Consider the following 57,671-nt stretch of genomic DNA (forward strand, 5'->3'; position numbering starts at 1 on the left):
TGCTCGTGTTCGGCCAGTACCCGCGACCGTCCTGGCTGCTGGCGATCCCGGCGCTCGCCCTGCAGGCCCTGTTCAACACCGGGGTCTCCATGGTCATGGCCCGCCTTGCCTCGAAGACACCCGACATCGCCCAGCTGACGCCCTTCGTCCTGCGGACGTGGATGTACGCCTCGGGTGTGATGTGGAGCCTCGACACCCTGCTCACCGGCGACCGGGTCCCTCACTGGGTCCTGCTGGCGCTTGAGTGCAATCCCGCCGCCGTCTACATCGACCTGATGCGGTACGCACTGATCGACAGCTTCACCGGGGCGCAGCTGCCCCCGCACGTGTGGGCCGTCGCGACGGGCTGGGCGCTCGTCTGCGGGATCGGCGGTTTCGTGTACTTCTGGAAGGCCGAGGAGCGGTACGGACGTGGCTGACATCCCCGACACACGGGTGCCCACCGTCGTCGTCGACGACGTGCACATCACCTACACCGTCAACGGCGCCCGCACCGGAAAGGGCAGCGCCACCTCCGCGCTGAACCGGATCGTGTCGCGCGGGCAGCCGCGCGGCGCACGCCAGGTGCACGCCGTGAAAGGCGTCAGCTTCGCCGCGTACAGGGGCGAGGCCATCGGCCTGATCGGCTCCAACGGATCCGGGAAGTCGACGCTGCTGAAGGCGATCGCGGGCCTGCTGCCCCCTTCGAAGGGCCGGGTGCACACCCAGGGCCAGCCGTCGCTCCTCGGCGTGAACGCCGCCCTGATGAGCGACCTGACCGGGGAGCGCAACGTCGTGCTCGGCGGTCTGGCCATGGGCATGACCCGCGAGCAGATCCGCGAGCGCTACCAGGGCATCGTCGACTTCTCCGGCATCAACGAGAAGGGCGACTTCATCACCCTGCCGATGCGCACGTACTCGTCCGGCATGGGGGCCAGGCTGCGCTTCTCCATCGCGGCGGCCAAGAGCCATGACGTCCTGCTGATCGACGAGGCGTTGTCCACGGGCGACGCCAAGTTCCAGCGGCGCAGCAAGGACCGGATCAAGGAGCTCCGCAAGGAGGCCGGCACCGTGTTCCTGGTCAGCCACAGCAACCGTTCGATCACCGAGACCTGCGACCGGGCGCTCTGGCTGGAGGCGGGCACGCTGCGGATGGACGGCCCCGCCAAGGACGTCGTGGCCGCCTACGAGCAATTCACCAAGCCCCCCCAATAACCCACCCCCGCCCCGGTCCCTCCCCTCCCACCATGGGCCGGTGGGAGGGGAGGGACCGGAACGGGGGCGTTATGCCCGATTCCCGCGTCCCGTGCCTCCCAGCGACGGGAGGCACGGGACGGGGGAGGCGTCAGGCGTGTGTGCGGAGGAGGGTCCGCATCGTCCGCATGGCCACGGACAGGTTCGCCAGGTCGAAGGCCTCCGAACTCCGGATCTCCTCCAGGGTGGAGCGCGACCGCGTCAGGATCGCCGCGTTCTTCTCCTCCCAGGCGTCGAACCGCTGCCCCGGGGTGGACGACCCGTTACCGACGGCCAGTACGTCCGCCGTCAGCGCGGCGTGCGCCGCGTACAGGTCCTCGCGGATGGAGGCACGGGCCATGGACTGCCAGCGGTCGGCCCGCGGCAGTTCGATGATCCGGTCCATCAGCTGGCTGATGCCCAGCCGGTTGCCGAGGTCGTAGTAGACCTCCGCGACGGACAGGGCGTCCTTGCCCGTGCGGTCCGCGATCGCCACGATGTCCAACGCCGGGAAGGCCGAGGAGAATCCGGCCACCCGCACCGCCAGCTCCTCGGGTACGCCCACGGAGGTGAGCTCGTCGTGGATCGACTGGTACCACTCGAGGTCGGCGCCCACGAGCAGCTTGGGCAGCTCGTTCCACACCTTCCCGACACCGTCGCGGAAGAACTCGATCGTCTCCGCGATCTCGACCGGCTGCGGCCGGTTGCCGAGCAGCCAGCGCGCACCGCGCTCGACGAGCCGGCGCGAATGCAGTCGGATCCGGGTCTGCACATCGGCGGCCACCTGGTTGTCGAGCGCCTCGACGGCGTCCCACACCTCGGAGAGGCCGAAGATCTCACGGGCGGCGAACTGCGCCCGCACGATCTCCTCCAGTGAGGCCCCGGTCTCCTCCCGCAGGCGGTGCAGGAAGGTCGAGCCACCGGTGTTCACGGTGTCGTTGACGAGCACCGTCGTGATGATCTCGCGGCGCAGGGCGTGGCCGTCGACCGCCTCCGGGAAGCGCTCGCGGAGCTGCTTCGGGAAGTAGGAGTGCACCAGCTTCTGCAGGTGGGCGTCGTCCGGCAGGCTGGTGGAGATCAGCTCGTCGGCCGCCGTGATCTTGGTGTACGCGATCAGGACGGCCAGCTCGGGCTGGCTCAGCCCCTTGCCGTGGCCCAGCAGTTCGCGGATCTGCCGGTCGTTCGGCAGGAACTCCAGCGCCCGGTCCAGGTGCCCGTCGCGGCCGAGCCTGCGCATGAAGCGCTGGTGGGCGTGGAGCAGTGACGGAGCCTGGGAGCAGGCGTTGGACAGCGCGACGTTCTGCGCGTAGTTGTTGCGCAGCACCAGCTGTCCGACCTCCTCCGTCATCTCGGCGAGCACCTTGTTGCGCTGCTTGACGGTCATGTCGCCGTCCCGCACCAGGCCGTTGAGCAGGATCTTGATGTTCACCTCGTGGTCGGAGGTGTCCACACCGGCACTGTTGTCGATCGCGTCGGTGTTGATCCGGCCGCCGGTGCGGGCGAACTCGATGCGGCCGAGCTGGGTGGCCCCGAGGTTGCCGCCCTCGCCGACGACCCGGGCCCGCAGGTCCTCGCCGTTGACCCGGATCGCGTCGTTGGCCTTGTCGCCGACATCGGCGTTCGACTCGGCGGACGACTTGATGTAGGTGCCGATGCCGCCGTTCCACACGAGGTCGACCGACGCCTTGAGGATGTTCTGCATCAGCTCGGCGGGCGTCATCTTGGTGACCTTGGAGTCGATGCCGAGCGCCTCGCGCATGTGCGCGTTGACCGGGATCGACTTGGCGGTACGCGGATGGATGCCGCCGCCCGCGGAGAGCAGGTCCTTGTTGTAGTCGGCCCAGGAACTGCGCGGCAGGTCGAACAGCCTGCGCCGCTCCGCGTAGGAGGTGGCGGCGTCCGGGTCCGGGTCGATGATGATGTGGCGGTGGTCGAAGGCCGCGACGAGCCGGATGTGCTCGGAGAGCAGCATGCCGTTCCCGAACACGTCACCGGACATGTCGCCGACGCCGACGACGGTGAAGTCCTCGGTCTGCGTGTCGTGGCCCAGCTCGCGGAAGTGCCGCTTGACGGACTCCCAGGCACCGCGGGCGGTGATGCCCATGCCCTTGTGGTCGTATCCGGCGGAGCCGCCCGAGGCGAAGGCGTCGCCGAGCCAGAAGCCGTACGCGACGGCGACGTCGTTGGCGATGTCGGAGAACTTCGCGGTGCCCTTGTCCGCCGCGACGACGAGGTAGGTGTCGTCCTCGTCGTGACGCACGACGTCGGCGGGCGCCACGACCTCGCCCATCACCATGTTGTCGGTGATGTCGAGCAGCGCGGAGATGAACGTCCGGTAGGAGGCGATGCCCTCCGCCATCCAGGCGTCACGGTCGACGGCCGGGTCGGGGAGCTGCTTGGCGACGAAGCCGCCCTTGGCGCCGACCGGCACGATCACGGTGTTCTTGACCATCTGCGCCTTGACCAGGCCGAGGATCTCCGTACGGAAGTCCTCGCGCCGGTCCGACCAGCGCAGACCACCGCGGGCGACCTTGCCGAAACGCAGGTGGACACCCTCGACACGGGGCGAGTACACCCAGATCTCGAACGCCGGGCGGGGCGCGGGGAGGTCCGGGATGGCCTGCGGGTCGAACTTCATCGACACGTAGCCGTGCGGCTCGCCGTCGTCGGCCAGCTGGAAGAAGTTGGTCCGCAGCGTGGCCTTGATGACAGTGAGGAAGGACCGCAGGATCCTGTCCTCGTCGAGCGAGGCGACCTGGTCCAGGGCCCCGTCCAACTCCTCCAGCAGCCCGTCGGTCAGCTCCGTTCCGGCCTTCTGCCGGGTCGGCGACATCCGGGCCTCGAAGAGGGAGATCAGCAGCCGCGTGGTGTGGACGTTGTTGCGGAGGGTGTCCTCCATGTAGTCCTGGCTGAACGTCGAACCCGCCTGGCGCAGGTACTTCGCGTAGGCACGCAGCACCACGGCCTGGCGCCAGTCGAGACCGGCGCCCAGCACGAGGGAGTTGAAGCCGTCGTTCTCCGCCTCACCGGTCCAGACGGCGGCGAAGGCCTCCTGGAAACGCTCCCGGGCACCGTCGGCGAGGTGGTCGCCGTTGCCCGTGGCCGTCGGCATGCGCAGCCCGAAGTCGTAGATCCAGGCATGCGTGCGGTCGGCGCAGCGCAGCTCGTACGGGCGCTCGTCGACGACCTCGACGCCGAGCCGCTGGAGGGCGGGCAGGACGGCGGAGAGGGAGACCTGCTCACCGGTCCGGTAGATCTTGAAGCGGCGTTCGCCGGGGACCGCCCCGACGGGCTCGTACAGGCTGAGGGCGAAGTCCTTCTTCTCGCTCTTGAGCGCCTCCAGGTGGACCAGGTCGGCCACGGCCGCACGCGGCGAATGGTCGGCCTTGTAGCCCTCGGGGAAGGAGTGCCCGTAACGGCGCATCAGCTCGGCGGCGCGCTCCTCGCCCAGCTCGGCGTTGAGCGCCTCCTGGAAGCCGTCGGACCAGGACCGGGCGGCCTCGACGAGGCGGGCCTCGATGCGGTCCGCGTCCGCGTCGGTGAGGTGCGGCAGCTCGGTGCCCGGCGGGACCCGGACGACGAAGTGCAGCCGGGAGAGGATCGACTCCGTGTTCCAGGCGGTGAAGTCGACGTTGGTGCCGCCCAGCTCCTCCTTGAGGATGTCGATCAGCCGGAGCCGCACACCGGTGGTGTAGCGGTCGCGCGGCAGGTAGACGAGGGCGGAGTAGTAGCGCCCGTACTCGTCCTGGCGCAGGTACAGCCGCAGCCGGCGGCGCTCCTGGAGGTACAGCACGGAGGTGACGATGGAGCGCAGCTGGTCGACGGGCGTCTGGAAGAGCTCGTCGCGCGGGTACGTCTCCAGGATCTGCAGCAGGTCGCGGCCGTCGTGGCTGTGCGGCGTGAAGCCCGCGCCCTCCAGCACCTCGGCGACCTTGCGGCGCACGACGGGCACCCGGCGTACGGACTCGGTGTACGCCGCGGAGGAGAACAGGCCGAGGAAGCGCCGCTCACCGATGACGTTGCCGTCGGCGTCGAACTTCTTCACCCCGACGTAGTCGAGGTAGCTGGGACGGTGCACCGTCGCCCGGCTGTTCGCCTTCGTCAGGACGAGCAGCTTGTGCTCGCGCGCCTTGGCGCGGGCATCGGCGGGCAGCCGGTCGAAGGAGGGGCTGACCGGGTGGGCCTCGTCCTCGCTGTGCTGCGGGTCGGAGCGCAGGATACCGAGGCCGGTGCCGGGGACGGCGGCCAGCGCGTCGGTCTCCCGGAGCTCGTACTCGCGGTAGCCGAGGAAGGTGAAGTGATCGGCGGCGAGCCAGCGGAGCAGCTCCCGGGCTTCCTCGACCTCCTCGTCACCGAGGTCGTCGAGGGGCTCGGCGGGCAGGTCGTCGGCGATCCGCAGGGCGGCGTCGCGCATCTTGTCCCAGTCCTCGACGGTCTCCCGTACGTCGGACAGGACGCGGAGCAGATCCGCGGTGATCTGCTTCAGGTCCGCGCGGTCGGTCTCCCGGTCGATCTCGACGTGGATCCACGACTCGACCAGGGCGTCGTGCGGCAGCTCGGCCCGGCCTTCGTCGCGGCCCTTGGCCCGCTTCACCCCGTTGCCCCGGGCCCGGTCGTCGGCGAGGACCTCGATCAGCTTGCCGGTGAGATCGCGGCGGACGATGACCTGCGGGTGGATCACCAGGTGGATGCCGCGGCCCTGGCGGGACAGCTCGTTGGTCACCGAGTCGACGAGGAACGGCATGTCGTCGGTGACGACCTCGACGACGGAGTGGCTGCTCGTCCAGCCGTTCTCCTCGACGGTCGGGGTGTGCACCCGGACGTTCGCGGTGCCCTGCGGGCGGTTCTCGGCCAGCCGGTAGTGGGAGGAGGCCGCGCCGAAGAGGTCGACCGGGTCCCGTCCCGTCACATCCTCCGGAGCGGTGTGCAGGTAGTAACGCTGGAGGTAGGCGAGCAGCGTGTCCCGGCCGGCCCCGGCCCCGGTCTCGTCACCGGCTTCGGCGAGGTGCACCCGGGGGTTACCTCCCGGGCCACCGACACCACCGCCCGGACTGTTGTCAGCTACCCGGGCCGCCCGTGCGAGCAGCTCGGCCTTGGCTTCGTCCAGCTTGGTCTGCATGTCCTCTGGCTCCTGTCGCGCGCCGTTGCGTGACGTAGGTGTAAAAGACGACGTACCGCCACGACGCCGGGTTTCCGGTCTCGGTCGACGCTATGCCGCCTTGGGAGGTACCCGGGACCGTATCGGCCATTTTCGGCAGACGGTCCGGGGTGCGGAGATCACGGATCGCCCGGGTGCTGTGGCACTCCGGGCGCAGGCCGGGGGCTTCGCTGCCCCCGAGGCGTATCGCGCTGATCACGGCACCAGGCTATCCCTCTTGCACCCACAACCGTCATGGGCCGCATATGTACAAAAGAAGACCGCGAACTTTGACACTTTGGACATCGCACCGGACCGCTTCAGCACGTACGGGCGACTCCTCGTGCGCGGGTCGGACGGGAACCCGCGCAGGTGCCCGCGACTCCTCGCGCACGGACCGGCATCCGCCAGCCCGGTCCACCCGGTCACATGACCGCCCGGTCCGCCCGGCCGCTCAGCCGGTCATCAGCTCCGCCAGCGCGACGGCCTCCGCCAGGGTGTCCACCACGGGCACTCCTGCCGCCTCCAGGCTGCTCCGGCTGTGCGAACCGCCGGTGTAGAGCACCGCACGCGCCCCGACGTGCGCGGCGGCGACCGCGTCGTCCACGGCATCACCGATGACCACCGCTCGTTCCGGGGCTATCCCCTCCAGCGCCATGAAGTGCCGCTCCATGTGCTGGGCCTTGCTGCCACCGCTCGGGCCGGTGCGCCCGTCCACCCGGACGAAATGACGCTCGATGCCGTACCCGCGCACCACGGGGACCAGATGCTCATGGCCGTACATGCTGAGCAGCGACTGGCTGTGGCCCGCCAGCCCCCACTGCGCCAGCAGTTCCTCGACGCCCTGCGTCAGGACGCAGGCCGCCCGCTGCTCGGTGTAGTGGCGGTGGAAGATGCCGTCCATCCGCTCCCACTCGGCGTCGGTGGGCAGCCGGCCGAGGAGCCGCTCGTAGAACCTGGGTATCGGTACGCAGTACGTCTCCCGGTACTGCTCCATGGTGATCGGCGCCAGATCGATCTCCGCGAACGCGGCGTTCGTCGCACCGACGACCGCGTCGATGTCGTCGAGCAGGGTGCCGTTCCAGTCCCAGACCAGATGCGTGCGGTGCTTCCCCGGTGTCGCCATGGGTAGAAAAATACTCGCCGGGTACGACACTCAGCCGAGCAGAGCGGGGATCTCCTGGATCCCGAACCACAGCAGCTCGTGGTCCTCCGCACCGTCGACCGCGAACTGCGCGTCGCCGTCACCCTGATCGGCCGCCCCCAGAGCCGCGGCGGCCGCCGCCACGTCCTTCTCGGCCTCGTCGGCGTCCACGTGCACGGCGGCGGCCTTCGACAGCCTCACGGCGTCCGCGATCCGCACCTCACCGAGCGACGAGGCGTCCGGGACCCGGTCAGGATCGGCGACCGCGGCCCCGTCCGGTACGTCGAGGGCGACGACGACCCGGCGCCGGGGCTCGTCCGGCTTCCCGCCGATCATCCGCAGCGAGGCGGAGGCCGCCCGGTTGAGGGCCGCGTACTCCAGCTCCTCGACGTCGTCGGAGGCGTACCACTCACGCAGTCCGGGTGTTACCGCGTAGGCGGTCAGCGGGCCGGGACCCAGCTCGCCCGCCCGGTGCGCCGCGGCGAGACCGGAGAGGGTCAGGGGGACGTACACACGCATGGCTGACCGCTTTCCTCGTCGATGACGTCCACAGGATACGTGGGGCGTCCCCCTTCGGGGCTCATCAGCCACCCCTCGCCGTCCACCGCGCCACGCCCGTCACCCCCGCCGGTCCCCTTGCGGCGCACGGCCCGCCACCCGGATAGGTGATCTCTGGGAGCGCCCACCCGTGCCCGGCCTCCGCTTGCGGGGCGGCCCGCCGTCCCCGTAGAAGATGCCCAGCAAGAAGTTACCGCCCGGTACCCATCCGGGCTCCGCACCGCAGCCACGGGGGCTATGAATGAGCACGGACAGGACGAGGCCGGCCGGACGACGCGACCGGAGCAGGCCCGGCACCGTACCGCCGCAGCGGACGCCGCACCGTACCCGGCGGCCGCTGCGCCCGCACCAGTGGTTCGCGGAGCGCCTGCTCGCGGTCCTCAGCGGCCAGCGCCCGGTGCACTGGATGCTCGGCCACACCATCGGTGAGGCCTACGACCAGCTGGCCGAGCTCGCCCCGAACGCCCCGCTCGGGGCGGGGGGCAGGCGCCCCGTCGTGCGCGCCTGCTACGGGACGCAGCCGGCCACCGGGGTGGTCGAGGCCTTCGCCAGCATCGCGACGGGCGAGCAGGTCCGGGCGATGGCCTTCCGACTGGAGCAGGGCCCCGACCTCCGCTGGCGCTGCGCCGCCGTGGACCTGGGCGGCGAACGCCTGCCGGCCGTGAGATGACCGCCCCCGGAACCCGGCCCGTCCGGCGACCGGACACGGCGGGACCCGCGGGCCCGGCCGACTGAACAGCGGCCCGTGGGACGGGCCGAGCCCCGGCCAGGGCACAAGCACGGCCCCGGACCGCCCCGGCCGCACTCCCTGACGCCTCCGCGGCCACGTGGAGGCTTCCCGCACCCGCGGGCACCCGAAGGGCTCCCACCCGCTTCCACGGCCTCTGCGGGGCCTCCGCCGGGCCTCTGCGGGCACACGAGAAGGGCCTGGGCCGGGACACCGTGAGGTGTTCCGGCCCAGGCCCTTCGGTATCCCGTCCTACTTCTTGCGGCGACGCCCGCCGCCACCGCTCTTCTGCGCCTTGCGGCGCTCCGCACGCGTCATCCCGTCACCCTCGGACCGACCGGCGTCACCGTTGGCGAAGTCGCCCTCGACGACGCCGCCCTCCCCGTCGACCGTGGGAGCGGAGAAGTGCAGCCGGTCCGGACGCTGGGGCGCGTCCAGGCCCTTGGCCCGGATCGCCGGACGCCCGGAGCCGGCAGCCGCCGGGGCGTCCTGCTTCGCGAGCGAGGTCCGCTCCGCCGAGTCCTGCACCGGGACCTCCTCGACCTGCTGCTCGACCTGGACCTCCAGGTTGAACAGGTAGCCGACGGACTCCTCCTTGATGCCCTCCATCATGGCGTTGAACATGTCGAAGCCCTCGCGCTGGTACTCGACCAGCGGGTCCTTCTGCGCCATGGCCCGGAGGCCGATGCCCTCCTGGAGGTAGTCCATCTCGTAGAGGTGCTCACGCCACTTGCGGTCCAGGACGGACAGCACCACACGCCGCTCCAGCTCGCGCATGATGTCCGAGCCGAGCGACTTCTCACGCTCCGCGTACTGCTCGTGGATGTCGTCCTTGACCGACTCGGCGATGAAGTCGGCGGTGACCCCGGCCAGGTCCCCCGCGGCCTCCTCGAGCTCCTCGACCGTGACCTTCACCGGGTAGAGCTGCTTGAACGCGCCCCACAGCCGGTCCAGATCCCACTCCTCGGCGAAGCCGTCCGCCGTCTCCTGGCGGATGTAGTCGTCGATCGTGTCGTCCGTGAAGTGACGGATCTGGTCCTGCAGGTCCTCGCCCTGCAGGACACGCCGGCGCTCGCCGTAGATGACCTCACGCTGCCGGTTGAGCACCTCGTCGTACTTCAGGACGTTCTTACGCGTCTCGAAGTTCTGCTGCTCCACCTGCGACTGCGCCGAGGCGATCGCACGGGTCACCATCTTGTTCTCGATCGGCACGTCGTCGGGAACGTTCGCCATCGACATGACGCGCTCGACCATCTGCGCCTTGAACAGCCGCATCAGGTCGTCACCCAGCGACAGGTAGAACCGGGACTCGCCCGGGTCGCCCTGACGGCCGGAACGACCGCGCAGCTGGTTGTCGATACGCCGCGACTCGTGCCGCTCGGTGCCCAGCACGTACAGACCGCCGAGCTCCTTGACCTCTTCGAACTCCGCGCGGACGGCCTCCTCGGCCTTCTCCAGCGCCGCGGGCAGCGCGGCCGCCCACTCCTCGACGTGCTCCACCGGGTCCAGACCGCGCTGGCGCAGCTCCGCCTCGGCGAGGTCGTCCGGGTTGCCGCCGAGCTTGATGTCGGTGCCTCGGCCGGCCATGTTCGTCGCGACCGTGACCGCGCCCTTGCGGCCGGCCTGGGCGACGATCGTCGCCTCACGGTCGTGCTGCTTGGCGTTGAGCACCTCGTGCTGGACGCCGCGCTTGGAGAGCTGCTGCGAGAGGTACTCGGACTTCTCGACCGAGGTGGTGCCGACCAGGATCGGCTGCCCCTTCTCGTGCTTCTCCGCGATGTCGTCGACGACCGCGGCGAACTTGGCCACCTCGGTGCGGTAGATCAGGTCCGACTGGTCGGCACGGACCATCGGCCGGTTCGTCGGGATCGGCACGACGCCGAGCTTGTAGATCTGGTGGAACTCGGCGGCCTCGGTCATCGCCGTACCGGTCATGCCGGAGAGCTTGCCGTACAGGCGGAAGAAGTTCTGCAGGGTGATCGTGGCGAGCGTCTGGTTCTCGTCCTTGATGTCCACCCCTTCCTTCGCCTCGATGGCCTGGTGCATGCCCTCGTTGTAACGGCGGCCGGCGAGGATACGGCCGGTGTGCTCGTCGACGATCATGACTTCGCCGTCGATGACGACGTAGTCCTTGTCCTTCTTGAAGAGTTCCTTGGCCTTGATCGCGTTGTTGAGGTAACCGACGAGCGGCGTGTTCACCGACTCGTAGAGGTTGTCGATCCCGAGCCAGTCCTCGACCTTCGCGACGCCGGGCTCGTGGATGGCCACGGTCCGCTTCTTCTCGTCGACCTCGTAGTCGCCGGTCTCCTCGATGCCCTTCAGCGGGTTGCCCGCCTCACCCCGGGTGAGGCGCGTGACCAGCTTGGCGAAGTCGCCGTACCACTTGGTGGCCTGGTCCGCCGGGCCGGAGATGATCAGCGGCGTACGGGCCTCGTCGACGAGGATCGAGTCGACCTCGTCGACGATGGCGAAGTTGTGGCCGCGCTGGACGAGCTCGTCCTGCGACCACGCCATGTTGTCGCGGAGGTAGTCGAACCCGAACTCGTTGTTCGTGCCGTACGTGATGTCGCAGGCGTACTGCTCGCGGCGCTGCGCCGGCGTCATGTTGGCGATGATGCAGCCGACCTCGAGACCGAGGAACTTGTGCACCCGGCCCATCATCTCGGAGTCGCGTTCGGCCAGGTAGTCGTTGACCGTGATCAGGTGCACGCCCTTGCCGGAGAGCGCGTTGAGGTACGCCGGCAGGGTGCCGACGAGGGTCTTGCCCTCACCGGTCTTCATCTCGGCCACGTAGCCGAGGTGGAGGGCGGCGCCGCCCATCATCTGAACGTCGTAGTGGCGCTGTCCGAGGACGCGCTTGGCGGCCTCACGGACGGTCGCAAATGCTTCGGGGAGCAGGTCGTCCAGGCTCTCGCCGTCCGCGTACCGTTCCTTGTACTCGTCGGTGAGCGCCCGCAGCTCGGCGTCGGAGAGGTTGACGAAGTCCTCTTCGATGGAGCTGACCTGGTCCGCGATGCGGTGCAGTTTGCGCAGGATCTTGCCTTCGCCTGCACGCATGAGCTTGTTGAAGACGGACACTGAGGCTGGTCTCCTTGCCGGTCGGGCCTGGCACTGGGTCGTGTTATGGACTCTGGCGCGGGCACGGCAGGTGGGCCCCACCGCAACGGCCATCGTAAGCGAGGACCCCGCCGCGCCGGGAGGGCTGCTGCCGCGTTGCCGTCGCCGCGCCCGTCCAGGACAACGGCCGGAAGGTACGGAAGGTGCCGGGAAGCCCCAAAAGTGCTCGCATCCCGCGCACCGGATCACCAGAATCCCTGCATGGAGCCGATCACTCTCACCACCGAACGCCTGATCCTGCGCCCCGTCGGGCCGCAGGACGCCGACGCCGTGTTTCTCGCCTGCCAGGATCCGGACATCCAACGCTGGACGGTCATTCCCTCCCCGTACACCCGTGCCGATGCCGAGCTCTGGACGGAGAAACTGGCGCCCGCGGGCTGGCGGGAGGACACGATGTACAGCTTCGCCGTGGTGCAGCGGACGGACGGGGCGCTCACCGGCGCGCTCGGCATCGACCGGCGCGGCCCGTCCGGGACGTACGAAGTGGGCTTCTGGACGACGAAGGAGCACCGAGGCCGCGGATTCACGACCGAAGCCGTGCGCGGAGCCGCCCACTGGGTGTTCACCGCCCTCGCCGCGGACCGCCTGGAATGGCGGGCCGAGATCGGCAACGCCCCGTCCCGCACGGTCGCTCTGCGCGCGGGCTTCCGCATGGAGGGCGAGCAGCGGTCCGCCCTGCTCAACAAGGGGATACGGCGGGACACCTGGACCGGCGCGCTGATTCCGGCCGATCTGGGCCTGCCCGGAACGCACCCCTATCTGCCCTCCCCTGATGTCGGTGGCGCCCTCTAGGGTTCGCTGCATGACGTCTGTGCCGCCTCCCGTGCTGGAAATCTCCGCCGACCAAGCCCGCCGGATCGCCCTGCGCGCGCAGGGTTTCCTCGGTGCTCCGGACCGGCGGGGCGGGGTGCCGGGGGTGCTGCGGCACCTCGGGGCCGTGCAGCTCGACACGATCTCCGTCCTGGCCAGGTCGCACGAGCTCGTTCCGTACGCGCGCCTCGGTGCCGTGGGCCGCCGCACGGTGGACGAGGCCTACTGGTCGGGGGGCCGCTCGTTCGAGTACTGGTCGCATGCCGCGTGCATCCTGCCGGTCGAGGAGTGGCCGCACTTCGCCTTCCGGCGCCGCGCCTACCGTGCCCGTCCGCAGTGGAACCACGATCTGCCCGACGGTGCGTACGACACGGTGATCAAACAGCTGCGCACCGAGGGGCCGCTGACGGCGACGGAGCTCGGCGGCGCGAAGAACGGCGGCGAGTGGTGGGACTGGTCGGCCTCCAAGGTCGCCGTCGAGCGGGCCCTGATGTACGGCGAGGTGGTGTGCACCGAGCGGCGCAGCTGGAGGCGCGTCTACGACCTGGCCGAGCGCGCGATCCCGGACGCCGTGCTCCACGACGACCTGGACGACGCGGAGTGCCGGCGGCGGCTGGTGGCCCTGGCGGGCAGGTCGCTGGGCATCGGGACCCGGGCGGACATCGCGGACTACCACCGGCTCAGGGGTGAGGAGTTCAACGCCGTGGTGGCGGACTCCGGGCTGGTTCCGGTGTCGGTGCGGGGCTGGGCCAAGCAGGCCTGGGCAGACCCGGAGGCACTCGCCTCGGAGCCGCGCGGACGGCACCGGACCACACTGCTGTCGCCTTTCGACTCCCTGATCTGGGAACGGGCACGCACGGAGCGGATCTTCGGGTTCGTCCACCGCCTGGAGGCGTACGTGCCCCGGCCCAAACGGATCCACGGCTATTTCGCGATGCCCCTGCTGGCGGGCGGCAGGCTGCAGGGGCGGGTGGACCCGGCGAGGGAGGGCACCACGCTGGTGGCCCGCCAGGTCTCCCTGGAGAGCGGGAAGTCCGTCAGGCCGATGGCCGAGGCACTGGTGGAAGCGGCGTCCTGGGTGGGCTGCACGCAGGTCCGCCTGGAGCGCGTCGACGCCCCGGAGCTGCGCGAACCGCTCCTGGCGGAGATCGCCGGTCTCCTCACGTAGGCGCGGCGCACGCCGGCCGTCCCGGGCTCCGGGCGGCCGGTCCGGCCGTGGCGGTCCGGTCCCACCGGACCCGGCGTCATCTGATCTCGAGGATCTTCTCCCGCATGGCATAGACCACCGCTTCCATCCGGGAGTGCAGCTGCAGCTTCTCCAGAATATTGCGGACGTGGTTCTTCACCGTGTTCTCGGAAATGAACAGTTGCTTGGCGATGTCACGGTTGTTCATGCCCGTGGCGACGAGCTTGAGGACTTCCAGCTCCCGTTCGGTGAGCCTCGGCGCGGGGACGAGGCGCCGCTCGTCGGTGCGCTGGATCATGGATTTGAACTCGGTGAGCAGTTTGGACGCCATCGACGGGCTGATCTGGGACTGGCCGTCGGCCACCGCGCGAATGGCCGTGGCCACCTCGTCGGTGGAGATCTCCTTGAGGAGATATCCGGTGGCACCCGCCTTGATCGCCTCGTAGAGATCGGCTTCCTCGTCGCTGATCGTCAACATGATGATCTTCGCACTGGGTGCCACCTCCTTGATGGAGGTGCACGCCTCGATACCACCGCGCTTGGGCATGCGCACGTCCATCAGCACGATGTCGGGCAGCAGGTCCGCCGCCTTGTCGACCGCCTCCGCCCCGTCCCCCGCCTCCCCGACGACCTGGATGTCCTCCTCCTGCGCGAGGACGATCTCCAGGCCTCTGCGGAAGAGGGCGTGGTCGTCGACCACGAGGACCCGGATGGGTTCCTTGCGGGAACTGCCGTCGTCCGCGTCGGAGTCCGCACCGGTCGTGCGGTCGGCAGCGTGCGTCCCGCGCACGGGCCCGAAGGTGTCCGCCATCGTTCCTCCCCCTGAAGGCCACGGCCTGAGATCACAGACCGTCCGCCAACGGCAGTCCACAGAGCACCGGTTGGCTCGGGCCGCCATGATTTCATGCCCGGTCGCCGAAGCGGTGATCCTACAGCCGCACGCGGGTGCCCCTGGGGGCGCACGGGGGCGCTCCCAGGGGCACTACGTCATGGACCAGGGGTGGATGTCAGCCGCCGAGCGCACCGCCCGCGCCGCCCGCCTCATCGGAGGCCAGCGGGTCGGTCCTCAGGTGGATGACACCGTAGTCGTAGGCGTGGCGTCGGTAGACGACACTGGACTCCTTGGTCTCGGAGTCGACGAACAGATAGAAGTCGTGCCCGACCAGCTCCATCTCGTAGAGCGCCTGGTCGAGCGTCATCGGTGCTGCGACGTGCGTCTTCTCGCGCACCACGAGCGGCCCCTCGCCCTGCACCTCGAGCGAACCGATCCTGGTGGTGGGCACGGCGGGCGGCGTCTCCTCGGGGATGAGCTCACCCTCCCCGTTGAACGAGGCGGCGCCCGGCACCACTTCGGCCACCTCGGCAGCGGAAAGACGGCCGTTGCCACGGCGGCTGTAGCGCTTGTCGTGCTCCTTGCGCAGCCGCGCGTCCAGCTTGTCGGTGGCGAGGTCCAGCGCTGCGTACGGGTCGCCTGCCGCCGCTTCCGCCCGGATCACCGGCCCACGCGAGCGGAGCGTGATCTCCACCCGTGCCGCACGGTCGGCCTGACGGGGATTCGGCTCCTTGGACACCTCGACGTCCAGGCTGATCACCTTGCCGTCGAACTTCTGGATCTTGTCCAGCTTCAGCTTCTCGGCCACGTGCTTGCGGAACCGCTCGGGCACCTCGGTCTTGCGGCCCTTGACGACGATGTCCACGCAGAACTCCGTTCCCGGATCGCTCCGCATCGACGGCGGAGCATCTCCCTTTTGCACCAGGCTCCGGTGATCGCCGGAGCCGCGGACTCGGTGGCTTCCACCTCCTCCTCCCCCACCGGCGGGGTCTCCACCCCCACCGACCTCCATGCTTCTGGACTGTCAGTGGGTTACCTGCCCGAAACCTGGTGGTGCATTCGTCGAGGTTCGGCATTCACCGTTCCTCACAACCGAACATAGCCTGCCCACCACCGTGTCGGCACCCGCTACTCACGCGTACCTCCGATCAGGGCCCTTTACCCACTCACTACCTGCAACGATGGAAGTTTTCTGTCAGTTCCGGTTTATTTCGAAAGCCGACGGAGATGCTGCAACCACCGCCGCACGGAGCCCCGTCGCGGCACCGGTGGCGGCAGGCCCTGCCGCTCCCACCGCACGTGCCGCTTCGGCGAGCGAAGCCCCCGTCGTCAGCAGGTCGTCCACGAGCACCACCGGGCCCTCGTCGAGCAACCACCGGGCGCCGGACGCCACCACCAGCGCACCGGCCAGGTTGACCTGCCGCTCCCGTGCCCCCAGCCCTGACTGATCGGCCACCGGCCGCCGCTGCCGCAGCACCGGGAGCACCCTGGCCGGGACCCCCCGCCGCCGCAGTTCGGCCGCGGCGGCGAGCGCGATCCTGCGGGCGGGGTCGTGGCCGCGCGCGGCCGTCGCACGCCGCGCCGACGGCACGGGCACCAGCAGCAGCGGCCCCGCACCACCCCATGGCCCCGTCCCGGCCCCCACGGCGCCCGCCAGCGCCCCTCCGAGGGCTCCGGCAAGCCCCAATGCCCCTCGCTCCTTGTGGGCCAGCAGCATCGCGCGTACCGCGTTTCCGTACGGCGCTGCGGCATGCACTGCGGGCAGCCCGGCCGGCTCGGGCGTGGGTCTCACCCGTCGAGGCACCCCGGTCAGTGCGGCGGCACACTCCTCGCACAACTCCGTACGCGGCCTGCCGCAGCCACCGCAGGCCGCGGGCAGGACCAGCCCGCCGATCTCACGCCACCATCCCCGCACGGCCTCACTGTGCCCGGACCCCGACCGCCGGGCCACCCCTGTGGAAAACCTCCGCGCCCAGCGCCGGCCCGGACCTCCGGGGGCCTGCCGTCAGCCCGCAGTGCCCCTGCGGGCCCTGCGGGGTCCCGCCGTCACCCGGCTCATCCGGGGTAGACCAGCGACGAGCCCTCCTTGAGGACCGTCTGCCAGTTGTCGCCGGGCGACAGCTTCACTATTCCGTCACTCTCCGTGTCCGCCATCAGCGGAAGCTGCTCGTCGTCCGCCGCCGCGACCGCGGTCACCTGGTTGACACCGGGCAGGACTCCCGAGGGCGACGTGTACCCGTCCGCCTGGACGTAGCGCACCTGCTGCACACCGCCCTCCTCCTTGCCGACGACCACGAGACGGCTGCGGCCGGACCAGGAGACAGCGGTCACGTCGGCGAGCTGGGGCGCGGCCTGGCGCAGGTCCTCCACGGAGACCGTCCCGGTCTCCCCCGACCCGTGGCGCTCGACCCGGCCGACCTTCAGCGTCGTGTGCCCGTCCTCCGAGACCCTCAGAGCGATGCGCACCCCGTCGGCCGACATCCGCAGCGCCTCGATCCGCCCACCGTCCAGGTCCGGCACCGCGACCTCCTGGGGTTCACCCTCGCCGTCCACCAGACGCAGCAGCCTGGGACCGGAAGGATCACGGTCGGCGACCCAGAGATCTCCCCGGCCGTCCCAGCTCGGCGCCGAGAGCCGGTCGGCGGCCTTCGTGGCGCCGCTGGTCACCGCGGGCGCACCCAGCTCGCTCTCCGAGGCCAGGGAGGACACGTAGAGGTGCTGCTGACTCACCGAGACGGCCGCGGCCCGGAGTTCGTCCCGGGCCACGCCGACAGCACTCATGGCCACCGCCCCCGTACCGAACGGGCCGATCACCGGTTCCGGGTCGCCGCTGCCCTTGCTGGGGCCGGGGATCCGCTGCACACGGCCCTTGTCGTCGACGAAGTACTGGCTGTCCGGGGCGTCGGAGCCGCCGTCGGGGGCGAACTCCTCGGCCTCGTCCGCCCTGAGCGAGCACAGCGGACCCTGGCCGCCCTGCAGCTCCACCTGGCCCACGCGGGCGGACGTCAGGTCCCGCAGGGTGTAGAGCACCTGGGCCGCCATCATGCGGCAGGCGCCCGGCCCGACCTTGTCGGCCTTCTTGTTGAGGGGCACCTTCAGGACGTTCTGGTCGTCCGGAGCCAGCGACGTGACGCCGCTCTTCAGGGCCGTACCGGCGGGGAAACGGGAGTCGACCACCGGCCGCAACCAGTTCGACGGCCCCTTCAGAAGCGTTCGGACCGTCTGTGTGGACGTGTCCATCCTCGTGACGGGATCCGTCCGGTTCCGCACGTAGACGGGGTCCGCGACCATCGCCGGCGCGCTGTCCGGCCGCCCCGCGGCGAAGTAGTACTTGTTCACGGACCGGTAGAGCCGCTTGAAGTCGGACTGCCCGAGCACCAGGCCGTCCGGCACGATGTCGATGCGCCACTCCTGCTTGCCGTCCGCCCCCTTCACCTTCACGAGGTGCAGCAACTGGGAGTACTCCGTCGGCGCGAGCGGCCGGTAGGAACTCTCGGCGTCCACCGCCGCGACCTGTTCACCCGTCAGGACGTACGTGGTCTCCGTCGTCCCGCGCTCCTTGTCGTGGAACGTGGGTCCGTTGCGGTTGGGTGCCTTCGCGAGCACCGTGGTGCCCTCGCTCGGCTTCCAGGTGCGGGCCGCTTCCACGGTCAGGTACTTGCGGGTCGTCCCGAAAGCGGGGTCGTCACTCGTCATCGACTCCAGGAAGCCGTCGACGACCTCGAGGGGCGCGGCGCCCTCCCTCGGCGGTACGGCGTACACCTGCACCTGGGAATCACCCGGCTGCGAGGCGTCCACCGCCTTGACGTCCCCGGTGACCGGCATGGCCCCGCACCCGGCGAGGACCACCATGGCGCAGCCGAGCGGCGCGGACAGCCGCACCGCCCGTCCGCGGCCCCGGCGGCGGTCAGTCTCCACGTGTCGTATCCCCCTGCTCCGAAACCTGCGTATCCGGTCCGACGTCCCCGCCCGGCCGTTCTCCGGCCGGACGCGACACCACTCGGGCACCGTTGCCCGGCAGGGCGGCCGGGTGGACGGACGCCGGGGCCGTGCGCGACGTACCACCCGCCGGTGCGGGCAGCTGCGAACGTGCCGTCGACCCCGTCGGGCCCGGTACCGACAGCAGCCGGTGGTCGGCGCCCGCCGGCACCGACCCGGCACGCTCACGGTTCTCCCGGTTGCGCCGCGAATCCTCCGGCTCCAGGGGTATCGGCGAACCGCGCAGCGGCTCGTCCGCCGTACGCGGAAGGGTCAGCCGGAACTGGGAGCCGCCACCGGGCTCGCCCCAGGCCTGCAGCCAGCCGCCGTGCAGCCGGGCGTCCTCGACGGCGATCGACAGCCCCAGCCCGGTGCCGCCGGTGGTGCGGGCGCGTGCCGGGTCGGCGCGCCAGAAGCGGTTGAAGACCCGGGTCGCCTCGCCGGGCTTGAGTCCGACACCGTAGTCCCGGACGGCCACGGCCACCGCCCCCTGGGCGACGCCCAGCCGGACGACGACGTCCCGGCCCTCGCCGTGCTCGACGGCGTTGACGACCAGGTTGCGCAGGACCCGTTCGACACGGCGCGCATCGGCCTCCGCGATCACGGGCTGTTCGTCGCCGACGACCCGGATCCGGCTGCCCTTGTGCTTCGCCAGCGGCTCCGCACCGCCGATCACCCTCCGCACGACCATGCGCAGGTCTATCGGCTCGGCCTCCAGCGCCGCGGCACCCGCGTCGAACCTGCTGATCTCCAGCAGGTCGGACAGGAGCGACTCGAAGCGGTCGAGCTGGTCGCCGAGAAGCTCTGCGGAGCGCGCGGTCACCGGGTCGAAGTCGACGCGCGCCTCGTGGATGACGTCGGCGGCCATCCGCACGGTCGTCAGCGGTGTGCGCAACTCGTGGCTCACGTCGGAGACGAAGCGGCGCTGCATCCGTGAGAGCTCTTCCAGCTGCTGGATCTTCAGCTGCAGATTCTGGGCCATCTTGTTGAAGGCCTCACCGAGGCGGGCGATGTCGTCCTCGCCGGTGACCTTCATCCGCTCCTGGAGCCGGCCCGCGGAGAGCCGCTCGGCGATCCCCGCCGCCATGCGTACGGGGGTGACGACCTGGCGCACCACGAACCAGGCGATGGCCCCGAGCAGCACCACCACGAAGAGACCGGCCGTGGCCAGCGTCGTCGTGACCAGGGTCAGCGACTTCTCCTCCTGGGTGAGCGGGAAGAGGTAGTAGAGCTCGTACGGATTGTGGTCGATGTCGTAGAGCCGCTTGCCCACGACGAGCCCGGGCTGCGGATCCTTCCCGTACGAGTAACGGATCAGGGAGTACGTCTGGAAGGCCCCGGGGCCCTTGTCCACCGCATCGCGCAGGCTCTGCGGGATGGAGGACGCCTCCACCCGGCCGGAACCACGGGGCGCACGGCTGGTGGCACCCTGATCGACGGAGTCGGCGCTGAGCGCCACCACGTTGAAGGCGTTCGCACCGCCACTGGCGAGCTGGTCGACGAGCTCCGTACGCCAGGAGGTGTTCGCCGTCATGCCGTCGGCGCCCTCCTCGCCCTGGTCACCAGGGGTCAGCGGTGCGTTCGCGTTGACCTGCGCGGCCGCGAAACCGCCGGCCGCCTGCGTCTGCGCGGCCTTGCCCTTCGCGTCGAGCAGCCCGTTCCGGACCTGCCCGATCACGACGAAGCCCAGCAGCAGCACCACGGCGATCGACATCAGCAGGGTGCCCGCGACGACCCGCAGCTGCAGATTGCGCCGCCACAGCCGCACGGCGGGCAGCAGCGGACGCCTGGTCCACCGCATCAGCAACCGCAGGAGGGGACCACCGGGCGTCCGGCCGTGGAACCACCGGACGCCCTTCGGGACCCCGCCGAACCGGGTGAACCTTCCCGCCCTGCCGGCAGCCCGCTCCGTACGGACTCCCGGCCCCCCGGGTTTCGGAGCAGCGCTGCCCAGGGTCATGTCAGCTCGGTCCGGCCTTGTAACCGACACCGCGAACGGTGACGACGATCTCCGGCCGCTCCGGGTCCTTCTCGACCTTGGAGCGAAGCCGCTGGACATGCACGTTCACCAGGCGGGTGTCGGCGGCGTGGCGGTAGCCCCACACCTGCTCCAGCAGCACCTCACGGGTGAAGACCTGCCACGGCTTGCGGGCCAGAGCGACCAGCAGGTCGAATTCCAGCGGGGTCAGGGCGATGGACTGCCCCTCCCGCTTCACCGAGTGACCGGCCACGTCGATGGCCAGGTCCCCGATCGCCAACTGCTCCGGCGCCGGCTCCTCGGACCTCCGCAAACGTGCCCTGATCCGGGCAACCAACTCCTTCGGTTTGAACGGCTTGACGATGTAGTCGTCGGCCCCGGACTCCAGGCCCACCACCACATCGACGGTGTCGCTCTTGGCAGTGAGCATGACGATCGGCACACCGGACTCGGCCCTGATCAGCCGGCAGACCTCGATGCCGTCCCTTCCGGGCAGCATGAGGTCCAGCAGCACCAGGTCCGGCTTGGCCTCACGAAATGCAGCCAGTGCCTTGTCGCCGTCCGCTACGAACGACGGTTCGAAACCTTCTCCCCGCAGCACAATGCCGAGCATCTCGGCCAGTGCGGTGTCGTCGTCGACGACAAGGACGCGTCCCTTCATAAACGACATCATCCCATTAGCTAATCGTTACCTGCGATGACCTGGCACACAGCTCTGCCAGTCCGACCCCCGTGACCGGGGAAATGACACCCTCCTCCGTGACGATCGCCGTGACCAGTTCGGGCGGCGTGATGTCGAATGCGGGGTTGTAGGCCTTGGCTCCCACGGGAGCCGCGGCCGGCCGGAACCCGCCACTTCCAGCCGAAATGATCTGCGGAGATGTGATCTCCGTCACTTCTAGGGCGGAGCGCTGTTCGACAACGATGGATGCACCGTCCACGGTGTCCAGATCGATCGTCGTGGTCGGTGCCACGACGACGAACGGCACATGGTGGTACTTCGCGAGCACCGCCAACGGATAGCTCCCCACCTTGTTGGCCACCGAGCCGTCCGCGGCAATGCGGTCCGCCCCGATGAGTACGGCATCCACCTCCCCCGCGGCAAACAGCGAACCCGCCGCGTTGTCCGTGAGCAAGCTGTACGGCAGCCCGTGACGCGCCGCCTCGTACGCCGTCAGCCGGGCACCCTGCAGCAGTGGACGGGTCTCGTCCACCCACAGCCGCCCCAGCCTGCCCTCCCGGTGCGCGCCCAGAGCCACCGCGAAGGCGGTGCCTTCGCCGCCCGACACGAGCGCCCCGGTGTTGCAGTGGGTCAGCAGCCGGTGCGCACTCCCGGGCAACAGCTCCGCCAGAAGTCGCAGACCGTACTGCGCCATGCGCCCACTGGCCTCCGCGTCCTCCCGGTGCAGGGCCCGCGCCTCGGCCAGCGCCACCGCGGAGGCCGCCCCGGGGCCGGCCCCCTGCCCGACGGCCGCCCCATGGGCCCGCGCCACACGCCGCGCCCCGTACCCGAGGTTCACCGCGGTGGGCCGCGCCTGCCCCAGCAGCTCCGCAGCCCTCGCCACGTCGTCGCCGCGGGCAGCGGCCAGAGCCACTCCGTACCCGCCGGCGATGCCCAGCAGGGGCGCGCCGCGCACCGCCAGCGACTGGATCGCCCGAACCAGCGCGGGCACATCGGCACAGACCAACTCGACCTCTTCCGAGGGCAGCCGCGTCTGGTCGAGGAGCACCACCGCGGGACCTTCCGGTAGCTCGTCCCAGCGGAGTACGGAGAGGGCCGGGGGTTCGGAGCCCACCTGCGATTGCGCGTCCTGATCAACCATCTGCCCAGTCTGCCCGCTGCGGCGCCCGTACATGAAGGCGAGAAGGAGGTAGAGGGCCCGGCCCGCACCGGACCGTCGCGTGGCACGATGGCTGGCAACCTGCCGCCCCGATGAGCGGACAGGACCGTGAAGGAGCGACAATGAACGACTCGCCGGGCTGGGCCACGCCCGGATCTGCCCCCTCCGACGGCCAGGAGACAGGCATCCCCAGGCCCTCCCCGCCCGTCGACGGAAGCGGCCCCACCGGTCAATGGTCCCCCGCTCAGCCCCCTCCAGGGCAGTGGTCCCCACCGAGCGCTCCCGGTAACGGTCCCGGTGCACCCCCGCCCGCCCCCGGCTGGGGCGGCATGCCCCAGGGCCCCGGCTGGGGCCGGCCGCCGATGGCGGCGAAGCCCGGGGTCATCCCGCTCCGCCCGCTGGGCGTCGGCGAGATCCTCGACGGAGCCGTGTCCACGATGCGCGCCAACTGGCGCCCGGTGCTGGGCATCAGCCTCGCCGTCTCCGTGGTCACCGAGATCCTCGCCCTCCTCCTGCAGCGCTATCTCCTGCCGGATGCGACGTCGGTCGACGCGAACGCCGTCGGAGCCGAGGCCCTCCGCCAGGCCAGCGACTCGGCCCGGTCGGAACTGATCGCCACGGCGCCGGCCACGCTTCTCGCGATGATCGCCACGCTCATCACCACCTCGGTCCTCACCGTCGTGATCAGCCGGTCCGTGCTGGGCCGGACCGTGACGCTCTCCGAGGCGTGGGCCGAGGCCCGCCCCCGGCTCCTTCCGCTCCTCGGACTGACACTCCTGCTGAGCCTCATGAGCGTGGCCATCATGGCGGTGGCTCTGCTGCCCGGCTTCCTCCTGGGCGGCAACTCCGGGCTGGCACTGCTCTTCCTCGGCTTCATCGGCGCCTGCGCCGTCATCCTGTGGCTGATGATCCGCTTCACGCTCGCCGCTCCGGCGCTGATGCTGGAACGCCAGTCCGTCCTCACCTCGCTGCGCCGGTCCGCGAAACTCGTCAAGGGCAACTGGTGGCGAACGTTCGGCATCCTGGCACTCACGTACCTGCTGGTCCTCGTCGTGACCTTGATCATCGCCATTCCGTTCGGCATCATCGCCATCATGGCCGACAGCAACGGTCTGAACGAGTTCCTCAACAGCAGTTCGTCCGACTACGGCTGGCCGTTCCTCATCATCATGGGCATCGGCGAAGTGATCGTCTCGACGCTCACCTACCCCTTCACCGCGGGAGTGATGGCCCTCCTCTACGTGGACCAGCGCATCCGCCGCGAGGCACTCGACCTCGACCTCGCCAAGGCCGCGGGCGTGCCCGGCTACGACACCCCGCGGAGCTGATGCGGTGACGGGGGCGGGGGGCACCGCAGCGGCACGACGGCTCATCGGGGCGGACGAGGACATACCCGTGGACACCCCACGCCTCCCCGCCCGCGAAGCGGCGGAGAACGAACTGTCCGATCCGAAGTACCACGAACACGATCCGAACCTCCTCCAGCGTGGCCTCGACCGCTTCTGGGAATGGGTCGGCGACCTCTTCGACCGTGCCGCCGGGTCCGCGCCCGGCGGCCCGCTCGGGCTCGTCGTCCTCGCCCTCGTCGTCCTCGGTCTGGCAGCCGCCCTCTGGTGGCGGCTCGGCACACCACGGCGCACCGAGCGAACGGCGGAGGCCCTCTTCGGTGCCGTCACCCGCAGCGCTGCGGCGCACCGCGCCGCAGCCGAGGCCCACGCGGACGCCCACCGCTGGACCGAAGCCGTCCAGGAACGCATGCGGGCCGTCGTACGCTCCCTCGAGGACCGAGCGGTGCTCGACCCGCGCCCGGGCCGCACCGCCGACGAGGCAGCCGCGGAAGCCGGCCGGCTCATGCCCACGCACGCCACCGGCCTCCGCACCGCCGCCCGCACCTTCGACGACGTCACATACGGCGGCCGCACCGCCGACGAGGCGGCGTACCTGAGCCTGCGCACGCTGGACCTGGACCTCGAAGCCGCCAAGCCCCTGCTGACGGCAGTGCCGATCCGAGGGGCCGCCGGATGACCGGGACCACGACCGCCCCGACCGGCCCTCCCACCACCTCTGTTTCCCGCACCCCACGGCAGATCTGGCGGCGCGTCCAAGGGCTGCTGCTCGCCGTCCTCGTCCTGGTCGTCGCCGGTATCACGCTGGCCGCCGTCAACTCCGACGGCGGGCACGGCCGCCTCGATCCGCGCTCCACCGACCCCTACGGCAGCCGTGCCGTCGCCGAGCTCCTCAAGGACCGCGGCGTCTCCGTGGACGTCGTGACCACTCTCTACGACGCCACCGGCGCGGCCGGACCGGACACCACCCTTCTCGTCGCCGGCCCCAACGTCCTCACCCCCTACCAGCGGCTGCGCCTCCGTGAGGCCACCGACGGCTCCACCGGCCGCACGGTCCTCCTCGCCCCCGGGGCGTCGGCGGTCGACCTGCTGGCTCCGACGGCGAACGCGGCCCGATCCGTCCCGGTGGCCGCGCGCCCCGCCGTCTGCGACCTTCCCGCCGCACGCAGTGCGGGAACAGCTGACATGGGCGGCATCCGCTACAGCACGGACGTACGCGAAGCGACCTCCTGCTACCCCCACGACGGTCTCCCCTCCCTCCTCGTGCTCCCCGGACACGGAACCGGCGACACCGTCCTGCTCGGCTCCCCCGACATCCTGTACAACGACCGTCTCGACCAGCAGGGAAATGCCTCTCTCGCCCTGCAACTCCTCGGCTCCCGCCCGCATCTCGTCTGGTACCTCCCCTCGCTCACCGATCCCTCCGCCACCGAAGGCGGCCCGGCCGGAGAAGACGGGGACGACAGCAGTGACGAAGGTGTCGAAGGCGAGAGCGGCTTCATCGGCCTCATCCCCTCCGGCTGGCTCTGGGGCACCCTTCAACTGGCCCTCGCCGCCGTCCTCGCCGCCATCTGGCGCGCGCGCCGTCTGGGCCCCCTGGTCACCGAACGCCTGCCCGTGGCCATCCGCGCCTCCGAATCCACCGAGGGCCGAGCACGCCTCTACCGCAAGGCGAACGCCCGCGACCGCGCCGCAGCCACGTTGCGCTCCGCCACACGTGTCCGCATCGCTCCGCTTCTCGGGGTGTCCCCCCGTGACGCGGAGTCCCCAGAGGTCCTCCTCCCCGCCCTCTCCGCGCGCCTCACCACCCCTGCCGGCGACCTCACCGCCCTGCTCTTCGGCCGGGCTCCGGCCGATGACGCCGCGCTCGTACGTCTGACCACCCAACTCGACGCCCTCGAAAGAGAGGTACGCACTTCATGAGCGCCCCGACCCCGGAGCCCGCCGAGGCTGCCGTGACCGCAGGGACCCAGACGGCCCCCGCGTTCTCCGACAGTTCTCGTGCGTCGCTGGAAGCTTTGCGTTCCGAGATCGCCAAGGCCGTGGTCGGCCAGGACCCGGCTGTCACCGGCCTCGTCGTCGCGCTGCTCTGCCGGGGCCATGTCCTGCTCGAAGGCGTCCCAGGAGTTGCCAAGACCCTTCTGGTCCGCGCTCTTGCGGCCTCACTCGAACTGGACACCAAGCGCGTCCAGTTCACCCCGGACCTGATGCCGAGCGATGTCACCGGCTCGCTCGTCTACGACGCCCGCACCGCCGAGTTCTCCTTCCAGCCCGGACCGGTCTTCACCAACCTCCTGATCGCCGACGAGATCAACCGCACCCCTCCCAAGACACAGTCCTCACTGCTGGAAGCGATGGAGGAACGCCAGGTCACCGTTGACGGGTCCCCCCGTGCGCTGCCCGACCCCTTCCTTGTCGCAGCCACCCAGAACCCGGTCGAGTACGAAGGCACCTACCCGCTGCCCGAGGCCCAGTTGGACCGCTTCCTCCTCAAGCTGACGGTGCCCCTGCCGACACGGGAGGACGAGATCAACGTCCTCACACGCCACGCGGACGGATTCAATCCGCGTGACCTCAAGGCGGCGGGCATACGCCCCGTGGCCGGGCCGGCCGATCTCGAAGCCGCACGCGCCGCCGTCGCCAAGACCTCGGTCTCCCCCGAGATCGCCGCCTACGTCGTCGATATCTGCCGTGCCACGCGCGAATCCCCCTCGCTCACCCTCGGCGCCTCCCCCCGAGGAGCCACCGCACTGCTCTCCACCGCACGCGCCTGGGCCTGGCTCACCGGCCGGGACTACGTCACCCCGGACGATGTGAAGGCCCTCGCGCTTCCCACGCTCCGGCATCGCATCCAACTGCGGCCGGAAGCCGAGATGGAGGGAGTCACCCCCGACTCCGTCATCACGGCTGTGCTCGCCCACGTGCCCGTCCCCCGATGAGGCGGTGACCATGGCCCTCACCGGACGAACTGCGCTGCTGGCCGCTCTGGGGTCACTCCCCGTAGGCATCCTGGTACCTGGTTGGATCGGGATGCTCGCGGTGAATGTCCCCCTCACACTGGCAATTCTGTGCGACTACGCCCTGGCAGCGCCAGTGCGTACGCTGCAGTTCACCCGATCCGGTGACACATCCGTTCGACTCGGAGAAACGGCAGCGGTGCAACTCACCGTGACCAACCCTTCGGGTCGTCCCCTCCGCGCACACGTGCGTGATGCCTGGCCCCCCAGCAGCTGGACCACGGATGCCGAACGGGCAGCGGCCCGGCACGCGTGCACCGTGCCCGCCGGCGAACGCCGCCGCCTCACCACCCTCGTCCGTCCCGCCCGGCGGGGGGACCGCCGGGCGGAGCGTGTCACCGTCCGCTCCTTCGGGCCGCTGGGGCTCGCGGCCCGTCAGGGCAACCACCATGTGCCCTGGGTGGTCCGGGTGCTGCCCCCGTTCACCAGCCGCAAGCATCTGCCCTCGCGGCTGGCCAGACTCCGCGAACTCGACGGCCGCACCAGTGTGCTGACACGCGGCGAAGGCACCGAGTTCGACAGCCTGCGTGCCTACGTACCGGGGGACGACACCCGTTCCATCGACTGGCGGGCCACCGCGCGCCAGTCAACCGTTGCCGTACGCACCTGGCGTCCCGAGCGTGACCGCCACATCCTCCTCGTCCTCGACACGGGACGCACTTCGGCCGGCCGGGTGGGCGATGTGCCCCGCCTCGACGCGGCCATGGACGCGGCCCTGCTGCTCACCGCTCTCGCCACGCGTGCGGGCGATCGTGTGAACCTCCTCGCCTACGACCGAAAGATCCGGACCCAGGTGCGGGGCAGGGCCGCCGGAGGCGATGTCCTGTCGACGGTCGTCGGTGCCCTGGCACCGCTGGAACCGGAGCTCGTGGAGACCGACGCACGCGGTCTCAGCAAGGCGGCTCTGGCGAGCGCTCCCCACCGCTCCCTGATCGTGCTGTTCACAGGCCTGGACGCCGCTCCCATCGAGGAAGGGCTGCTCCCGGTGCTCCCCCAGCTCACGAAGCGCCACACGGTGCTGGTGGCCGCGGTAGCGGATCCTCACGTCGAGACGATGACGCACGCGCGGGGCAGTGTGGACGCGGTGTATGACGCCGCGGCCGGCACACAGACGCAGGCTAAGCGCCGCGGTACGGCGGACCAGCTACGCCGTCATGGCGTCGTGGTCGTCGACGCGGCTCCGGCCGACCTCGCACCTGCCGTAGCCGACGCCTACCTCGCGTTGAAAGCGGCTGGCCGGCTCTAGGCCCGTGCCCAGGACCGTCCGTCCACCCGCAGCACCCGCTCGTCCCCCATCGGTAGATCCCTCCTCGACGCCTCAATGTCTCAGTGCCTCGATCACGTTGACAGACGCCCTCGATGCATCAGCACGAGGGCCGACGAAGTCGGGCGGGGTGGGCTGGACCCCGATGAGGTCCACCCTTCAGTTCTGCGGACGAGAGGTCAAGGAGCCCTTCGCGCTCGCCTCTCCCTGGGGTGAGGGGCCCACGAGTGCCTGGCCCTCTCCGCGAGCGGAGGCAGGGATCGTGGGTCAGGTCGAGTCTTCGATGGCACCTCGTGCCCGCAGCGCCTTCCCTCACGGTCCGGGTCGGGGGACCTCGGACTGCAGCGGGCGCGCGCGTCTCACCCGGACCGGGTTTCACGGCCGCGGTGACCCGGATGTCCGCGTCGACGCGGCCGCTCACGAAAGAGCAAGCCGTGGCGTCGTATCTGTCACGCAGGGCAGCCGGGCGTTTCGGTGCCGCACCGGCAGTCCCACCGGTCGTGCGGCAGCACCTTCCCCGGTCGCCCTGGCCGAGAGCTGGAAACGACGATGCGAGGTGCCGAGCCAGGTGCATGCCGTGCCGTGACAGTTCATGAGCCTGCGGCAAAAAGCGGGCCGCGGCATCCCTCGCGTCGTATCGGAAGCCGTCCCCATCTGCTCCGAAGAACGAGCTTCAGCAGATGGCCCCTGCGCCTCGATGATCAGCGTGATCACGCCTCTCGGAGCCGGCTGATCCGAGCCGGGCATCCATCGAAAACGGCTCCGGAACGCAGAAAAGCCCCGTGCCACAAGGGCACGGGGCTTTCCCGGAATAATTGTTCGGCGGCGTCCTACTCTCCCACAGGGTCCCCCCTGCAGTACCATCGGCGCTGAAAGGCTTAGCTTCCGGGTTCGGAATGTAACCGGGCGTTTCCCTAACGCAATGACCACCGAAACACTATGAAATTAACCAACACCGGATGAAAACACGGCCGTTCGTTATTTCAGAACTAACACAGTGGACGCGAGCAACTGAGGACAAGCCCTCGGCCTATTAGTACCAGTCAGCTCCACCCGTTACCGGGCTTCCACATCTGGCCTATCAACCCAGTCGTCTACTGGGAGCCTTAACCACTCAAGGTGGTGGGAATACTCATCTCGAAGCAGGCTTCCCGCTTAGATGCTTTCAGCGGTTATCCTTTCCGAACGTAGCCAACCAGCCATGCCCTTGGCAGGACAACTGGCACACCAGAGGTTCGTCCGTCCCGGTCCTCTCGTACTAGGGACAGCCCTTCTCAATATTCCTACGCGCACAGCGGATAGGGACCGAACTGTCTCACGACGTTCTAAACCCAGCTCGCGTACCGCTTTAATGGGCGAACAGCCCAACCCTTGGGACCGACTCCAGCCCCAGGATGCGACGAGCCGACATCGAGGTGCCAAACCATCCCGTCGATATGGACTCTTGGGGAAGATCAGCCTGTTATCCCCGGGGTACCTTTTATCCGTTGAGCGACAGCGCTTCCACAAGCCACTGCCGGATCACTAGTCCCGACTTTCGTCCCTGCTCGACCCGTCGGTCTCACAGTCAAGCTCCCTTGTGCACTTACACTCAACACCTGATTGCCAACCAGGCTGAGGGAACCTTTGGGCGCCTCCGTTACTCTTTAGGAGGCAACCGCCCCAGTTAAACTACCCATCAGACACTGTCCCTGATCCGGATCACGGACCCAGGTTAGACATCCAGCACGACCAGAGTGGTATTTCAACGACGACTCCACAACCACTGGCGTGGCCGCTTCAAAGTCTCCCACCTATCCTACACAAGCCGAACCGAACACCAATATCAAACTATAGTAAAGGTCCCGGGGTCTTTCCGTCCTGCTGCGCGAAACGAGCATCTTTACTCGTAGTGCAATTTCACCGGGCCTATGGTTGAGACAGTCGAGAAGTCGTTACGCCATTCGTGCAGGTCGGAACTTACCCGACAAGGAATTTCGCTACCTTAGGATGGTTATAGTTACCACCGCCGTTTACTGGCGCTTAAGTTCTCAGCTTCGCACACCCGAAAGTGCACTAACCGGTCCCCTTAACGTTCCAGCACCGGGCAGGCGTCAGTCCGTATACATCGCCTTACGGCTTCGCACGGACCTGTGTTTTTAGTAAACAGTCGCTTCTCGCTGGTCTCTGCGGCCACCCCCAGCTCACCGAGTAAATCGGATCACCAGTGATGGCCCCCCTTCTCCCGAAGTTACGGGGGCATTTTGCCGAGTTCCTTAACCATAGTTCACCCGAACGCCTCGGTATTCTCTACCTGACTACCTGAGTCGGTTTAGGGTACGGGCCGCCATGAAACTCGCTAGAGGCTTTTCTCGACAGCATAGGATCATCCACTTCACCACAATCGGCTCGGCATCAGGTCTCAGCCTTAATGTGTGACGGATTTACCTACCACACGGCCTACACCCTTACCCCGGGACTACCACCGCCCGGGCTGGACTACCTTCCTGCGTCACCCCATCGCTTACCTAGTACAAGTCTGGTTCATCGGCTCCACCACTACCCTCAACTCCGAAGAGATCGGGCCGGCTTCACGGACTTAGCATCGCCTGATTCAGTATTGGGCGTTTCAAAGCGGGTACCGGAATATCAACCGGTTGTCCATCGACTACGCCTGTCGGCCTCGCCTTAGGTCCCGACTTACCCTGGGCAGATCAGCTTGACCCAGGAACCCTTAGTCAATCGGCGCACACGTTTCTCACGTGTGTATCGCTACTCATGCCTGCATTCTCACTCGTGAACCGTCCACAACTCGCTTCCGCGGCTGCTTCACCCGGCACACGACGCTCCCCTACCCATCCATACGGGCGTTGGCCCTATGTGTATGAATGACACGACTTCGGCGGTACGCTTGAGCCCCGCTACATTGTCGGCGCGGAATCACTTGACCAGTGAGCTATTACGCACTCTTTCAAGGGTGGCTGCTTCTAAGCCAACCTCCTGGTTGTCTCTGCGACTCCACATCCTTTCCCACTTAGCGTACGCTTAGGGGCCTTAGTCGATGCTCTGGGCTGTTTCCCTCTCGACCATGGAGCTTATCCCCCACAGTCTCACTGCCGTGCTCTCACTTACCGGCATTCGGAGTTTGGCTAAGGTCAGTAACCCGGTAGGGCCCATCGCCTATCCAGTGCTCTACCTCCGGCAAGAAACACACGACGCTGCACCTAAATGCATTTCGGGGAGAACCAGCTATCACGGAGTTTGATTGGCCTTTCACCCCTAACCACAGGTCATCCCCCAGGTTTTCAACCCTGGTGGGTTCGGTCCTCCACGAAGTCTTACCTCCGCTTCAACCTGCCCATGGCTAGATCACTCCGCTTCGGGTCTAGAGCGTGCAACTCAATCGCCCTATTCGGACTCGCTTTCGCTACGGCTTCCCCACACGGGTTAACCTCGCTACACACCGCTAACTCGCAGGCTCATTCTTCAAAAGGCACGCAGTCACGACTGCTGTTCCGAAGAACAACAGCGACGCTCCCACGGCTTGTAGGCACACGGTTTCAGGTACTATTTCACTCCGCTCCCGCGGTACTTTTCACCATTCCCTCACGGTACTATCCGCTATCGGTCACCAGGGAATATTTAGGCTTAGCGGGTGGTCCCGCCAGATTCACACGGGATTTCTCGGGCCCCGTGCTACTTGGGTGTCTCTTAAACGAGCCGTTGATGTTTCAGCTACGGGGGTCTTACCCTCTACGCCGGACCTTTCGCATGTCCTTCGCCTACACCAACGGTTTCTGACTCGTCTCACAGTCGGCAGACTATGAAAAAGAGATCCCACAACCCCGTATGCGCAACCCCTGCCGGGTATCACACACATACGGTTTGGCCTCATCCGGTTTCGCTCGCCACTACTCCCGGAATCACGGTTGTTTTCTCTTCCTGCGGGTACTGAGATGTTTCACTTCCCCGCGTTCCCTCCACACTGCCTATGTGTTCAGCAGCGGGTGACAGCCCATGACGACTGCCGGGTTTCCCCATTCGGAAACCCCCGGATCAAAGCTTGGTTGACAGCTCCCCGGGGACTATCGTGGCCTCCCACGTCCTTCATCGGTTCCTGGTGCCAAGGCATCCACCGTGCGCCCTTAAAAACTTGGCCACAGATGCTCGCGTCCACTGTGCAGTTCTCAAACAACGACCAGCCACCCATCACCCCGTTCCTGAGAACGAGTTCACTGGGGCCGGCAACCGAAGATCGTGACTCAACGAGCCCGTACCTTCAGATACCCAACAGCGTGCCCGACCCAACCGATCCTCTTCACTTTCCACGCCGAAGCAGTACTCATGAAAACAACCTGTTGTGCCGAATAGTCAACGTTCCACCCATGAGCAACCACCGTCGAACATTTGCCGACGTAATGGTCTCTGGATTCCCCGAAGGAAACCTAGATGCTCCTTAGAAAGGAGGTGATCCAGCCGCACCTTCCGGTACGGCTACCTTGTTACGACTTCGTCCCAATCGCCAGTCCCACCTTCGACAGCTCCCTCCCACAAGGGGTTGGGCCACCGGCTTCGGGTGTTACCGACTTTCGTGACGTGACGGGCGGTGTGTACAAGGCCCGGGAACGTATTCACCGCAGCAATGCTGATCTGCGATTACTAGCAACTCCGACTTCATGGGGTCGAGTTGCAGACCCCAATCCGAACTGAGACCGGCTTTTTGAGATTCGCTCCGCCTCGCGGCATCGCAGCTCATTGTACCGGCCATTGTAGCACGTGTGCAGCCCAAGACATAAGGGGCATGATGACTTGACGTCGTCCCCACCTTCCTCCGAGTTGACCCCGGCAGTCTCCTGTGAGTCCCCATCACCCCGAAGGGCATGCTGGCAACACAGAACAAGGGTTGCGCTCGTTGCGGGACTTAACCCAACATCTCACGACACGAGCTGACGACAGCCATGCACCACCTGTATACCGACCACAAGGGGGGCACCATCTCTGATGCTTTCCGGTATATGTCAAGCCTTGGTAAGGTTCTTCGCGTTGCGTCGAATTAAGCCACATGCTCCGCTGCTTGTGCGGGCCCCCGTCAATTCCTTTGAGTTTTAGCCTTGCGGCCGTACTCCCCAGGCGGGGAACTTAATGCGTTAGCTGCGGCACCGACGACGTGGAATGTCGCCAACACCTAGTTCCCAACGTTTACGGCGTGGACTACCAGGGTATCTAATCCTGTTCGCTCCCCACGCTTTCGCTCCTCAGCGTCAGTAATGGCCCAGAGATCCGCCTTCGCCACCGGTGTTCCTCCTGATATCTGCGCATTTCACCGCTACACCAGGAATTCCGATCTCCCCTACCACACTCTAGCTAGCCCGTATCGAATGCAGACTCGGGGTTAAGCCCCGAGCTTTCACATCCGACGTGACAAGCCGCCTACGAGCTCTTTACGCCCAATAATTCCGGACAACGCTCGCACCCTACGTATTACCGCGGCTGCTGGCACGTAGTTAGCCGGTGCTTCTTCTGCAGGTACCGTCACTTGCGCTTCTTCCCTGCTGAAAGAGGTTTACAACCCGAAGGCCGTCATCCCTCACGCGGCGTCGCTGCATCAGGCTTTCGCCCATTGTGCAATATTCCCCACTGCTGCCTCCCGTAGGAGTCTGGGCCGTGTCTCAGTCCCAGTGTGGCCGGTCGCCCTCTCAGGCCGGCTACCCGTCGTCGCCTTGGTAGGCCATTACCCCACCAACAAGCTGATAGGCCGCGGGCTCATCCTTCACCGCCGGAGCTTTTAACCCCGCCCCATGAGGGACAGAGTGTTATCCGGTATTAGACCCCGTTTCCAGGGCTTGTCCCAGAGTGAAGGGCAGATTGCCCACGTGTTACTCACCCGTTCGCCACTAATCCACCCCGAAGGGCTTCATCGTTCGACTTGCATGTGTTAAGCACGCCGCCAGCGTTCGTCCTGAGCCAGGATCAAACTCTCCATGAATGTTTTCCCGTAATCGGGAGAGCACCATAGAAGAGCGGGACAACCAACCGGAATAGGGCTGGTCATCCACAGCGTCCTCGCTGATGTTGCCTACCCGCCACATGGGCCAGTAGGACTTCAAAGGAACCACCAACCCACCGAAGTGGGCCGGAGTATCAACAAATTTGGCGTTGACTTTTGGCACGCTGTTGAGTTCTCAAGGAACGGACGCTTCCTTCGGTCCCGTTTCACCGGGGCCCTCCGGGCGCTTCCCTTCGTTCTTGCGTTTCCGACTCTATCAGACTCTTTCGTGTCCGATTCCCGGTCGAAGCGGGCCCCCTGCGAGCAGAGGATTTACGCTTTCCAGTTCTTCGCTTTCGCGTTTCCCTTTCCGGCGAGTCCGACTTTACCAGACTCTTTTCCGTTCCGTTTCCGGTCCGAATTTGATTCCGGTGGCCAGTTGGAGCGGCCTTTGCCTTTCGGCTGACTCGACTTTATCAGAAGCATTTCGACCGAAGCTAATCGGCGTATCTGCTCGCTCAAAGAGAGGAATCGATCGGCTCCGCGAGGATCTCGTCCCCAGCAAGAGCGAAATGAACTCTAACCTGTGCATCCGAACCGTGTCCAGTTCGCTGCAACCGTTAAAATCTACCTCCCCACGCGCACTGTGTCAACAGTTTTTGTGGGCGAGGGAGACACTAGCAGGTCAGCGCCCCTGGATGCACATCTGCGCTCACGCCGCGGAGGGCAGTTCCGCGCTGCGTTCGGCAGCCTCGAGATCGCCCGTGTCCCCGGTCCTGGCCGCCCGCCCGCCGAGGACGTAGACGTAAGCGAGAAAGACCAGCTCAGCGCCGATTCCGATGGCGATCCGAGCCCAGGTGGGGAGACCCGACGGGGTCACAAAGCCCTCGATGACTCCGGAGACGAACAGGACCAGGGCCAGACCGATGGCCATGCCGAGGGCGGCGCGGCCCTGCTCGGCCAGGGCGGAGCGCCTGGTGCGGGGCCCCGGGTCGATGACCGTCCAGCCGAGGCGCAGTCCGGTGCCGGCCGCGACGAAGACCGCGGTCAGCTCCAGCAGGCCGTGCGGCAGTACGAGCCCCAGGAACGTGTCCAGCCGGCCGGCCGATGACATCAGGCCGATGCCGACGCCCAGGTTGAGCACGTTGACGAAGAGGATCCAGATCACGGGTATGCAGAGGAAGGCGCCCAGCACCAGGCACATCGCTGCGGCTTGCGCGTTGTTCGTCCAGACCTGGGCGGCGAACGAGGCGGCCGGGTGGCTGGAGTAGTAGGTCTCGTACTCCCCGCCGGGACGCGTGAGGCTGCGGAGGTCCTCCGGGGCGGCGATCGCGGCCTGTACGTCCGGGTGCGCGCCGATCCACCAGCCGATGACGGCCGCCAGGAGCGTGGAGAGCACCGCCGTGGGAATCCACCAGTGCCGCGAGCGGTAGACGGCCGCGGGGAACCCGGCGGTCAGGAAGCGCACGGCGTCACGCCACGAGGCGCGGCGCGTCCCGGTGACGGTGGAACGGGCACGGGCCACGAGCTGGGTGAGGCGCGCGGTCAGCAGGGGGTCCGGCGCGCTGGACCGGATCAGGGACAGGTGCGTGGCCGTGCGCTGGTAGAGGGCGACGAGTTCGTCCGCCTCCGCGCCGGTCAGGTTCCGTCCTCGGTGCAGAAGGTGGTCCAGGCGGTCCCACTCGGTGCGGTGGGTGGTCACGAAGACGTCGAGATCCATGGTCGGCTGCTGCTCCAGGCATGGGTGCGTACGGGTCCGTACTGCGGCGGCGCGCTGCGGGCCAGCTTGGCAGACTGTGGGCCCGAGGGGCAGGGAAGGGCGGCGAAGGGTGGGCGGCGATGAATGAGCTCGTGACCGGGGATGCGGTCGTACTGGGGTTGCAGCCGGCGAGGCTGCCGAGCCGGGCGTTGGCGATCGCCATCGATCTTGCGGTCGTCCTGACGGTTTTTGTTCTCATATCCATTGGTCTGGCTGTGGCGACCGTGAGCCTCGACGAGGCGGCGAGTGCCGCGATCGCTGTCGCGACCTTCCTTCTTGTGCTGGTCGGCGGGCCGATCGCCGTCGAGACACTGAGCCAGGGCCGTTCCCTGGGAAAGCTGGCCTGCGGACTTCGCGTGGTGCGGGACGACGGCGGGCCCATCCGGTTCCGGCACGCGCTGGTGCGGGGGTCCATGGGCGTGGTCGAGATCCTGGGGACGTTCGGCGTCGTGGCCTGTACCGCTTCCCTGGTGTCGGCCCGGGGCCGACGCATCGGCGACGTGTTCGCGGGAACCCTCGTCGTGCGTGAGCGGGTACCGACCGGGCGGGCCGTCGCCGTGCCGCCGCCGCCTCCCTGGCTGGTGGGGCGCTTCGCACCACTCGACCTTTCGGCGGTGCCGGACGATCTCTGGCTGGCGATCCGCCAATACCTGACCCGCATGCACCAGCTCGACGCCGCAGTGGGCCGGTCGATCGCCGAGCGGCTGTCCGGAGACCTCGCCGCCCGTACCGGCGTTCCCGTGCCTCAGGGTGTGCCGGCTGCCGCGTACCTGGCGGCGGTGGTGAACGAGCGGCAGGCGAGGGACGTCAGGCGGGTGGCCTCGGCCGCCCGCCTGAACCACCCGCCTCAGACGCCGGTGCCCGTGGCCTCCCCGGTCGGAACCCCGTCGGGGCCGGCCCGGCCCGGAGGTCTGCCGCTGCCCGGTGGGCCGACCGCTGGCCCGCGCGCAGCCTCGCCGTGGGACGTCCGGCCGGCCGGGGACGACGTGCCGCACACCGCTCCGGCCCCGCCGGTGACCGCCCCTCCCCGTGCCGGTACGGCGCCGGCGGAAGGAACAGGAGGAGCGGGAGGCCCCGAAGGGCCGCGCACCACCGGGTTCGCTCCCCCTGCCTAGTGAGGCGGGGCCGGGGGTGAAGGCGGTGACTCCAGGTGCTCCAGCTCGATGCCGGGAGCGGCCAGGACCACGTCCCCGGCCAGGTGCACCGCGTGCTGTTCGCCGGTGTCCAGGGCGTTGACCTGGTATTCGTCCACGATCAGAGGGCCGTTGTCAGTGGCGTGCGCTTCACTGTTCACCAGGGCCCAGGACTGGTCGACGGTTCGGGGCGCGAGGACCGGGTCCGTGAAGGTGACCAGACGGACCCGGGTCGTGGGGGAATCGGGGGTGAGGCGCAGGAGCCGGGCGGTGGAGACGAGGAAAGCGGGGGACGTGCCGGAGAAGGAATGGGCGCGGACATTGCCTTCGGTGGCGTGAGCACCCGTCGGATCGGTCCGCACCCAGGTGACTCCGTCGAGGGCGGCGCCACGGATCTGCCAGCTCGATGCGTGCAGTTCGAGGCGGATGGGGCGGCCGAGTTCGTCCAGGGCCAGGTCGACGGAGCCCAGGTGTGTGCCGGAGGGGGCCGTGGTCTGCGAGACGTAGCGCCAGCCGGAGGGCCCCGGGGCGCAGTGGAAGTGTTCTTCGCCGAGGGGGGTGTGGTCGTGGAGATCGTGGAGCGAATAACGGCCGCGGGGCATGGGGTCCTTCGGGTTCCTCGGGCTGTGCGGGTGCGGTACGGGACAGGCCCCCGCCACGGGGGTGCGGGGGCCTGCGCTCGTACTGCTGCTGAGTAGTCCGCCGGCCGGCGGACTGCTCAGTAGCGGTAGAGGTCGGACTTGTACGGGCCCTCGACGGGGACACCGATGTAGTCGGCCTGCTCGGGACGCAGGGTCGTGAGCCTGACACCCAGCGCGTCGAGGTGCAGGCGGGCGACCTTCTCGTCCAGGTGCTTGGGCAGCACGTAGACATCGGTCGGGTACGCCTCGGGCTTCGTGAACAGCTCGATCTGGGCCAGGGTCTGGTCCGCGAACGAGTTGGACATGACGAACGAGGGGTGACCGGTGGCGTTGCCCAGGTTCAGCAGGCGGCCCTCGGACAGCACGATCAGGACCTTGCCGTCGGCGAACGTCCAGGTGTGGACCTGCGGCTTGACCTCGTCCTTGACGATGCCGTCGATCCTGGCCAGGCCGGCCATGTCGATCTCGTTGTCGAAGTGACCGATGTTCCCGACGATGGCCTGGTGCTTCATCCGGGCCATGTCACCGGCCATGATGATGTCCTTGTTGCCCGTCGTGGTGACGAAGATGTCGGCGGTCTCCACGACGTCGTCGAGCGTGGCGACCTGGTAGCCGTCCATCGCGGCCTGCAGGGCGCAGATCGGGTCGATCTCGGTGATGATCACCCGGGCACCCTGGCCTCGGAGGGACTCCGCACAGCCCTTGCCGACGTCGCCGTAGCCGCAGACGACGGCGGTCTTGCCGCCGATCAGGACGTCGGTGGCGCGGTTGATGCCGTCGATCAGCGAGTGGCGGCAGCCGTACTTGTTGTCGAACTTCGACTTGGTGACGGCGTCGTTGACGTTGATCGCCGGGAACAGGAGGGTGCCGTCGCGGTGCATCTCGTACAGCCGGTGCACACCGGTCGTGGTCTCCTCGGTGACGCCGCGGATCTCGGACGCCAGCTGCGTCCACTTCTGCGGGGCCTCGCCGAGGGTGCGGTTCAGCAGGGTGAGGATGTACGCGTACTCCTCGCTGTCCGCGGTCGACGGGTCCGGGGCCGCGCCCGCCTTCTCGAACTCGACGCCCTTGTGGACGAGGAGGGTGGCGTCACCACCGTCGTCGAGGATCATGTTCGGGCCGCCGGTGGGGGTGTTCGGCCAGGTCAGTGCCTGCTCCGTGCACCACCAGTACTCCTCCAGGGTCTCGCCCTTCCAGGCGAAGACCGGGACGCCGGCGGGGGCATCCGGGGTGCCGTTCGGGCCGACGGCGATGGCGGCGGCCGCGTGGTCCTGGGTGGAGAAGATGTTGCAGGAGGCCCAGCGGACCTCGGCGCCCAGAGCGACGAGGGTCTCGATGAGCACCGCGGTCTGCACCGTCATGTGCAGCGAGCCGGTGACGCGGGCGCCGGCCAGCGGCTGCGTGGCGGCGTACTCCTTGCGGATCGACATCAGGCCGGGCATCTCGTGCTCGGCGAGGGTGATCTCCTTGCGCCCGAAGGGGGCGAGGGAGAGGTCGGCGACCTTGAAGTCCTGGCGATTGGCGGCCGTCGTCATAACGGGCTGCTCCTCGTGATGGGTCGAGGGTGGGATGGCTGGCTCTGCGGCGGAGCAGGCACAGGAATGCCCGGGCCATCGCAGTGCAGTCCGTCGGAGGCCCTCTCTCCCTCGGCCGGCCCGCACCTGCGAGCCGATCGACCGCCATCAGCAGCGACGTCTGGTACTCCGACGAATCTACACCGAACGGCCCAGTGAGCCCCAGCCCGTCCGGGCATCCGGGTCGCTCACGGGGCCGTTCGGGGCCGGTCCTCAGCAGGTCAGTGGCCGGATCCTGCCGCTGCCTCGGGAGGCGTGGTGCCGCCCGGAGCCTTGCCCGGGTTGGTGCCTGCCTCGGCGGCGGCCTCGTCGTAGATGTCCGGCTCCAGGTAGATGACCCGGGCGATCGGCACGGCGTCACGGATCCGGTTCTCCGCGGCGTTGATCGCTTCCGCGACCTCGGCCGCGGACTCCTCGGCACGTACCGCGATCTTGGCCGCCACGAGCAGTTCCTCCGGGCCGAGGTGGAGCGTGCGCATGTGGATGACGCGGGTGACGGTGTCGCCGTCGACCACCGCTGCCCGGATCTTCTCGACGTCCTCGATACCGGCCGCCTCACCGAGCAGCAGCGACTTCGTCTCCGCGGCGAGGACGATCGCGATGACGATCAGCAGGATGCCGATGCAGAGGGTGCCGATGCCGTCCCACACGCCGTTCCCGGTGCCCAGGGCCAGACCGACGCCCGCGAGAGCCAGGATCAGACCGACGAGCGCACCGAGGTCCTCGAGGAGGACGACGGGCAGCTCGGGCGCTTTGGCACGGCGGACGAACTGCGTCCAGGAGAGCTTGCCGCGGGTCAGGTTGGACTCGACGATCGCCGTGCGGAACGAGAAGCTCTCGGCGATGATCGCGAAGACCAGCACGCCGACCGGCCAGTACCAGGCCTCGATCTGGTGCGGGTCCTTGATCTTCTCGTAGCCCTCGTAGATCGCGAACATGCCGCCGACGGAGAACAGCACGATGGAGACGAGGAACGCGTAGATGTAGCGCTCGCGCCCGTAGCCGAACGGGTGCTGGGGGGTCGCTTCGCGCTGGGCCTTCTTGCCGCCGAGCAGCAGGAGTCCCTGGTTTCCGGAGTCCGCGAGCGAGTGGACGCTCTCCGCGAGCATCGATGACGAGCCACTGAAGAGGAACGCCACGAATTTGGCCACTGCGATGGCGAGGTTGGCGGCGAGTGCCGCCACGATCGCCTTGGTTCCGCCCGACGCGCTCATGGGTGCCTGGTGTCCCTTCCCTCGGTGCTGCGGCACTGCGCCGCGGTACGGCCGGACATTGTTGCAGCCGATTGCGCGGACAGTACGTCAGACCACCACGGTGGAGCGGAAGAGCGTTCCCGTACCTGCCACTTCGACCGATTCGTCCGCCGGGACGAACACGGATTCGCCCGGCGCGAGGGTGAATTCGCCCGCGCGGGGGGCACCGGCCGTGCAGAGAAGGATCTGCGGGGTGTCCGTCGTCAGGTCGACAGGTGTCCCGCCGGCCGCCAGGACGTAGCGCGACAGCCGGAATTCGTCGACCGGCGTCTCGTAGACCTCTTCGCCGGTGGGCGAGGCCTCGGGCCGCAGAATGCCGGGCTCGGTGGCCTCGAAGCGGACGATGCGCAGCAGTTCGGGAACGTCGACGTGCTTGGGGGTCAGCCCGCAGCGGAGCACGTTGTCGGAGTTGGCCATGATCTCGACGCCGAGGCCGCCGAGGTAGGCGTGCGGCACTCCCGACCCGAGGTACATGGCCTCGCCGGGCTGCAGTTGTACGTAGTTCAGCAGCATGGCCGCGATGACACCGGGGTCACCGGGGTAGTGGTGCGCGATCCGCGCGTACGGGGCATGGGTGCCACCGAGCCGCTCGGCGGCCTCGGCCGCCTCGTCGACCGTGTCGGCCATCTCGGCAGGGTCGGCCGTGAGGATCGCCGTGAGCACCTCGCGCAGGGCCGCGTCCTCGGGACGGGCGCGGAGCAGGTCCACGTACGGCTTCAGGGAGTCGACACCCAGGGCGGCCATGGCGTCGGCCGCCTCGGCGGGCCTGCGGAAGCCGCACAGGCCGTCGAACGGAGTGAGCGCACAGATCAGCTCGGGTTTGTGGTTGGCGTCCTTGTACGTGCGCCGGGGCGCGTCGATCGGGACGCCACGCCTCTCCTCGTCCGCGTACCCCTGCTGTGCCTGTACGAGGTCGGGGTGGACCTGGAGCGAGAGCGGGGCTCCTGCCGCGAGGAGCTTGAGCAGGAAGGGGAGGCGGGGGCCGAAGACGCGTACGGCCCCCGGGCCCAGTTCGCGTTCGGGGTCCGCCGCGATGACCTCGGTGAGGGACTGCTCGGCGACGTCGTGGTCCGCGACGTCACGGCCCGCGGAGGCGCCGGTGCCGGGCCCGCCGGCCCCGGCGGCCGTGGGGCGGGTGACGCGGGAGGGTGCTCCCGGGTGGGCTCCCATCCACATCTCGGCCTGCGGTTCGCCGGTGGGGGCGACGCCGAGCAGCTCGGGGATGGCCGTGGTGGAGCCCCAGGCGTAGGGGCGCACGGTGTTGGAGAGCCGGTCCATGGAAGTTCGTCCTCGTGGGATGCGCGCGGCGGTCTGCCGGACAGGGAAACAGGCTGGGGGAACGGGAGGGGAAACGGCGCGGGAAGTGCGGCCGTCACTCCCGGTTGTCTGCGGCCAGGGACAGGTAGACGGCGGCGAAGTCGGTGACCGCGAGGAGCTCGGCGAGCGCTTCGAGCTCGCCGCCCTCCTCGGGTTCGAGCTCGCTGATGGCCGTGTCGTGGCTGAGGGCCAGCTCGCGGGCGGCCGGCCCCGCGGTGAGACCGCCGGCGGGCCGGTCACGGAGCAGGACCACGCGGGCCCGCATCGCTTCGGGCTCGTCCACCCGGTCGCGGAAGAAGTCGTCGGGGTCGGCCCCCGCGGCGAACGCACCGGCGAGCAGCGTCCCGTGGGAGGGCAGCGCCTCGGGGAGCTCCTTCACGAGGGCGGGGCGGCCGGCGAGCTCGGCCAGCACGGCTGCGAAACGCCGCCCGACCGGACCGGTGGCATCGCCCTCCGTCCAGACGAGGGGCAGGCTGTCGGCGAGCTCGGCGGCGAGGGTCTTGGCCGGGTTGCTGTACGTGGCGATGGCCGGACCGCAGCGCTCAGCGGTGCGGTCGAGACGGTCGGCGACCTTCGACAGCACCTCGGGGGGCGCGTCGACCAGGCCCATCCGGTCCAGCAGGGCCAGCAGCGGGGTGAGCAGGGACCAGAGCGTGCCGGGGCCCGCGGCCGAGGTCTCGGCGTCGTACTCACCGTGCGGGGCGGCGGCCATCGGTACGAAGAGTCCGTGGACGCCGTCGACGGCCTCGCGCAGCGGCGAGCGGACGGGGGCGACGGCGACGACCGTGCAGCCTCGGCGGTACGCCTGCTCGGCGAGCAGGGAGAGCCCCGGCTCGGAGCCGTCGGCCGTGACGATGAGCAGCAGGTCGACGGATCCGGCCCATCCGGGCAGCGCCCAGCGAAGGGCTCCGGCGGCTGCCGCGACCCCGGTGGGGCGGATCGGGATGACGGGCGCGGCGGCACCCGCGAGGGCGCCGATCAGGTCGGCGACGCCGGATGCGGCGGTACCGGGCCCGGCGACGAGGACGGCGCGTGGCCGGCCCTCGGGGGCCAGACCGCCGATGCCCGCCTCGGCGGCGTGCCGGGCAGCGGTGCGTACGCGGGCCCCGGCCTCGGCTGCGCCGCGGAGCAGGCCGCGCCGGTCGGCTCGGGCCAGGGCTTCCGGGGCGTCGAGCAACGACTCGTCGAGCATGGCGGTGGGCCTCCGATCACCGTGCTGATCAGGGTGCGGGACGCGGGGTGCGCGCGTCCCGTTCTTATGCGGGGCGGCGGGCCTCGTCGACGAGGAGCACCGGGATGCCGTCCCGTACCGGGTAGGCCAGACCGCAGTCCGTGCCGGTGCAGACCAGCTCGGGGCTTTCGGCCGCGGACCGGTCGTCGAGCCCTGCGTGGCAGGCCGGGCAGGCGAGGATCTCCAGGAGGCCGGCTTCGAGCGGCATGGGGTGGGTCCCTTCGAGCATGCGGTAAGGATCAGGTGCGGCCCGGTCGGGGTCCGCGCCGCTGGGGCGTCGTCAGCCTACCGCCGGGCCGACGGGGACGCGGCCCGGCGGGCCCTGTCCGGCGGTGTAAGTGCCGGTACCCGCGGCGGACACCACCAGTCGGCGCCCGCGGTGGACGCCACCACCGGCACCCGGCGCGACGCCCCTGCCCCTACCGGGCACGGCACGAAGCCCCCGGCCCGTACCGCCCTCGTGTACGCCCCGGCCCGTAACCGGCGCCTACGCGCGGACCACGGCCAGGACCTCGTCCCGTACCGCCGTCATCGTCTTCTCGTCGCGGGCCTCGACGTTCAGGCGCAGCAGCGGCTCGGTGTTGGAGGCCCGGAGGTTGAACCACCAGTCGTCGCCGGTCGCCGTGAGGCCGTCGAGCCCGTCGAGGGTGACGTCGTCGCGGCTCCCGTACGCCGTCCTGATCGCCGCGAGCCTGTCCGCCTGGTCGGCGACGGTGGAGTTGATCTCTCCGGAGCTCGCGTAGCGGTCGTACTGGTCGACGAGTCCGGAGAGCGGGCCCTCCTGGCCGCCGAGCGCCGCCAGGACGTGCAGGGCGGCGAGCATGCCGGTGTCGGCGTTCCAGAAGTCGCGGAAGTAGTAGTGCGCGGAGTGCTCGCCGCCGAAGATCGCGCCGTGCTCGGCCATCTCCGCCTTGATGAAGGAGTGGCCGACGCGGGTGCGGACGGGGGTTCCGCCGTTCTCGCGGACGACCTCGGGGACCGACCACGAGGTGATCAGGTTGTGGATGACGGTGCCCTTGCCGCCGTTGCGGGCGAGCTCCCGGGCGGCGACCAGCGCCGTGATCGCGGACGGGGACACCCCGGCGCCCCGCTCGTCGACGACGAAGCAGCGGTCCGCGTCGCCGTCGAAGGCGAGGCCGAGGTCGGCACCCTCGGCGAGGACACGGGCCTGCAGGTCGACGATGTTCTTCGGGTCGAGGGGGTTCGCCTCGTGGTTCGGGAAGGTGCCGTCCAGCTCGAAGTACAGGGGGACGAGGTCGAGCGGGAGACCGGCGAAGACGGTGGGGACGGTGTGGCCGCCCATGCCGTTGCCCGCGTCCACGACGACCTTGAGGGGACGGATACCCGAGAGTTCGACGAGGCCCAGCAGGTGCGCGGCGTAGTCGGAGAGCGTCTCGCGTTCGGTGACCGTGCCGGGTGTGGTGGCGGTCGTGGCCGGGGCGCCGTGCTCCGACCACTGCTCGACCAGGGTGCGGATCTCCGACAGGCCGGTGTCCTGGCCGACGGGTGCCGCTCCGGCGCGGCACATCTTGATGCCGTTGTACCGGGCCGGGTTGTGCGAGGCCGTGAACATCGCACCGGGCAGGTCCAGTGCCCCCGAGGCGTAGTACAGCTGGTCCGTCGAGCAGAGCCCGATCAGCGTGACGTCGGCGCCCCGTGCCGTGGCACCGCGGGCGAAGGCCCGGGCCAGGCCGGGCGACGAGGGCCGCATGTCGTGGCCCACAACGATCGCGTCCGCGTCGGTGACCTGGACGAAGGCTGCGCCGAACAGCTCGGCCATCGGCTCGTCCCACTGGTCGGGCACGACTCCACGCACGTCGTACGCCTTGACGAGCTGAGACAGGTCAGCAACCACGGCCGGTCCTCCTGGGATGTCTGCGGACCGCCCAAACTACCGGGCGCGCACGGATCGCCGACCGGGGGAGCGTCCGCCGGGCACCGCGCTGCTCCGCGCCCTCGCACCGGGCACTCTTCGGCAGGGGCTCGGCGGCGGGCGTTACTCCGGGGAGCGCAGCACCCGGAGATGGCCTCGGCGTGCGACCTCCACCGGGTCCGCCGCGCGCGGCCCCCGGCCGGGGGCCGAGGGTCCCCGGTCGTGCGGCCGGGCCGCTTCGCGCACGGCGTTGGCGAGCGCTTCGAGGTCGTCACCGCTGGGGCGCACGGGGGCCGAGGGGTCGGAGAGCCGCACGACTTCCCAGCCGCGCGGCGCGGTGAGGCGTTCACCGTGCTCGGCGCAGAGGTCGTAGCAGTGGGGCTCGGCATAGGTGGCGAGCGGGCCGAGGACCGCGGTCGAGTCGGCATAGACGTACGTCAGTGTCGCGACGGCGGGACGGCCGCACGCGGTTCGCGAACAGCGACGTACAGGGCTCACGATGTTGGACGGTACCGCACTCTTGAGCGGGCCGCGACGACCCTCCCTCAGGTCGCCCCCTCGTGTCGCTCGGTGACCCCCGGTTCGGACGGTTCGTGCGCAGCTGTCCTGACCTGCACGGCAGCCGTCCCGCACTGGTGCTTCCGGCCGCTGTTCCGCTCTCCGGGAAGAACACGAGCGGTCGTTCGACGGAGGGTCAGCGGTCGGATGCGGGGCCTGATCCGGACTCAACCTTGGCTGGAATGTTCAGGTACGGACATCAGGCCGACCTGCGGAGAAGCCGTGATCAGGGCGGCCGGAGGAGCGTTACGCTGCGTCGGTGATGGACAGTTCCGTACCGCCGCCCCACCCGTCCGAGCCGCAGCCCCGCCGCCGCGACCGCCATGGCCGTGGCATGCGCGGGCCGGTCGCTCCGCCGCAGGTGCCGCTGTCGGCCAGCAGGGCGGAGAGCTTCCGCGATCTGGTCCAGGACTCGGTGGAACGGCTGGAGCGGCGCTGGCCGCAGCTGGCGGAGGTCGACTTCCTGGTCCTCGACGTGCCGCGGTCCCCGGAGGAGACCGTGCCACTGGGCAGCGCGGTGTCCGCCGTGAAGGGGCGGCCCGCGCAGATCGTCGTCTACCGGCGGCCCGTCGAGATCCGCACCAAGAGCCGCGACGAGCGCGCCCTGCTGGTGCACGAGGTCGTGGTGGAGCAGGTCGCGGAACTGCTGGGCCTCTCACCCGAGTCGGTCGACCCGCGCTACGGGCAGGACTGAGCGGCGCGCGTCGCGGGTGGCCGGGCCCGGCCACCCGCGTCGCGGCAGACCTCAGTCGTCCAGGACGGAGAGGTCCTGCTCCACCGCAGGCACCTCGACCGTGCCGCCGTCGTCGGGCAGCGTCTGGACGGTGAACATCTGGATGCCGCCCTCGGTGACCGTGAGCGTGCGGGAGGCGTGGACGGGGCCGCCCGACTGTGTCCTGACCGTCAGCGCGTAACCGCCCTTGAGCCCGGACGGGACCTCGGGGGTGACCTCCAGCGTCGTACCGCCCTTGACGGTGTACGTCTTGACGGTCTTCTCGCCGCCCTCGCTGCCCGCGGACGCGGTCACTTCGACCTTGGCCGTCCCGCCCGGCGCGGTCAGGGAGAGCACCGATCCCTTCGCCCGGTTGTCGGCCACGCTCGCCCGGTCGCCCACCGGCCCGGTCGCCGGGATGTAGGCGATCTCCTGCTTGGCGCCCTTGCCGCGCACCACGCGCAGCGCGGCGACGACCGGCGTCCCGTCTCCGTCGACCGGGGACAGCCGGATCGACCCGGGCTCCCCCCGGGTGACGTCCTTGAGATCGACGCTCGCGGTCATCCGCGACTTGATGTGCAGGGTGTCGTTGCCCACCGGCGCGAACGTCGTGTTCTTCCCCATGAGCTGCACCTTCACATCGGCGTCGTCCTCACCGGGCGCGAAGGCCACCAGGTGTACGGACGTGGCGTCGGCCGGGATGCCGGGCAGGACCAGGGTCTCCGCCGGGTCGGTGGAAGCGGTGAGCCAGTCGCTGCCCGCGTCGTTCTCGGCGACCCGGACGACCGCGCCGACGCGTCCCGTCCGGGTGGTGACGTGGACGGTCACGTCGTCGACGGCCTCGCTGGTCAGGGTCGGGATCAGCAGCGCGACGCTCGACCGGGGCGGCACCGTGATCCCTTCCCCGGCGTCGGACTCGAGGGCACCCTCGGGGCCGAACAGCTCGATGTCGGCCACGGCCGCCGTGTCGTCGGGGTTGGTGAGATGGACGTAGTCCTGCCGCGTCGCCGCGGTCCCGGCGCCCGGGAACCAGAAGTCGGTGTCCGGTGCCGTGCAGCTCACGCCGAGGAGGCCACGGGCCTCGCCAGCCGCGGTCGTGGTGGTCTGCTGGGCCGTCCAGCCCGGGGCCAGCCGGCCGGTGGCCGTGCCGATGAGCGCCGGGGCGTCGGACTCGGAGGTGTCGGCGGTGACCGGCTTGCCGGCGTCCTTGAGCGTGACGACGGGCTTGTCGGCCCCCGGCTTCTCGTCCTTCTCCTCCTTCTCCTCCTTCTCTTCGCCCTTCTCCTCGTCCTTGCCGGCCGCCGGGTCCTCGTCGTCGGCCGGGAGCGGCACGGACGGATTCAGCTCGGCGGTGCCGGCTTCACCGTCGCTCTCCCCCTCCGGGGTGAAGGAGGTGTACGTCGTGTCCGCCAGGTCGGAGCTGCTGGGCGCGGGGCAGAGCAGGCTGGAGCGCTCGACGGGGAGCCTGGCTGCGGCCTTCGCCTCGGTTGCCTCCCCTTCGCCGGGCGCGGTGAGCGCGGCGAATCCGGTGACGGCGGCGAGGGCGACAGCGCCCGCGATGAGGGACAGGGGGGTGGACTTCACTCGGACTCGCCTCGCGATGCGTTGCCGTTCTGCCACGGACCCCGGCCCGTGGCCGGGTTCTCTTCGTGCCCCTCGTACGGGGCGGTTTCGCCCGTCCCCGTCGCGTAGGGCTGCTGCTGGGCGTAGCCGTACGGGTCGTAGGCGCCCTGCTGCGGGTACTGGTCCTGCTGGTTCTGGTTCTGGTCCTGGTACTGGTCGTGCTGGTTCTGGTCCTGCGAGTACTGGTCCTGCGGGTACTGGCCGGGCTGGTAGTACTGCCCGTCCTGGTGCCCGCCGTGGTCGGCGCCCTGGTACTGCTGCGCGTCCCACTCCCCGTAGTTCTGCCCGCCGTAGGTCTGCTGACCGTAGGTCTGCTCGCCGTAGTGCTGCCCGCCGTCGTTCTGCTGCGGCACGGCCACGTAGGTGCCGGTGCCGTCCTGGTCGTCCGGGGCCGCCGCGTACGGAGCGGCGTTCTGCTGGGCCGGGATGTACCCGGCCTGCGCCGGCTCCGTGACGTCCGGCGCGGGGGCGCCGTCCTCGCCGTGGGGAGCGTCGTACCCGGTCTCCTGGCCGTCCTCCCCCGTCGTCTCGGCCTGAGCCGCCGCGCGCAGCCTGCGTGCCCGGCGTCCCTCGCCCTCGACCGGCTCGGCCGGAACGGTCCCGGTCTCCTCGGGCAGGTCGTCATCGATCTCCCGGCGGCGGCCCGGCAGGGCCATGACCACCAGGACCACACCGAGGGCCACCTGCGTCCAGATCCAGGCCGAGTGGGTGACAGGGGTGTCGTACGTCAGGTCCAGCGTGCCGCCCTCGGAGGGGAGGGTGAAGCCCTGTGCCCAGCCGTCCACGGTCTTCGGCGTCAGCGCCTTGCCGTTCAGCGTGGCCTGCCAGCGCGGGTCCGCGCCGTCGGCGATCCGCAGCACCCGGTCCGATCCGCCATCGGGGATCTTCGTGTGCGCCTCGACGGGCAGCGAGCCGACGGGCACGGGCTCGGCGCCCTCGCCGGACGGGACGATCATGAGGCGGGAGACCTGGCGGTCGACGCGCCACAGGGCGCTGCCGTCGAGCTGGCTGAGCCGGCTCAGCCCGGGCGTCGAGTCGAGCACCCGGCTCATCTGCCGCGGTGCTCCGTCCCGTACGAGGACGTAGCGGATCGCGAAGCCGCTCAGCTGGCTGCCCTGGTCGGCGCCGGAGCCCGCGACCAGGTTGGCGACGACCTTGTCGAGGTGGGTGTTGCTGCCGCCCGCCTCGGTGAGCTCGGCGTCGCCGAGGCGGGCGCCCGAGCCGCGCACCAGGCTGTACGAGACGGCTGCGGGCGACGAGCCGCCGAGGACCAGGGTGCGGGGCTGGTCGCGGGTGGCGCTCTCCTCCGCGACGAACGCGGGCACCTGCACCGGGTCCCGGCGCTCCAGCGGCCCGGCCGCGCCGCCGATCATCCAGCCGGCGGCGGCCAGCGCGGGCGCGACCGCCGCGGCCAGGGCGATCAGTGCGGCGACCGGCTGACGCCAGCCGAAGCTGAGCGCGGCGACCCGTACCCGGGCTCCGTCGGCGCCGAGGACCGCGGCGCCGATCAGCGCGATGCCGTACACGAGGGTGGCGGGGCCCGCCCAGGTGGAACCGTTGGAGATGCCCGCGAAGAGCAGACCGACGAGTGCCACGGCCCAGGCGGACCGGATGGCGAACTGCCGCTCACCGCGCAGCAGTGCGGCCAGCGCCGCCAGGACGATGCCCAGAAGCAGGACTCCGCCGGCCGCCTTGGGGCCGCCGGGGCTGAGGCCGAGGAGGTCCAGGGCCGTCGCCGTACCCGTGCCGGTGTCCAGACCGACCTCCTTCAGGAGGTCGGCCGGGCTGGTCAGCAGGGACAACGACCAGGGTGCGAGGACCAGCAGCGGGGTGCCCACGACGGCCAGGAAGCGCAGTCCGTACGCGACGATGTCGCCCCGGCGCAGGACCAGCGCCCCGATGCCGAGGACCACGGCGAGTGGCCAGACGATCGGGGTGAAGGCCATCGTGAAGGTGATCAGCAGCGTGTACGCCCAGGTGGCACGCCAGGTGCCACGGGGGGCGTCGCTCCCGCCGCGCATCCCGTACGCGGCAGCGGCGGCACGGGCCATCGGCGGGAGCAGCACGGCCAGCACGGCCGTACCGAGACGGCCGGTGGCCAGTGCTCCGGTCGCCGCGGGCAGGAAGGCGTACGCGACGCTCGCCCAGGCGCGCAGGAGCCGGGATTCGATGAGGGGCCGGGAGGCGAAGTACGCGGTGAGTCCGGCGAGCGGGACCGAGCAGACCAGCAGCACGGTGAGGGCCAGCCCCGTGGAGCCGAGGAACAGCGCCGACAGTGCGGCGATCAGGCCGAGGTAGGGCGGCGCGGTCTGGGTTCCTCCCGTACCGATCGGGTGCCAGCCGTCCGCGTACCGTCCCCAGAGGTCGGAGACGTCGGCGGGGGCGGGCAGCAGCGCGCCGCCCGCGAGTGCGCCGCCGCCGAGGAGGCTGCGGCAGGCGACCAGGGAGACGAGGAGCAGGAGCGCGAAGAGGACCGGGCCGGGCTTGCGGCCGATCCGCTTGAGCCGGGCGAACTGTTCGATCTCCAGGAAGTCGGCGTCGTCACCGCCGGGCCCCGACTCCGCGACCCCGTGGCGCGAACCGCCGGAGTCGGAGTCGGTGCGACTGCCGAAGTTGCCCGCGATCTGTTCGACGGTCGCGCGGACGGTGGCACCGGACGGCGGGAAGAGGGAGCGCAGCTCGGCGGCGTCCACCGCTCCTTTGCCCCGTGCGCGGCGCCCGGCGATGATCCTGCCCGGGCGCAGCAGGGTGCCGAAGAGTCCGGCGACCTCGTCGAGCGCCTGCCCCGGGACCTTGCCGACGAGGTAGGCGAGGGTGCGGAGCAGGGTGCCGAGGACGAGTCGGAGAAGCGCCCAGGGAAGCTGCTTGCCGCGGGCGTTGACGAGCATCGTGTAGACCGCGCCCGCCTTGTCGACGCGGTGCGGGCTGGAGACGGAGCGTCCGGCACAGTCGATGGGACGGCGTTCCCTGGCGGAGGCCTCGGCATGCCGCAGGACCGCGTCAGGGGCGACGAGGACCCGGTGGCCGGCCATGTGGGCGCGCCAGCAGAGGTCGACGTCGTCACGCATCAGCGGGAGCCTGCGGTCGAAGCCGCCGAGCTCCTCCCAGACGTCGCGGCGCACCAGCATGCCGGCGGAGGAGACGGAGAGCACGGTGCGGACCTGGTCGTGCTGGCCCTGGTCCTGTTCGCGCCGGTCGAGGCCCGTCCAGCGGCGCCCGCTGTTGGCGATGGAGACGCCGACCTCGAGGAGCTGCTTGCGGTCGTACCAGCCGCGCAGCTTCGGTCCCACGATCGCGGCGTGCTTGTCGTTGTCGACGGCGCGCAGCATCTCGGCGAGCGCGTCGGGCTCGGGTGCGCTGTCGTCGTGCAGCAGCCAGAGCCACTGGACGGGTTCGCCGTGCGGGAGTTCCGGCTGGTCGTAGGCGTCGTCGCGCCAGGTCCGGGTGACCGGGTCCCAGCCGCTGGGGCGCTTCAGGTACGGCAGGTCGTCGGTGCCGAGGACGCCCGCGGTGCGGGTCGCCTCGTCGACGGCGGTGCCGAAGCTCGTACGGCGCGCGAGGTGCAGCACGCGCTCACCGCCGAGCGCCTCGGTGACCAGGTGCGCGGAGTCGTCGGCGCTGCCGGTGTCGGCGGCGACGACGTTCTGTACGGGGCGTTCCTGCCCGAGCAGCCCGGCGAGCACATCGGGCAGCCAGCGTGCGCCGTCGTGGGAGACGAGCACGGCGGTGACGACGTGCCGGGGGAACTCTGGGGCGGCGGCGGCCGCGTTCGGCGCCGCCGAGTGGCTGTGCACGGACATCGAGGTACGGGCCCTCCGGCCGGGTCCGGAGGGGGCGTCCCCCCGGGGGCTGCATCGGTGTACACGCGCGCCCCGGCGGGGCGTTGGCGCGTCTCTCGGACGGGGCCCCACACTAACGGTACGGATGTCCGCCCTGCGCCGAGCGGTTGGACGGTGGGAAGGGGAGGCCCCCGGACACGCCGATGGCCCGTGGCCAGGACCCTGCACGAGGGGTCCTGGCCACGGGCCATCGGCGGTACCGGGCGTCCGGGCACGCGGTGGGTCAGATGGCGGCCTTCTTGAGGCGGCGCCGCTCACGCTCGGAGAGGCCGCCCCAGATACCGAACCGCTCGTCGTTGGCGAGGGCGTACTCGAGGCACTCGGAGCGGACCTCGCAGGCGAGGCAGACCTTCTTGGCCTCGCGGGTGGAGCCGCCCTTCTCCGGGAAGAAGGACTCGGGATCGGTCTGGGCGCACAGTGCGCGCTCCTGCCAGCCGAGCTCCTCGTCCGCGTCCTCGACCAGCAGTTGCTGGAACAGCTCGGTCATGTGCGCCCCTCGTCTGTCTCTTGCGTCCCCGTGATGCGGCCGTTATTGAAGCTGCCGAACAACACGAGTGAAATTACAAGTGTGTAGCTCTGGGCCAGTCAAGCGAAGATCTGCTATTGGCCTCGGTATTCACTCTGCGGAACCAACCGTATGCGGAAAGTACCCAAATGGTCAAAAACCTGACATATGCCGCCGGTCGTGCCCGGCTCGCCTTCTCACCGGGTGAGACGACCGCGGTCGCCGCCATGTTTCGATTCGATCACTGAAGCGACCAAGATCACAGTCGGGTCACGGGATGCCCACCGCGTTCAAGACCCGGTTCTTGCGCCACCTTGCCTCTCCCCCGGCTGCCAAAACCTTTCTTCACCCTCGACAACCGGATGGGATGAAAGATTGCCGCCATACCGGGCAGCGGGTTGACAGAAGGCACGCCGAGCCGGTCTTCTTGACTGCATGCAAGCGACCGCAGCGATGTACGCCACCCCCATGCGTGGGTTCCGTACGGCTGTCCAGGCCCGCTGTTGCTGTTCCAGCTGTCACAGCTGTTGAAGCCTGTAGCGCTCCAGCTCTGATCCAGCCCTCTCCACCGCTTTCGGGCTTTCCGCGACACCCCCCGCACGCGCATCCATGCCGAGGAAACACCGCACCCATGAACAGCGACAGCGACCTGCAGATCGCCGGCGACATCCTTGAGGTACAACACCTCCTCCAGCCGGCCCGCCCGCACCCGTCCACCGTGGCCGAGTTCGTCGGACTCGCCCGCACGATCGCCGCCGACCGCGCCCGTTGGGCCCCGCTCGTCCGGTACGACACCACGACCCGCTGGTACCACCGGCTGCAGACCGGCCCGGGTTACGAGGTGTGGCTGCTCAGCTGGATCCCCGGCCAGGGCAGCGGGCTCCACGACCACGGCCCGTCCTCCGGTGTACTCACCGTGCTGGAGGGCGAACTGACGGAGCGCACGGAACACGGGACGCACACCCTGGACGCCGGCGCACAGCGCGTCTTCGCACCCGGTTACGTCCACGAGGTCGTCAACGACGCCCTCGCCCCTGCCGTCAGCCTGCACGTCTACTACCCGGGCCTGACCGACATGCCCATGCACGCCACGCAGTGCGCCCAGGCCGCCCTGGACGCCGTACCCGCCTGACAGCCCACCAGGACCGGACAGTCCCACCCGTCGCCCACCACCACCCCACACCGGACAGGCTCCGCCCGACAGTCCCACCCGTCGCCCACCACCACCCCACACCGGACAGGCTCCGCCCGACAGTCCCACCCGTCGCCCACCACCACCCCACACCGGACAGGCTCCGCCTGACAGACTGGTCTCCATGCGCATTGTGGTTCTGGCCGGCGGTATCGGTGGTGCTCGTTTCCTGCGTGGCCTCAAACAGGCCGCTCCCGAAGCGGACATCACGGTGATCGGCAACACCGGCGACGACATCCATCTGTTCGGGCTGAAGGTCTGCCCCGACCTGGACACCGTGATGTACACCCTCGGCGGTGGCATCAACGAGGAACAGGGCTGGGGGCGTACGGACGAGAGCTTCCAGGTCAAGGAGGAGCTGGCGGCGTACGGCGTGGGACCCGAGTGGTTCGGGCTGGGCGACCGTGACTTCGCGACCCATATCGTCCGTACGCAGATGCTCGGCGCCGGCTATCCGCTGAGCGCGGTCACCGAGGCGCTCTGCGCCCGCTGGAAGCCTGGCGTCCGGCTGATCCCCATGTCCGACGACCGCGTCGAGACACATGTCGCCGTCGACGTCGACGGCGAGAGCAGGGCCATCCACTTCCAGGAGTACTGGGTGAAGATGCGCGCCTCCGTGGCGGCGCAGGCGATCGTGCCGGTCGGCGCCGAGCAGGCCAAGCCCGCGCCGGGCGTCCTGGAGGCCATCGCCGAGGCCGACATCATCCTCTTCCCCCCGTCGAACCCCGTCGTGTCGGTGGGCACCATCCTCGCCGTCCCCGGCATCCGTGAGGCGATCGCCGAGGCCGGGGTACCGGTCGTGGGGCTCTCCCCCATCGTCGGTGACGCTCCGGTGCGGGGCATGGCCGACAAGGTCCTGGCCGCGGTCGGCGTCGACTCGACGGCCTCCGCCGTCGCGCGGCACTACGGGTCGGGACTGCTGGACGGCTGGCTGGTCGACACCGTGGACGCCGGGACCGTGGCCGAGGTGGAGACGGCGGGCATCCGCTGCCGGGCCGTCCCGCTGATGATGACGGACGTGGACACGACGGCCGAGATGGCACGGCAGGCACTGGCCCTGGCCGAGGAGGTCCGGGCATGAACGGGCCTGCCGCCGGGGCACCCTCCTACCGCGTGTGGGCGCTGCCCGGGATGCCCGAGGTGCGCACGGGGGACGACCTGGCGAAGCTGATCGCCGCCACCGAGCCGGGCCTCGTGGACGGCGACGTCCTGCTGGTCACCTCCAAGATCGTCTCCAAGGCGGAGGGGCGGATCGTGGAGGCCGCCGACCGGGAGGCCGCCATCGACGCCGAGACGGTCCGGGTGGTGGCCCGCCGCGGAACGCTCAGGATCGTGGAGAACCGGCAGGGCCTCGTGATGGCCGCTGCCGGCGTCGACGCCTCCAACACCCCGGCCGGCACGGTACTGCTGCTGCCCGAGGACCCGGACGCCTCCGCACGGGCGATCCGGGACGGGCTGCGGGACACCCTCGGGGTCGAGGTCGGCGTCGTCGTCACGGACACCTTCGGGCGTCCCTGGCGCAACGGTCTGACCGATGTCGCCATCGGGGCGGCGGGCGTCCGGGTGCTCGACGACCTGCGCGGCGGTACGGACGCGCACGGCAATCCGCTGAGCGCGACCGTGGTGGCCACGGCCGACGAACTTGCCTCGGCCGGCGACCTGGTGAAGGGCAAGGCGTCCGGCCTGCCGGTCGCCGTGGTGCGAGGGCTGGCCCATGTCGTGGCGGCCCCCGGGGACGCCGGGGGCGGCGCTCGGGCGATGGTGCGGACCGCCGACGACGACATGTTCCGGCTGGGGACGTCCGAAGCGGTGCGGGAAGCCCTTCACCTGCGTCGCACGGTGCGGGAGTTCACCGACGAGCCGGTGGACCCGGGGGCCGTACGGCGCGCCGTGGCGGCTGCCGTGACGGCGCCGGCACCGCACCACACGACACCGTGGCGGTTCGTCCTGCTGGAGTCGGCGGACGCGCGGACCCGGCTGCTCGACGCGATGCGGGACGCGTGGACCGAGGACCTGCGCCGGGACGGCCGGAGCGAGGAGTCGATCGCCAAGCGGGTGCGGCGGGGCGACGTCCTGCGCAACGCGCCGTATCTGGCGGTGCCGTGCCTGGTGATGGACGGCTCGCACACCTACGGGGACGCGCGGCGGGACACGGCGGAGCGCGAGATGTTCGTGGTCGCGGCCGGCGCGGGCGTGCAGAACTTCCTGGTGGCGCTCGCGGGCGAGCGGCTCGGCTCGGCCTGGGTGTCCTCGACGATGTTCTGCCGGGACGTGGTGCGTGAGGTGCTGGACCTGCCGGACAGCTGGGATCCGCTGGGCGCGGTGGCCGTGGGACACGCGGCGCAGGCGCCGAAGGAGCGGGGCGCGCGGGACGCGGGGGCGTTCATCGCGGTGCGGTGAGGCGGACCGGGCTCCGGTCCGCTCCCCCGCCGGCTAGAGCCGGGCGATGTCGCGTGGTGTCATGCGCGGGGCGCGTCGCGGCGGGATGTGGCCCGAGAGCATGATCAGCCGTGCCGCCCGGTGGCGCTGGCCCTCGTACGGGGCGAGGAGCGACAGCATCTCCTCGTCGTCGGCACTCCGGTTGCCCGCCAGGGCGTACCCGACGATGCCGGGCAGGTGGAGGTCGCCGACCGTGACCGCGTCGGCCGCGCCGTTCGAGCGCTGCAGTGTCTCCGCCGCCGTCCAGGGGCCGATGCCCGGGATCAGCTCAAGGCGCGCCATCGCCTCGGGCAGCTCCATCGACGCCGCCTCCTCCATGCGGCGGGCGACCCGGACCGCGCGCAGGATCGTCGCCGAGCGTTTGGCGTCCACGCCCGCGCGGTGCCAATCCCACGAGGGGATCAGCGACCACGTCCGGGCATCCGGCATGACGTACAGGCCGTACGTGCCGAACGGCCCGTCCGCCGGGCCGGGGGCCGGGGTGCCGTGGGTGCGGACGAGCAGCCGCCAGGCGCGGTAGGCCTCGTCGGTGGTGACCTTCTGTTCCAGGACCGACGGGATCAGGGACTCCATGACCAGCCCGGTGCGCAGCAGCCGCAGCCCCGGCCTGCGCTGCCGGGCCACGGCGACCAGCCTGTGCCGCGGGCGGAAGGCGTCCGGGTCGTCGTCCGCACCGAGCAGCCCGGGGAGCCCGTCCAGCAGCCACTGCGCGCCCGGGCCCCAGGCCACCGCGGATACCTGCCCGCCGGGGGCCGCCGAGACGCGCAGGGTGCCGGGGCCGGCCGGGGTGCGGGTGGCCCGCCAGAACGACCCGTCGGGCAGGGCCCGGTACGTGGGGTCCGCCGGGCCGCGCCGCAGAGGGCCCAGGACCAGACGCAGGTCGATTGGGCCGGGTGGTGTCCAGGTCCGCTCCAGCGGCGGGGCGTACGGGCCCGTGACCACCGCCTGCCGGCGGGGCACGGCGGTGGTGCGGGGTGCGAAGCGTCCTGCCACGGGTGAGGTCCTCGGTCGTCGGGGTGTCTACCGAGGGTACGGCCGACGGAGACCTTTCACTGGTCGGACGAGAAGCGGACCGAGGCGTCCGGAAGGACCGCGCCGCACCAGACCCGGACCCCGTCGCGCAGTTCGTTGTCGGCTCCGACCTGCGCACCGTCGCCGATCACCGCGCCCGCGAGGACCGTACGGCTGCCGATCCGGGCGCCGGCCCCGATCAGTGAGTCGCTGATCACGGCACCCGGTTCGACGACGGCGCCGGCCAGCACGGTGGACCCGGTGATCCGGGCGCCCTCGCCGATCAGCGCGCCCTCACCGATGACCGTGCCGCCGGTGAGCTTGGCGTCGGCGGCCACGGACGCGGTGGGCAGGACGAGCCGGTCGCCGCAGCGGCCGGGCACGGCCGGGGAGGGGGCGCGGCCCAGGACCAGGTCGGCCGAGCCGCGTACGAACGCCTGCGGGGTGCCGAGGTCCAGCCAGTAGGTGGAGTCGACCATGCCCTGGAGGTGTGCTCCGGAGGCGAGCAGGCCGGGGAACGTCTCACGCTCCACGGACACCGGCCGGCCGGCCGGAATGGTGTCGATGACCGAGCGGCGGAAGATGTACGCCCCCGCGTTGACCTGGTCGGTGACTATCTCCTCGGGTGTCTGCGGCTTCTCCAGGAAGGCCGTCACCCTGCCCGAGTCGTCCGTCGGCACGAGACCGAAGGCGCGCGGGTCCTCCACCCTGGTGAGGTGCAGGGAGACGTCCGCCCCGGACGTGGCGTGCGACGCGACCAGGGCCCGGATGTCGAGCCCGGTGAGGATGTCCCCGTTGAAGATGAGGACGGGCTCGTCCGGGCCCGAGGCCAGCCGCGACGCCACGTTGCGAATGGCTCCGCCGGTACCGAGCGGCTCGCGCTCGGTGACGTACTCGAT

The 57,671-nt window shown here is 69.8% G+C and carries 40 protein-coding genes and 3 rRNA genes (2 of these 43 only partly in view); 15 read left to right on the forward strand and 28 right to left on the reverse strand.

Translation table 11 applies throughout. The features are described 5' to 3' along the window. Window positions 1-419 carry the 3' portion of an ABC transporter permease gene (locus OG927_RS12795; protein WP_056798814.1) on the forward strand. It extends 523 nt beyond the left edge of the window, so the window shows 419 of its 942 coding nt (coding positions 524-942); its start codon lies off the left edge, out of view; its stop codon occupies window positions 417-419. Further along, complete coding sequence (locus tag OG927_RS12800; RefSeq protein ID WP_330320179.1) at window positions 412-1,194, forward strand: ABC transporter ATP-binding protein; 783 nt, start codon at window positions 412-414, stop codon at window positions 1,192-1,194. Before OG927_RS12795 ends, OG927_RS12800 begins: the two co-directional genes overlap by 8 nt. 130 nt (window positions 1,195-1,324) lie before the next feature. Here OG927_RS12800 and OG927_RS12805 read toward each other — a convergent pair whose 3' ends face one another. From OG927_RS12805 to OG927_RS12815, 3 genes are all read right to left on the reverse strand, one after another. Next, entirely contained in the window at window positions 1,325-6,331 is a 5,007-nt protein-coding gene (locus tag OG927_RS12805) for an NAD-glutamate dehydrogenase (protein WP_330320180.1), read from the reverse strand. Between the two features lie 472 nt (window positions 6,332-6,803). Next, window positions 6,804-7,475, reverse strand: a complete 672-nt coding sequence (locus OG927_RS12810; RefSeq protein ID WP_056798698.1) for an HAD family hydrolase — start codon at window positions 7,473-7,475, stop codon at window positions 6,804-6,806. A gap of 30 nt (window positions 7,476-7,505) precedes the next feature. Next, the gene (locus tag OG927_RS12815; RefSeq protein ID WP_056798701.1) at window positions 7,506-8,012 is read right to left on the reverse strand and encodes a DUF6912 family protein; all 507 of its coding nucleotides are present in this window, start codon (window positions 8,010-8,012) and stop codon (window positions 7,506-7,508) included. 280 nt (window positions 8,013-8,292) lie between these two features. Between OG927_RS12815 and OG927_RS12820 the strand changes: the two genes are divergently transcribed. After that, complete coding sequence (locus OG927_RS12820; RefSeq protein ID WP_319104505.1) at window positions 8,293-8,721, forward strand: Rv3235 family protein; 429 nt, start codon at window positions 8,293-8,295, stop codon at window positions 8,719-8,721. Window positions 8,722-9,030: 309 nt separating this feature from the next. On the opposite strand, the gene secA is transcribed toward OG927_RS12820, so the two are convergent. Then, window positions 9,031-11,856: a preprotein translocase subunit SecA gene (gene secA / locus OG927_RS12825; RefSeq protein ID WP_056798706.1), complete on the reverse strand. Its 2,826-nt coding sequence runs from the start codon at window positions 11,854-11,856 to the stop codon at window positions 9,031-9,033. A gap of 240 nt (window positions 11,857-12,096) precedes the next feature. Between secA and OG927_RS12830 the strand changes: the two genes are divergently transcribed. Together OG927_RS12830 and OG927_RS12835 are read left to right on the forward strand one after the other, a co-directional pair. Then, window positions 12,097-12,687, forward strand: coding sequence for a GNAT family N-acetyltransferase (locus OG927_RS12830; RefSeq protein ID WP_330320181.1), 591 nt, complete (start codon window positions 12,097-12,099; stop codon window positions 12,685-12,687). Window positions 12,688-12,697: 10 nt separating this feature from the next. After that, the gene (locus OG927_RS12835; RefSeq protein ID WP_330320182.1) at window positions 12,698-13,873 is read left to right on the forward strand and encodes a winged helix-turn-helix domain-containing protein; all 1,176 of its coding nucleotides are present in this window, start codon (window positions 12,698-12,700) and stop codon (window positions 13,871-13,873) included. A gap of 76 nt (window positions 13,874-13,949) precedes the next feature. Here the strand turns inward: OG927_RS12835 and OG927_RS12840 are convergent, their stop codons facing one another. From OG927_RS12840 to mtnA, 7 genes are all read right to left on the reverse strand, one after another. After that, window positions 13,950-14,702, reverse strand: coding sequence for a response regulator (locus OG927_RS12840; RefSeq protein WP_056798719.1), 753 nt, complete (start codon window positions 14,700-14,702; stop codon window positions 13,950-13,952). A gap of 196 nt (window positions 14,703-14,898) precedes the next feature. Next, window positions 14,899-15,588 (reverse strand): ribosome hibernation-promoting factor, HPF/YfiA family, encoded by a 690-nt coding sequence (gene hpf, locus OG927_RS12845; protein WP_079099556.1) that lies wholly within the window; start codon window positions 15,586-15,588, stop codon window positions 14,899-14,901. 330 nt (window positions 15,589-15,918) lie between these two features. Beyond that, window positions 15,919-16,638 (reverse strand): ComF family protein, encoded by a 720-nt coding sequence (locus tag OG927_RS12850; protein WP_330320183.1) that lies wholly within the window; start codon window positions 16,636-16,638, stop codon window positions 15,919-15,921. Between the two features lie 140 nt (window positions 16,639-16,778). Then, window positions 16,779-18,605, reverse strand: coding sequence for an LpqB family beta-propeller domain-containing protein (locus tag OG927_RS12855; RefSeq protein ID WP_056798725.1), 1,827 nt, complete (start codon window positions 18,603-18,605; stop codon window positions 16,779-16,781). 25 nt (window positions 18,606-18,630) lie between these two features. Further along, window positions 18,631-20,661, reverse strand: a complete 2,031-nt coding sequence (gene mtrB / locus OG927_RS12860) for an MtrAB system histidine kinase MtrB (RefSeq protein ID WP_056798728.1) — start codon at window positions 20,659-20,661, stop codon at window positions 18,631-18,633. A gap of 1 nt (window position 20,662) precedes the next feature. Continuing rightward, window positions 20,663-21,352: a two-component system response regulator MtrA gene (gene mtrA, locus OG927_RS12865; protein ID WP_199862826.1), complete on the reverse strand. Its 690-nt coding sequence runs from the start codon at window positions 21,350-21,352 to the stop codon at window positions 20,663-20,665. A gap of 4 nt (window positions 21,353-21,356) precedes the next feature. Further along, complete coding sequence (mtnA, locus tag OG927_RS12870) at window positions 21,357-22,502, reverse strand: S-methyl-5-thioribose-1-phosphate isomerase (RefSeq protein ID WP_330320184.1); 1,146 nt, start codon at window positions 22,500-22,502, stop codon at window positions 21,357-21,359. A 140-nt stretch (window positions 22,503-22,642) separates the two neighbouring features. On the opposite strand from mtnA, the gene OG927_RS12875 reads away from it, so the two are divergent. From OG927_RS12875 to OG927_RS12895, 5 genes are read left to right on the forward strand one after another with little or no spacing between them, the layout of a single operon-like run. Continuing rightward, entirely contained in the window at window positions 22,643-23,848 is a 1,206-nt protein-coding gene (locus OG927_RS12875; RefSeq protein ID WP_056798733.1) for a DUF7544 domain-containing protein, read from the forward strand. 4 nt (window positions 23,849-23,852) lie between these two features. Then, window positions 23,853-24,545: a DUF4129 domain-containing protein gene (locus OG927_RS12880; RefSeq protein WP_124282148.1), complete on the forward strand. Its 693-nt coding sequence runs from the start codon at window positions 23,853-23,855 to the stop codon at window positions 24,543-24,545. Next, complete coding sequence (locus OG927_RS12885; RefSeq protein WP_330320185.1) at window positions 24,542-25,789, forward strand: DUF4350 domain-containing protein; 1,248 nt, start codon at window positions 24,542-24,544, stop codon at window positions 25,787-25,789. Before OG927_RS12880 ends, OG927_RS12885 begins: the two co-directional genes overlap by 4 nt. After that, window positions 25,786-26,805 carry an AAA family ATPase gene (locus OG927_RS12890; RefSeq protein WP_056798741.1) on the forward strand — a complete coding sequence of 340 codons (1,020 nt, stop codon included), beginning with the start codon at window positions 25,786-25,788 and terminating at the stop codon, window positions 26,803-26,805. Before OG927_RS12885 ends, OG927_RS12890 begins: the two co-directional genes overlap by 4 nt. Before the next feature lie 10 nt (window positions 26,806-26,815). Next, entirely contained in the window at window positions 26,816-28,129 is a 1,314-nt protein-coding gene (locus OG927_RS12895) for a DUF58 domain-containing protein (RefSeq protein WP_330320186.1), read from the forward strand. 835 nt (window positions 28,130-28,964) lie between these two features. On the opposite strand, the gene rrf is transcribed toward OG927_RS12895, so the two are convergent. The 4 genes from rrf to OG927_RS12915 form a co-directional block, all read right to left on the reverse strand. Continuing rightward, window positions 28,965-29,081: ribosomal RNA gene (gene rrf / locus OG927_RS12900) — 5S ribosomal RNA — on the reverse strand. A 79-nt stretch (window positions 29,082-29,160) separates the two neighbouring features. Then, a 23S ribosomal RNA gene (locus OG927_RS12905) occupies window positions 29,161-32,285 on the reverse strand. A gap of 301 nt (window positions 32,286-32,586) precedes the next feature. After that, window positions 32,587-34,112: ribosomal RNA gene (locus OG927_RS12910) — 16S ribosomal RNA — on the reverse strand. The 16S, 23S and 5S rRNA genes sit together here, the layout of an rRNA operon. Window positions 34,113-34,824: 712 nt before the next feature. After that, window positions 34,825-35,832, reverse strand: a complete 1,008-nt coding sequence (locus OG927_RS12915; protein ID WP_056798822.1) for a stage II sporulation protein M — start codon at window positions 35,830-35,832, stop codon at window positions 34,825-34,827. A 119-nt stretch (window positions 35,833-35,951) separates the two neighbouring features. Between OG927_RS12915 and OG927_RS12920 the strand changes: the two genes are divergently transcribed. Then, window positions 35,952-36,986: an RDD family protein gene (locus tag OG927_RS12920; RefSeq protein ID WP_330320187.1), complete on the forward strand. Its 1,035-nt coding sequence runs from the start codon at window positions 35,952-35,954 to the stop codon at window positions 36,984-36,986. Here the strand turns inward: OG927_RS12920 and OG927_RS12925 are convergent. From OG927_RS12925 to OG927_RS12960, 8 genes are all read right to left on the reverse strand, one after another. Next, a complete protein-coding gene (locus OG927_RS12925; RefSeq protein WP_330320188.1) occupies window positions 36,983-37,606 on the reverse strand; it encodes a hypothetical protein in 624 nt (207 codons plus the stop codon). The two genes, OG927_RS12920 and OG927_RS12925, sit on opposite strands and share 4 nt — an antisense overlap. A gap of 116 nt (window positions 37,607-37,722) precedes the next feature. Further along, entirely contained in the window at window positions 37,723-39,180 is a 1,458-nt protein-coding gene (gene ahcY, locus OG927_RS12930) for an adenosylhomocysteinase (protein WP_056798827.1), read from the reverse strand. 260 nt (window positions 39,181-39,440) lie between these two features. Beyond that, window positions 39,441-40,433: a cation diffusion facilitator family transporter gene (locus OG927_RS12935; protein ID WP_056798830.1), complete on the reverse strand. Its 993-nt coding sequence runs from the start codon at window positions 40,431-40,433 to the stop codon at window positions 39,441-39,443. Window positions 40,434-40,520: 87 nt separating this feature from the next. After that, on the reverse strand, window positions 40,521-41,750 hold the full coding sequence (manA, locus tag OG927_RS12940; protein ID WP_330320189.1) for a mannose-6-phosphate isomerase, class I: 1,230 nt from the start codon (window positions 41,748-41,750) through the stop codon (window positions 40,521-40,523). Window positions 41,751-41,844: 94 nt separating this feature from the next. Beyond that, window positions 41,845-42,981 (reverse strand): SIS domain-containing protein, encoded by a 1,137-nt coding sequence (locus tag OG927_RS12945; RefSeq protein ID WP_056798837.1) that lies wholly within the window; start codon window positions 42,979-42,981, stop codon window positions 41,845-41,847. Window positions 42,982-43,045: 64 nt separating this feature from the next. Further along, entirely contained in the window at window positions 43,046-43,228 is a 183-nt protein-coding gene (locus OG927_RS12950; protein ID WP_015577430.1) for a Trm112 family protein, read from the reverse strand. 279 nt (window positions 43,229-43,507) lie between these two features. Beyond that, window positions 43,508-44,875, reverse strand: a complete 1,368-nt coding sequence (locus OG927_RS12955) for a phosphomannomutase/phosphoglucomutase (RefSeq protein ID WP_056798840.1) — start codon at window positions 44,873-44,875, stop codon at window positions 43,508-43,510. A gap of 141 nt (window positions 44,876-45,016) precedes the next feature. Further along, the gene (locus OG927_RS12960) at window positions 45,017-45,391 is read right to left on the reverse strand and encodes a DUF3499 domain-containing protein (protein WP_056798843.1); all 375 of its coding nucleotides are present in this window, start codon (window positions 45,389-45,391) and stop codon (window positions 45,017-45,019) included. A gap of 322 nt (window positions 45,392-45,713) precedes the next feature. Here OG927_RS12960 and OG927_RS12965 point away from each other — a divergent pair, with 322 nt between their 5' ends. Further along, the gene (locus OG927_RS12965) at window positions 45,714-46,145 is read left to right on the forward strand and encodes a metallopeptidase family protein (protein ID WP_056798845.1); all 432 of its coding nucleotides are present in this window, start codon (window positions 45,714-45,716) and stop codon (window positions 46,143-46,145) included. A gap of 51 nt (window positions 46,146-46,196) precedes the next feature. On the opposite strand, the gene OG927_RS12970 is transcribed toward OG927_RS12965, so the two are convergent. The 3 genes from OG927_RS12970 to OG927_RS12980 form a co-directional block, all read right to left on the reverse strand. Continuing rightward, window positions 46,197-47,747, reverse strand: a complete 1,551-nt coding sequence (locus OG927_RS12970; RefSeq protein WP_330320190.1) for a DUF5719 family protein — start codon at window positions 47,745-47,747, stop codon at window positions 46,197-46,199. Next, a complete protein-coding gene (locus OG927_RS12975) occupies window positions 47,744-51,586 on the reverse strand; it encodes a glycosyltransferase family 2 protein (protein WP_330320191.1) in 3,843 nt (1,280 codons plus the stop codon). The genes OG927_RS12970 and OG927_RS12975 overlap by 4 nt, the downstream gene beginning before the upstream one ends. A gap of 262 nt (window positions 51,587-51,848) precedes the next feature. Further along, the gene (locus tag OG927_RS12980; RefSeq protein WP_014046372.1) at window positions 51,849-52,112 is read right to left on the reverse strand and encodes a WhiB family transcriptional regulator; all 264 of its coding nucleotides are present in this window, start codon (window positions 52,110-52,112) and stop codon (window positions 51,849-51,851) included. A gap of 649 nt (window positions 52,113-52,761) precedes the next feature. Between OG927_RS12980 and OG927_RS12985 the strand changes: the two genes are divergently transcribed. The 3 genes from OG927_RS12985 (at window position 52,762) to OG927_RS12995 (ending at window position 55,722) form a co-directional block, all read left to right on the forward strand. Continuing rightward, the gene (locus OG927_RS12985) at window positions 52,762-53,262 is read left to right on the forward strand and encodes a cysteine dioxygenase (protein ID WP_319102447.1); all 501 of its coding nucleotides are present in this window, start codon (window positions 52,762-52,764) and stop codon (window positions 53,260-53,262) included. A gap of 184 nt (window positions 53,263-53,446) precedes the next feature. Then, on the forward strand, window positions 53,447-54,403 hold the full coding sequence (gene cofD / locus OG927_RS12990; RefSeq protein ID WP_330320192.1) for a 2-phospho-L-lactate transferase: 957 nt from the start codon (window positions 53,447-53,449) through the stop codon (window positions 54,401-54,403). Next, window positions 54,400-55,722 carry a coenzyme F420-0:L-glutamate ligase gene (locus tag OG927_RS12995; protein ID WP_330320193.1) on the forward strand — a complete coding sequence of 441 codons (1,323 nt, stop codon included), beginning with the start codon at window positions 54,400-54,402 and terminating at the stop codon, window positions 55,720-55,722. Before cofD ends, OG927_RS12995 begins: the two co-directional genes overlap by 4 nt. 33 nt (window positions 55,723-55,755) lie before the next feature. On the opposite strand, the gene OG927_RS13000 is transcribed toward OG927_RS12995, so the two are convergent. Both OG927_RS13000 and manB read right to left on the reverse strand, forming a co-directional pair. Continuing rightward, window positions 55,756-56,754 (reverse strand): DNA-3-methyladenine glycosylase family protein, encoded by a 999-nt coding sequence (locus OG927_RS13000; RefSeq protein ID WP_408058065.1) that lies wholly within the window; start codon window positions 56,752-56,754, stop codon window positions 55,756-55,758. Window positions 56,755-56,810: 56 nt separating this feature from the next. Next, a protein-coding gene (gene manB, locus OG927_RS13005) for a mannose-1-phosphate guanylyltransferase (RefSeq protein WP_056798864.1) crosses the window boundary here: on the reverse strand, window positions 56,811-57,671 show its 3' portion. The gene runs 231 nt beyond the window's last position; only the last 861 of its 1,092 coding nucleotides appear in the window; the start codon falls outside the window, past its right edge — the gene reads right to left on this strand; its stop codon occupies window positions 56,811-56,813.

Origin of the sequence: Streptomyces clavifer, from assembly GCF_036345975.1 — a bacterium.
In the GTDB taxonomy this organism is placed as follows: Bacteria; Actinomycetota; Actinomycetes; order Streptomycetales; family Streptomycetaceae; genus Streptomyces; species Streptomyces clavifer.

Bases quoted from the DNA above. Each gene is read 5' to 3' on its own strand.
- OG927_RS12925 (WP_330320188.1), bottom strand. From the start codon at position 37,606: ATGCCCCGCGGCCGTTATTCGCTCCACGATCTCCACGACCACACCCCC.
- OG927_RS12885 (WP_330320185.1), top strand. From the start codon at position 24,542: ATGACCGGGACCACGACCGCCCCGACCGGCCCTCCCACCACCTCTGTT.
- OG927_RS12935 (WP_056798830.1), bottom strand. From the start codon at position 40,433: ATGAGCGCGTCGGGCGGAACCAAGGCGATCGTGGCGGCACTCGCCGCC.
- OG927_RS12945 (WP_056798837.1), bottom strand. From the start codon at position 42,981: ATGCTCGACGAGTCGTTGCTCGACGCCCCGGAAGCCCTGGCCCGAGCC.
- manA (WP_330320189.1), bottom strand. From the start codon at position 41,750: ATGGACCGGCTCTCCAACACCGTGCGCCCCTACGCCTGGGGCTCCACC.
- cofD (WP_330320192.1), top strand. From the start codon at position 53,447: ATGCGCATTGTGGTTCTGGCCGGCGGTATCGGTGGTGCTCGTTTCCTG.
- OG927_RS12950 (WP_015577430.1), bottom strand. From the start codon at position 43,228: ATGCCGCTCGAAGCCGGCCTCCTGGAGATCCTCGCCTGCCCGGCCTGC.
- OG927_RS12965 (WP_056798845.1), top strand. From the start codon at position 45,714: ATGGACAGTTCCGTACCGCCGCCCCACCCGTCCGAGCCGCAGCCCCGC.
- OG927_RS12980 (WP_014046372.1), bottom strand. From the start codon at position 52,112: ATGACCGAGCTGTTCCAGCAACTGCTGGTCGAGGACGCGGACGAGGAG.
- OG927_RS12805 (WP_330320180.1), bottom strand. From the start codon at position 6,331: ATGCAGACCAAGCTGGACGAAGCCAAGGCCGAGCTGCTCGCACGGGCG.
- OG927_RS12985 (WP_319102447.1), top strand. From the start codon at position 52,762: ATGAACAGCGACAGCGACCTGCAGATCGCCGGCGACATCCTTGAGGTA.
- OG927_RS12875 (WP_056798733.1), top strand. From the start codon at position 22,643: ATGAACGACTCGCCGGGCTGGGCCACGCCCGGATCTGCCCCCTCCGAC.
- OG927_RS12915 (WP_056798822.1), bottom strand. From the start codon at position 35,832: ATGGATCTCGACGTCTTCGTGACCACCCACCGCACCGAGTGGGACCGC.
- mtrA (WP_199862826.1), bottom strand. From the start codon at position 21,352: ATGATGTCGTTTATGAAGGGACGCGTCCTTGTCGTCGACGACGACACC.
- OG927_RS12815 (WP_056798701.1), bottom strand. From the start codon at position 8,012: ATGCGTGTGTACGTCCCCCTGACCCTCTCCGGTCTCGCCGCGGCGCAC.
- mtnA (WP_330320184.1), bottom strand. From the start codon at position 22,502: ATGGTTGATCAGGACGCGCAATCGCAGGTGGGCTCCGAACCCCCGGCC.
- OG927_RS12975 (WP_330320191.1), bottom strand. From the start codon at position 51,586: ATGTCCGTGCACAGCCACTCGGCGGCGCCGAACGCGGCCGCCGCCGCC.
- ahcY (WP_056798827.1), bottom strand. From the start codon at position 39,180: ATGACGACGGCCGCCAATCGCCAGGACTTCAAGGTCGCCGACCTCTCC.
- OG927_RS12810 (WP_056798698.1), bottom strand. From the start codon at position 7,475: ATGGCGACACCGGGGAAGCACCGCACGCATCTGGTCTGGGACTGGAAC.
- OG927_RS12920 (WP_330320187.1), top strand. From the start codon at position 35,952: ATGAATGAGCTCGTGACCGGGGATGCGGTCGTACTGGGGTTGCAGCCG.
- mtrB (WP_056798728.1), bottom strand. From the start codon at position 20,661: ATGACCCTGGGCAGCGCTGCTCCGAAACCCGGGGGGCCGGGAGTCCGT.
- OG927_RS12840 (WP_056798719.1), bottom strand. From the start codon at position 14,702: ATGGCGGACACCTTCGGGCCCGTGCGCGGGACGCACGCTGCCGACCGC.
- OG927_RS12895 (WP_330320186.1), top strand. From the start codon at position 26,816: ATGGCCCTCACCGGACGAACTGCGCTGCTGGCCGCTCTGGGGTCACTC.
- OG927_RS12890 (WP_056798741.1), top strand. From the start codon at position 25,786: ATGAGCGCCCCGACCCCGGAGCCCGCCGAGGCTGCCGTGACCGCAGGG.
- OG927_RS12820 (WP_319104505.1), top strand. From the start codon at position 8,293: ATGAGCACGGACAGGACGAGGCCGGCCGGACGACGCGACCGGAGCAGG.
- OG927_RS12830 (WP_330320181.1), top strand. From the start codon at position 12,097: ATGGAGCCGATCACTCTCACCACCGAACGCCTGATCCTGCGCCCCGTC.
- OG927_RS12995 (WP_330320193.1), top strand. From the start codon at position 54,400: ATGAACGGGCCTGCCGCCGGGGCACCCTCCTACCGCGTGTGGGCGCTG.
- OG927_RS12835 (WP_330320182.1), top strand. From the start codon at position 12,698: ATGACGTCTGTGCCGCCTCCCGTGCTGGAAATCTCCGCCGACCAAGCC.